This is a genomic window from Lederbergia sp. NSJ-179 (assembly GCF_022867885.1).
GTDB lineage: Bacteria > Bacillota > Bacilli > Bacillales > Bacillaceae_C > Lederbergia.
The window spans coordinates 1-41,456 of record NZ_JALIFP010000036.1 but is presented as its reverse complement, the minus strand read 5'-3'; the positions used below and the strand labels follow the sequence as shown (position 1 = coordinate 41,456).

The 41,456-nt window shown below is 38.5% G+C and carries 30 protein-coding genes and 2 pseudogenes; 7 read left to right on the top strand and 25 right to left on the bottom strand.

Features of this window, described 5'->3' with window-relative positions; genetic code table 11:
• The first annotated feature begins 340 nt into the window (after nucleotides 1-340).
• Nucleotides 341-1,762 (top strand): AAA family ATPase, encoded by a 1,422-nt coding sequence (locus MUB24_RS18890; protein WP_244706842.1) that lies wholly within the window; start codon nucleotides 341-343, stop codon nucleotides 1,760-1,762.
• Nucleotides 1,763-1,851: 89 nt separating this feature from the next.
• Here the strand turns inward: MUB24_RS18890 and MUB24_RS18885 are convergent, their stop codons facing one another.
• Complete coding sequence (locus tag MUB24_RS18885) at nucleotides 1,852-2,319, bottom strand: hypothetical protein (RefSeq protein WP_244706840.1); 468 nt, start codon at nucleotides 2,317-2,319, stop codon at nucleotides 1,852-1,854.
• 215 nt (nucleotides 2,320-2,534) lie between these two features.
• On the bottom strand, nucleotides 2,535-3,518 hold the full coding sequence (locus MUB24_RS18880) for a Gfo/Idh/MocA family protein (RefSeq protein ID WP_244706838.1): 984 nt from the start codon (nucleotides 3,516-3,518) through the stop codon (nucleotides 2,535-2,537).
• A 291-nt stretch (nucleotides 3,519-3,809) separates the two neighbouring features.
• Here MUB24_RS18880 and MUB24_RS18875 point away from each other — a divergent pair, with 291 nt between their 5' ends.
• Complete coding sequence (locus MUB24_RS18875; protein ID WP_244706836.1) at nucleotides 3,810-5,195, top strand: amino acid permease; 1,386 nt, start codon at nucleotides 3,810-3,812, stop codon at nucleotides 5,193-5,195.
• Nucleotides 5,196-5,419: 224 nt separating this feature from the next.
• On the opposite strand, the gene MUB24_RS18870 is transcribed toward MUB24_RS18875, so the two are convergent.
• Genes MUB24_RS18870 through MUB24_RS18855 form a run of 4 tightly spaced genes read right to left on the bottom strand, consistent with a single transcriptional unit; the run spans nucleotide 5,420 to nucleotide 9,342 of the window.
• Complete coding sequence (locus MUB24_RS18870; RefSeq protein WP_244706833.1) at nucleotides 5,420-6,223, bottom strand: ABC transporter ATP-binding protein; 804 nt, start codon at nucleotides 6,221-6,223, stop codon at nucleotides 5,420-5,422.
• Nucleotides 6,223-7,260: a FecCD family ABC transporter permease gene (locus MUB24_RS18865; RefSeq protein WP_244706831.1), complete on the bottom strand. Its 1,038-nt coding sequence runs from the start codon at nucleotides 7,258-7,260 to the stop codon at nucleotides 6,223-6,225. The genes MUB24_RS18870 and MUB24_RS18865 overlap by 1 nt, the downstream gene beginning before the upstream one ends.
• Nucleotides 7,257-8,297: a FecCD family ABC transporter permease gene (locus tag MUB24_RS18860; RefSeq protein WP_244706846.1), complete on the bottom strand. Its 1,041-nt coding sequence runs from the start codon at nucleotides 8,295-8,297 to the stop codon at nucleotides 7,257-7,259. The genes MUB24_RS18865 and MUB24_RS18860 overlap by 4 nt, the downstream gene beginning before the upstream one ends.
• The gene (locus tag MUB24_RS18855) at nucleotides 8,290-9,342 is read right to left on the bottom strand and encodes an iron-siderophore ABC transporter substrate-binding protein (protein ID WP_244706829.1); all 1,053 of its coding nucleotides are present in this window, start codon (nucleotides 9,340-9,342) and stop codon (nucleotides 8,290-8,292) included. The genes MUB24_RS18860 and MUB24_RS18855 overlap by 8 nt, the downstream gene beginning before the upstream one ends.
• Before the next feature lie 317 nt (nucleotides 9,343-9,659).
• Here MUB24_RS18855 and MUB24_RS18850 point away from each other — a divergent pair.
• Nucleotides 9,660-11,851, top strand: a pseudogene (locus MUB24_RS18850) (ATP-dependent helicase).
• 490 nt (nucleotides 11,852-12,341) lie between these two features.
• Here MUB24_RS18850 and MUB24_RS18845 read toward each other — a convergent pair.
• From MUB24_RS18845 to MUB24_RS18765, 18 genes are all read right to left on the bottom strand, one after another.
• The gene (locus tag MUB24_RS18845; RefSeq protein ID WP_244706827.1) at nucleotides 12,342-12,971 is read right to left on the bottom strand and encodes a fumarylacetoacetate hydrolase family protein; all 630 of its coding nucleotides are present in this window, start codon (nucleotides 12,969-12,971) and stop codon (nucleotides 12,342-12,344) included.
• 167 nt (nucleotides 12,972-13,138) lie between these two features.
• Nucleotides 13,139-13,261, bottom strand: a complete 123-nt coding sequence (locus tag MUB24_RS23335) for a hypothetical protein (protein ID WP_280517068.1) — start codon at nucleotides 13,259-13,261, stop codon at nucleotides 13,139-13,141.
• A gap of 173 nt (nucleotides 13,262-13,434) precedes the next feature.
• Nucleotides 13,435-14,394, bottom strand: a complete 960-nt coding sequence (locus MUB24_RS18840; protein ID WP_244706826.1) for a glycoside hydrolase family 43 protein — start codon at nucleotides 14,392-14,394, stop codon at nucleotides 13,435-13,437.
• A gap of 202 nt (nucleotides 14,395-14,596) precedes the next feature.
• Nucleotides 14,597-16,114, bottom strand: coding sequence for a sulfatase family protein (locus MUB24_RS18835; RefSeq protein ID WP_244706824.1), 1,518 nt, complete (start codon nucleotides 16,112-16,114; stop codon nucleotides 14,597-14,599).
• A gap of 100 nt (nucleotides 16,115-16,214) precedes the next feature.
• Nucleotides 16,215-17,762, bottom strand: coding sequence for an arylsulfatase (locus tag MUB24_RS18830; RefSeq protein WP_244706822.1), 1,548 nt, complete (start codon nucleotides 17,760-17,762; stop codon nucleotides 16,215-16,217).
• Between the two features lie 172 nt (nucleotides 17,763-17,934).
• Nucleotides 17,935-18,831 carry a carbohydrate ABC transporter permease gene (locus MUB24_RS18825; protein WP_244706820.1) on the bottom strand — a complete coding sequence of 299 codons (897 nt, stop codon included), beginning with the start codon at nucleotides 18,829-18,831 and terminating at the stop codon, nucleotides 17,935-17,937.
• A gap of 22 nt (nucleotides 18,832-18,853) precedes the next feature.
• The gene (locus MUB24_RS18820) at nucleotides 18,854-19,822 is read right to left on the bottom strand and encodes an ABC transporter permease (protein WP_244706818.1); all 969 of its coding nucleotides are present in this window, start codon (nucleotides 19,820-19,822) and stop codon (nucleotides 18,854-18,856) included.
• A 65-nt stretch (nucleotides 19,823-19,887) separates the two neighbouring features.
• Nucleotides 19,888-21,441 (bottom strand): type 2 periplasmic-binding domain-containing protein, encoded by a 1,554-nt coding sequence (locus MUB24_RS18815; RefSeq protein WP_244706817.1) that lies wholly within the window; start codon nucleotides 21,439-21,441, stop codon nucleotides 19,888-19,890.
• 326 nt (nucleotides 21,442-21,767) lie between these two features.
• Nucleotides 21,768-25,880, bottom strand: a complete 4,113-nt coding sequence (locus MUB24_RS18810) for a carbohydrate-binding protein (protein ID WP_244706815.1) — start codon at nucleotides 25,878-25,880, stop codon at nucleotides 21,768-21,770.
• A gap of 177 nt (nucleotides 25,881-26,057) precedes the next feature.
• Nucleotides 26,058-27,557 (bottom strand): CehA/McbA family metallohydrolase, encoded by a 1,500-nt coding sequence (locus tag MUB24_RS18805; RefSeq protein WP_244706813.1) that lies wholly within the window; start codon nucleotides 27,555-27,557, stop codon nucleotides 26,058-26,060.
• A 60-nt stretch (nucleotides 27,558-27,617) separates the two neighbouring features.
• The gene (locus tag MUB24_RS18800) at nucleotides 27,618-29,381 is read right to left on the bottom strand and encodes a glycoside hydrolase family 2 protein (protein WP_244706811.1); all 1,764 of its coding nucleotides are present in this window, start codon (nucleotides 29,379-29,381) and stop codon (nucleotides 27,618-27,620) included.
• Between the two features lie 27 nt (nucleotides 29,382-29,408).
• Nucleotides 29,409-31,820, bottom strand: a complete 2,412-nt coding sequence (locus MUB24_RS18795) for a family 43 glycosylhydrolase (protein WP_244706809.1) — start codon at nucleotides 31,818-31,820, stop codon at nucleotides 29,409-29,411.
• Between the two features lie 39 nt (nucleotides 31,821-31,859).
• Nucleotides 31,860-32,696 (bottom strand): carbohydrate ABC transporter permease, encoded by an 837-nt coding sequence (locus MUB24_RS18790; protein ID WP_244706807.1) that lies wholly within the window; start codon nucleotides 32,694-32,696, stop codon nucleotides 31,860-31,862.
• Nucleotides 32,697-32,708: 12 nt separating this feature from the next.
• Nucleotides 32,709-33,635 (bottom strand): carbohydrate ABC transporter permease, encoded by a 927-nt coding sequence (locus MUB24_RS18785; RefSeq protein WP_244706844.1) that lies wholly within the window; start codon nucleotides 33,633-33,635, stop codon nucleotides 32,709-32,711.
• Between the two features lie 92 nt (nucleotides 33,636-33,727).
• A complete protein-coding gene (locus MUB24_RS18780) occupies nucleotides 33,728-35,065 on the bottom strand; it encodes an ABC transporter substrate-binding protein (RefSeq protein ID WP_244706806.1) in 1,338 nt (445 codons plus the stop codon).
• Nucleotides 35,066-35,195: 130 nt separating this feature from the next.
• Entirely contained in the window at nucleotides 35,196-36,281 is a 1,086-nt protein-coding gene (locus MUB24_RS18775) for a GntR family transcriptional regulator (RefSeq protein WP_244706804.1), read from the bottom strand.
• Nucleotides 36,282-36,696: 415 nt separating this feature from the next.
• Complete coding sequence (locus MUB24_RS18770) at nucleotides 36,697-37,671, bottom strand: glycoside hydrolase family 43 protein (protein ID WP_280517069.1); 975 nt, start codon at nucleotides 37,669-37,671, stop codon at nucleotides 36,697-36,699.
• Between the two features lie 645 nt (nucleotides 37,672-38,316).
• On the bottom strand, nucleotides 38,317-39,243 hold the full coding sequence (locus tag MUB24_RS18765) for an ArsR/SmtB family transcription factor (RefSeq protein WP_244706800.1): 927 nt from the start codon (nucleotides 39,241-39,243) through the stop codon (nucleotides 38,317-38,319).
• 250 nt (nucleotides 39,244-39,493) lie between these two features.
• Here MUB24_RS18765 and pgeF point away from each other — a divergent pair, with 250 nt between their 5' ends.
• Nucleotides 39,494-40,255, top strand: coding sequence for a peptidoglycan editing factor PgeF (pgeF, locus tag MUB24_RS18760; protein WP_244706798.1), 762 nt, complete (start codon nucleotides 39,494-39,496; stop codon nucleotides 40,253-40,255).
• Nucleotides 40,256-40,304: 49 nt separating this feature from the next.
• On the opposite strand, the pseudogene MUB24_RS18755 reads toward pgeF, so the two are convergent.
• A pseudogene (locus MUB24_RS18755) lies at nucleotides 40,305-40,424 on the bottom strand (TasA family protein); the annotation flags it as partial.
• 302 nt (nucleotides 40,425-40,726) lie between these two features.
• Between MUB24_RS18755 and MUB24_RS18750 the strand changes: the two are divergent.
• From MUB24_RS18750 to MUB24_RS18740, 3 genes are all read left to right on the top strand, one after another.
• Nucleotides 40,727-40,951, top strand: a complete 225-nt coding sequence (locus MUB24_RS18750; protein ID WP_313898478.1) for a hypothetical protein — start codon at nucleotides 40,727-40,729, stop codon at nucleotides 40,949-40,951.
• A gap of 109 nt (nucleotides 40,952-41,060) precedes the next feature.
• On the top strand, nucleotides 41,061-41,264 hold the full coding sequence (locus MUB24_RS18745; protein ID WP_244706794.1) for a hypothetical protein: 204 nt from the start codon (nucleotides 41,061-41,063) through the stop codon (nucleotides 41,262-41,264).
• Nucleotides 41,265-41,312: 48 nt separating this feature from the next.
• The coding region (locus MUB24_RS18740; RefSeq protein WP_244705165.1) for a transposase at nucleotides 41,313-41,456 on the top strand (144 nt) is incomplete at its 3' end.

Here is a 41,456-nt window from a genome sequence, read left to right as displayed (position 1 = left end):
GTGGTGAGAACCCTTTTTCCTTGCGTATATTAGCTTGATGCAGGAATGTCCCAATCTTTGCTTGTGTGAAAAATTGTAGCATACGGGAATTAGATTTTTCATTTTCAGTAGAATTTGGTGTGTTTACTTAATATTTTTTTCAATCAAAAGCCAAGTATGGCAAGGAGTTATGAGTATTTTTTTACTCCGAAACTTGAGTTAGTAAGATGGTGCACTCCTTTATCCCCTTTTCTTCACTGGCATTATCCCTATAAAACATGTACAGTTATATTATACAAATATCGCATTGTTCCACGATAAAATAAGTGAATATTTTTATAACCTAGGGGAGGGGAAGCAGGTGAATATTAAAATAGTGCAGGAACATCAGGAAAAGATAAGGAATCAGAGGCAAAAACAAAAGGAAAAATTAATGGCCCAATTCATGAAGCAGACAAAAGAAACACACCACAAGCAAGCAACCCCCTCCCCTGTTGCACCATTGGATCAATTGGAAAAAGAGAAAAAGCTTCGCAAAAAGCAAAAAAAGGAAGTACAAAATTTACAAAAAAAATTAATGCAGGAAAGACAAGCCGTTAAGGAGCTAAAACAGAAAGTAAAACAATCCGAGGAAACAATTAAGAAATTGAAATATGACAATTGGAACATAACGGAGCAACTTTCCGAAATGGAGCGTCTTAAAGAAGAGGTACGGAAACTTAAGGAAATAGTTGCAGAGGAACAAGCAAAAAGAGCAAACTTAGCACACAAGATTACTCAAATGCGAGCGGAGAAGGAACAAGGGCTAAAGGCTGGAAAGAAAATGTTAGAGCTTTCTAATCAAGTCAAGCAACTGAAAGACTCCAATGCTTCTTTGCGTCATAAGCTAAAGAACTATGAGTTACTGTCGCATGAAGAGTATGGTCATCTAAAGCAAGAAGTCAACCATTTGCAAAAGGAAGTACAAATTTACCGAAATATTAAAGATCAAACGGCTAAAAATCCAATGTATTTGATGAAATATATGAAGCAGCATATGACAAGTGATCATCTGCCGGACTTACTTACGTTGCTTGAAGGTTTTATTTCAACAGAGAATCTTCAGCATTTTTATCGTGGCCGCAATAACGTATTTTATCTGTATATGCGACGTGTCAATTTACTAAACTATCATTTAAGAAAGCGCGAGTATTTATATAAGATACAAAACAAACACACCCGTCATACGGCTGAAAGGCTTGGGTATTTAAATCAGGAGAATAACGAGTGGATTTTTGTCGATATTACTGAGAATGATTGTACTCAAATATACCCTGTTAAGGAAAATCTTAGCAAACACGAACTGAAAGTAGACACACCAGTAAAAGCAACGGTTCAAGAAGGGAAGGCATCCATTACTGTATGCTACCCAGTAAGTTCAAACAAACCGATTGATAAACCGGAAAAACAAGTGTCAAAAAGCAAACCATCAAAGGAATACGCTTATTTTGGTCCGTTTAAGGTATTAATCATCGGTTCTCGATTCTTAAGTGAGTATAAAAAGAGGCTGGAGCAGCATGGTTGTTTAGTAGAAACCCATAATCCCTATGAAGAAAGCTATGAAATTTTAAAAGGGAAAATCAGCCGCTCTGAAATCACTCTCATTTGTGAACGTCATGTGCCGCATGGGATATGGGATCATGTTGAAAAAAAACAACCATTTGTCAATGTCTTAAAAAAGGACAGCAAGGATCTCATCTCAACGAACACCTATCTCACCCTGCAAAGATGTGAATTAATATAAATAGAGAACTGGTCCTCATTTTAGGAATATCGGGATTCTTGCGGCAAAATTACCTTCGCTCACTAAAACAGGGCAGCTCAAGCTGCCCCTCAGTCGTTTTCCAGCACTTTAAAATCGACATTTGCTTCTATGTTGACATGTTCTCCCACTTCCCCTGACTTCGCAAAGAAATCTGTATAGCCTTTCGCCACGTAATAGCCAGCAGGGAAGTCATCTCTTTTCAGAAAGTCCTCCATAAAAATTTTATATGAGGGGTCTTCTTCCGGCCCGGATCCCCTGCTCTTCACATAATTTTCTCGATAGGGTTCTCCTTTTTTTAGGGTGGTTGTAACACCAATGTCCTGCACGATACCATCAATGTGGTAGCCACGTATCTTCTCTTCCAATGAAATTAGAATCGCAGACGAGGAATGAACAATTGTGACCTCTTCCTTTTCCCCAATATATTCTATTTCTCCATAGAGCTTCACTTTTTCTCCTTCTCGATATTCTTCCTTTTCACTAACAAGCCGAAAAACAAAATCATCTTGAGTTGTCTCATCCCTTGTATGGCGCACCTTGTACTAATCCAATTCACTTCGATCAATAGTAGAAGATGCATGACAGGCGGCAAGCAAAATCATAGGTATCAAGAATATAATCGGGACGGATCGGCTCACTAAAAACTCCCCCTGTCACGTATTTACGTTGAACTTCTCTTGTGTATTCAACAGCTTTGATAGAGGGACAGTCCTCTATCTGATTAACTTAGTGGGACTGTCCCCCTTTGGGCTTACGAGTATTCCAAGCCCCATTGTTTACGAAGTGTATCCATTGTTTTCATAATATCAAGTGTTTCATTTAGTGGCATCACTGAACTTTCTATTCGTCCAGCTCGGAGACAGTTCATCGCTTCTTCCGCCTCAAAAATATAGCCTTGCAGCTTGCGTTCATCTTTAAACTCTTCCTTTTCTGCCGAAGGACGATGTAAAATGGCTCCATCCCCAAAAAGGAAATTTGGTAAATGAATATATCCATCTGTCCCATAAATAAAGGCATCATTATTCCCTAAATTTAATCGCACACTTGCGTTCAACATCGCGGTTTTTCCATCAGGATATTCGAATAGGGCAGAAAAGCGTTCATCGACACCCGTTTCTCCTATATAGGCGCTACTTTTAATAGAAGTGGGTTGCCTTCCGAAAATCATTGAAGCAAATGAAATCGGATAGATACCTGCATCTAACATAGCCCCGCCACCCAGCCTCTTATCAAGTAAGCGGCTTTGAGGGGACCAGCCCACATCAAAACCAAAATTAGCTGTCAGCATGTTCACTTCCCCAATTTTTCCTTCTTCTATCCATTTTCTCGCCTGGATAATGGCAGGTAAATAACGTGTCCACATCGCTTCCATCAAAAATGTGTTATTTTCTCGAGCCACCTGAATTAATTCCTCCGCCTCTTCCGCATTCATTGTAAAGGGCTTCTCACATAAAACGGCTTTCCCTGCATTCAGGCACTGTAGCGCACAAGCTTTATGCTGTGTATGTAATGTGCCAATATACACAATCTCTACATCCTGATCTTGCACAAACTGCTCATAACGATCATAGGTACGTGGGATATTGAATTCGTTTGCAAATGTTGCCGCCTTTCCTTCTGTTCTAGACGCAACCGCTACCAGTTCGGCATTATCTGATTGAACTAAGTCGGAAGCAAATTTACGGGCTATATTCCCCGCTCCCATAATCCCCCATTTAATTTTACGATCTGTCATAACCCATTCCCCTTTCAAAATATAAATCTATTTTAAATTGTAACCCATAATCAAACGCATTTCTAATTTTTGTGCACAATGGGTCTGGAAGGATTGGGATTGGAGTAGCGCCAGTAACCCCTGCCCCTTGATGTGTTCTTCAGAGACCGAAAAACTGGAGTGTCTACTGTAGTAGCTAGACCGTTGCCAGCGTAGGGTCGAATAAAACGACTGGTTTACACTTTACTTCAAAATTTCTAAGATATATTATATCTTTATATGGTAAATTTTGGTTTTGAAGGAGCTGGTTTTTTGACTAAATTTCTAAGGAAAAAATCAATTGCACAGGCCAAAAAAATGACTGAAAATGAACAGTTTAAACTTAAGAGAGAATTGAATTCATGGCAATTATTGCTCTATGTGTTAGGAGCAACAATAGGAGCAGGTATTTTCGTATTACCAGGTACCACTGCTGCTTTACATGCTGGTCCAGGAGTTATTTTTTCTTTCCTAATTGGAGGTATGGTAACCATCTCCGTCGGACTAGCCTATGTGGAATTTGCTTCCATGGCGCCTGTTGCAGGAAGCGCTTATACGTATTCATATATAGCGCTTGGTGAAATTATTGCCTGGATCATTGGTTGGGATTTATTATTAGAATTTACAGTTGTAGCAAGCACTGTAGCAGTTGGATGGAGTGGATATGCGAACTCATTTCTTCAATCTATAGGTATCCACCTACCCGAAATATTGACGAAAGATATCGCTCATCAGGGAGTTGTTAATCTTCCAGCAGTTGTAGGATGGTTAATTGTTGCATGGGTTACGCTAAGTGGAATTAAAAATGTGGGAAAAACGAACACTTTGTTTACGCTTGCAAAAGTAGGAGCCATTTTGCTCTTTGTTGTTATTGGGTCTTTTAACATTACGCCTATTAACTGGAACCCCCTTACTCCATTTGGCTGGTCCGGAGTGATGACGGGAGCAGCATTGGTTTTCTTTGCATTTACAGGATTTGACGGGGTCACTACCGTATTGGAAGAGGTGAAAAACCCACAAAAATCCATTCCCAAGGCACTAATTGGAGGGCTTACTGTCTTAACGGTAATCTATGCACTTGTTGCACTGGTCCTTACTGGTATGGTTCCTTATACGAAATTAGATGTACCAGACCCGACCGTCTTTGCACTTCAGCAAGTAGGGATTCAATGGGGAGGGGCTATTGTAGCGGTAGCGGTTATTTTTGGTTTATTAGCCACGATGATTGCAAATACGACAAGTGCAACACGCGTTTTATTTGCGATGAGTCGTGATGGACTTCTTCCGGAACGAATTGCTCAAACAAGGAAGAAAACTGGGGTTCCAGTACTTTCTACCATTATTGTGATTGCTACAGGCATTATTTTATCCGGTTTCCTATCCATTGGGGAATTAGCGGAATTCGCAAATATTGGAGGATTAACAGCTTTTGCTTTAACTACTGTAAGCGTCATTATTTTGCGTTATACTCGACCAGATGAACCAAGAATATTTAAAGTACCTGCCTTATGGCTTGTTGGTATTATTGGCATTGGGGGGTCCCTTGTATTAATATTCAGCCTTCCTTTGTTTACTATCCTCCGCTTTACTATTTGGCTAGCAATTGGGTTAGTCATCTATTTGAGCTACGGGTATAAGAAAGCAAAAGTAGGTAATTAAGAAACAGACGATTCTAAAAAAAGCATTTTTACCTTTTAGGTGAGATTTTTTTACCATCCAATTCTGATAAAGAAACGAATATAATAAAAATAGTATTAAATTGGGGGTCTATCCGTATTTCATTGTGACTTTATTCAAAACAAACATCTTCCCTATAAAAAAACTATGCTGGTTCGCTCTTACGCGTTTTCAAACTTGGAAGTTTTTATTGATAAAACTAGAAACTATGCTTTTACGTGATATCTGCCTTTTGGCACAACTAAAGGAGTAGCTGAAATAGGGTCATTAATCACAGTACAATCAAGTCCAAAAATATCTTTTACTAATGTACTTGTAATAATATCTGATGGCTCGCCTTGTGCGACAAGTTTTCCTTTTTGAAGTGCAAATATATAATCCGCATAGCGCGCTGATAGGTTGATATCATGAAGAACCATCACAATGGTCGTGCCATAATTTCGATTAAGGTCTGTGAGCAAATCTAAAATTTCCACCTGATACGTGATATCTAGAAAAGTGGTTGGCTCATCAAGAAATAAAATATCCGTCTGCTGCGCTAAAGCCATCGCAATCCAAACACGCTGTCTTTGACCTCCTGATAGCTCATCAATATCATGATTTGCAAATTCAGTGATATTCATGATTTCCATCGCTTCCGCAACGGCTTTATAGTCCTTTTTCGACCATCCACTCAGCAAAGACTGGTGAGGGAATCGCCCCCGCCCAATTAAATCGGCTACCGTTATTCCTTCTGGAACAACAGGGGATTGAGGTAAAATGCCTAGAACTCTAGCTAGTTGCTTCGGTGGAATTTTGCTCATTACTTTCCCATCAAGTGTAATTTCTCCGGATGAAGGCTTAATAAGTTTGGCTAGTGTTTTTAATAGCGTGGACTTCCCACAACCGTTTGCCCCGATAATGACACTTAATTTATTACTCGGTATTTCAAGATCAATCCCTTGTATAATCGTTTTATTGTCATAGCCCGATATTACCTTTTCGGCTCGAAAACCATGTACTGTTTTCATTATAATTCTCCCTTTCGGTTCATTCGGATTAATAACAAGATTAGATAGGGCGCTCCAAGTAATCCCGTTATGACGCCTACAGGAAACCTGTACGCAAAAGCAAACTGGCCAATTAAATCTGCCAGCAAAACTAAGCTAGCACCTACAAGACCTGCTGGCACAATATTAGAGAAACTAACTCCGACTAATCTATTCGCAATCGGTCCTGCAAGAAAGGAGACAAAGGCAATCGGACCAGTTGTTGCTGTTGCAATGGCAATTAACAAGACAGAACATACAATCAGCAAAATTCTCGTCTTATCTGTCGCGACCCCTAAGGAAGAAGCCATATGCTCACCAAGTTCTAACATATTTAAATGCTTTCCTAATAGGATAAGAACAAAAGTAAAGATTATAACTGTTATCATCAGTGGGGGCAATTCTTCTATTTGAGCTCCATTGAGACTGCCGTTAAGCCATCTAAGCGTTGCTGGAATATCTTGTTGTGCACTAATTAAGAGAAGATAGGATATTATTGCATCAAGCATAGCCTGTATTCCTATTCCAACAAGAATTAATCGACCAATCGAAAAGGATTTTCCTCGAGATAATACATACATAGCGATTACGGTAATAAGACCCGCAATGATTGAAGCGATAGAAACAACCGTGTTGCTTGTATGAAACACAGTGATACATAAAACGGCTGCAGCGCTGGAGCCAGATGTAATCCCCAATACGTTTGGATTTGCAAGTGGATTTCGCAATATCGTTTGAAAAATGTATCCTCCAATACCGAAGGCGAATCCTGCAAAAAGACCCGCTAACATTCTTGGAAGACGGATCGTATTCACCGCAAAAGAAACACCTGCCATTTGTTCTCCTGAAAGTGAGCGAATGACCTCTTCAATGGGGTAAATGGTGTTTCCAAGTAAAAGCATAGCACAACAAAGGATGCAAGTTAAGATTGTAAGTAAGCAAGTAACGAGTATCCAACGCTGACGCCTTCGCCTCATTCCCGCCATAATAAACGTAACTTCAACAGATTGATTTCTCATAATAACCGCACTTTCGATTTTTTAGCTAATATAATGAGGATTGGTGCGCCTATAAATGCAGTCACTACACCGACTTCGAGTTCTCCAGGACTGGCTATCAATCGACCAACTACATCAGACAACGTTAAAATAATGGCACCTGTGATAGCTGACATAGGGATTAAAAAACGTAAATCAGGGCCAAGAATAAGCCGCAGAACATGTGTAGATAAAAGACCAATAAACCCGATTGGACCTGCTAATGCAGTAGCTGCCCCACACAAAATAACACCTCCTGCGGCCGATAAAAGACGTAAAAATCCTGGTCGGACACCGAGTCCTGTCGCAACATCATCTCCTAATGCGAGAGCGTTAAGTGCTGGAGCCGTCATAAACGCAATCAGTATTCCAGTAATCAGAAAGGGCAAAAACGTGATGATTGAGCTCCAAGTTGCAGAACCAACACTACCTAATTGCCAAAATCTGAATTGATCCATGGCATAAGCATTGGGGATCATAATAATAGTGACGAGAGATGAAAGAGCTGCACTTGTAGCCGCTCCAGCTAAAACTAGTTTAATTGGTGTGGCTCCACCTCTCCCTATCGAACCGATCCCAAATACGAATGCCGCCGTTAATGCTGCCCCGATTAAAGCTAACCAAATATATTGATTCGCCGTGCTAATATTTAAGAATGCAATTCCACCAATAACAAATAATGCTGCCCCGGTATTTACCCCTAGTATGCTAGGATCTGCAAGTGGATTTCGAGTTACAGCTTGCATCAGTGCTCCAGCTACTCCCAATGCTACTCCACATAATAAGCTGAAAATTGTTCGTGACAATCGTTTACGCACTACATTTGCGCCATAGGAATCTATATTCTGATTAAACAAACCATCTATTAATTCCTGAAAACTTACTACACGGGCACCCAAAGAAAGGGAAACTATCATGCATGCAATTAATAAAATGATAGAAATGATAATGATAAGCTTAAAGTTTGTTGGAACATGAAAGCCTAGCCACTTATGTTTAGAAACAGAGGAACTACTCATTTTTTTTGTCAATAGCCCCACCTATTAACTCTAAGTACTCATCAATCGTATATTTAATTGAAAGTGGGGTTGGCGTTCCCGCAGCAACTAAAGGTGTATCACTTTCAATAAACGCGACTGAACCTCTTTTAATAGCAGGAATTTTTCCAAGTAATGGATCTGCTTTAATCGTATTATATAAATCATCATTCCCATATCCAACAATTAAATCAGCATCATAAAGAGCCTCAACATTTTCAGCGCTTAATTCTAGAGAATAACTGTTAGGATCTTTTATTTGTTCTATAACACTTTTAGGGTACTCCATTCCTAATTCCTGCAAAAATGCGCCACGTGAGTCGATTGGTGTATAAATATGCAGTTTAGATAAATCATTCGCTGAAAAGTTAACCCAAACCACTTTTTTCCCTTCGATTTGAGGATATTTGCTTAATTTTTCCTTGATCATATCTTCAGTATCTTTAATTAACTGTGCACCTTCTTCTTTCATGCCCATACCGGCTGCATTCCATTCAACTTGTTCGCGCCAAGTTGTTGCCCAAGGTGCTTTTGGATAAGCGACCACTGGAGCAATTTCAGAAAGAGTATCATAATCTTCTTGCGTGATACCAGAGTAAGCAGCAAGAATAACATCTGGTTCTGCATCTGAAATTGCTTCAAAATCAAGACCATCTGTATCTTGGAAAACATTCGGTTTTTTTTCATCAAGTTCCTCTAACTTTTCTGCTGTCCAAGGTAAAAGACCACTATCATCTTGCACACCAAAATTGGCTGCCGAAAAACCCACGGGAACAACACCAAGAGCCAAAGCAATATCCTGGTTTCCCCATTGAATTGTAACTACTCGTTTCGGCTTACTTTTAATAGTAGTTTCGCCTAAAGCGTGTTTAATTTTGATTGGATATTCGGAATCTACCTTTGAAGAAGCAGATTTCATTTTATCAGATTCAGATGATGACTGGCTTGAACAACCTACTAGTGATAGAATGGCCATAACTGAAAATAGTAGGATGACTATGAATGGCATTTTTCGTTTTTTTTGCATATGTGAAGTCCTTTCTTGTTACAAAGTATATTTTTAATTCGTTCTGAGCAACTATGTTTATGAATGCTTTTTTAAAGGTAACCATCCGCCTCACCTTCTCGATGATTATCATTCTCAATCATAATACTTGGTTTTTGATTTGCTGTCAAACAGGTATACATAACCTTTGATCAGATAGAAATTTTCTACCATTTAGTCCTCTTCAGCCGTAATTTTATGATAAAATGGTGTAATTAAGTTATTTCCCACTGAATCGATGGGAATCCTATTGCAGAAGGACGAGTAAAGCTTGAAGGGAAAGAAAGGATCGTATCAGTATGCATTCAAGTGAAGAATTTTTCAGTAGGAAGAAAGAAGAATTAGGGGTTCGGCTCAATGATGTTCAGAAAAAAGCCGTTTTGCATACAGGAGGGCCGTTATTGCTTTTAGCTTCCCCAGGTTCCGGTAAAACGACGACGATCATTATGAAGATTGGTTATTTAATCGAGGTCGTTGGGATTGACCCGTCACGAATCAAGGCGGTTACCTTTAGTAATGCATCCGCGAATGATATGAAAGATCGGTATAGACGATTTTCCCTAAACTCCCACCCGTAGAATTTTCAACGATTCATAGCTTGGCCTTTCAAGTGGTACGAGAACATTTTTACAAAAAAGGGATTGACTATCAGTTGATAGAAGGGACCGATCAGCCTACATTCAACAAAAAAATCCTCCTGCGCGATCTATATAAATCATTCCATCAGAAGGCAATCACAGAGGATCAATTGGAGGAACTCTTGACTTATATCAGTTTGCTTAAAAACAAACTAATTCCTGTAGAAAAGTGGTCTTCTATTCCATGTGATGTTCCAAATGCCTTACAGATTTTTAAAAAATACGAGTATTTCAAAAAGACGGGAACAGATCAACTGTTAGTTGATTATGATGATATGCTCACGATCGCCCATCAGGCTTTTGAAACAGATCAAATGTTATTGTCCAAATACCAACGAAAATATGATTATCTGCTAACAGATGAGAGTCAGGATACATCATTGGTTCAGCATGCGATCATCGAGAAATTAGTCGAATCCCACCAAAATCTATGTGTGGTGGCAGATGATGATCAATCGATTTATAGCTGGCGGGCCGCTGAACCGCAATATTTACTTGATTTCCAGAAAGTGTATCCAGATGCGCAAATTTTGATGATGGAGCAAAATTATCGGTCATCTCAAGAGATTGTGAGTACAGCTAATACCTTTATCAAACAAAATAAAAATCGCTATGACAAAAACATGTTTACAGAAAACCCATCTCATACGCCGATACATTTGAAAAGATTATCCGATTATACCGATCAATCCAAGTATTTGGTGGAACAGATCTCAAAAGCAGAAAACCTGCGAGAGATCGCGGTTTTATATCGAAATAATGCGTCATCGATTTTGCTTATAGATGCTTTGGACAAGGCTGGTATTCCTTTTTATATGAAGGACTCGAATAACCGTTTTTTCAGCCATTGGGTTGTCGAAGACCTATTAAATTTCATGCGCTTAGCCTATGACGTTCGACGTGTTGATATTTTTGCCAAGATCTATTCGAAATTTAACTTTTTTCTTAAAAAGTCAGACATCACCAAGCTGCAGCAACTACAAAACAACCAATCAGTCTTTACCAATTTACGCAAATTTATCGATTTAAAAGACTGGCAAAGGAAAAAAATACAAGATTGCCAAAAGCGCTACAAACACATACAAAAGAAGTCGCCCTTTCATGTGATTCAGATGATTCGAGAAGATTTTGGCTATGAGCAAGTTCTTCGTAATATGTCAGAAAAACTTGGTTTTAACATCGATTATTTAGTAGAAGTATTAAACACAATCGAGGAAATTTCTAAATCAACCCATTCAATGGTGGAATTTGCAAACCGACTGAACCATTTGGAAACTCTCTTAAAGACATCCAAATATAATAAGCAGAAAAATGCTATCACTCTCTCCACCTTCCATAGTTCGAAGGGATTGGAATTTGAAAAGGTCTATTTGATTGATTTAATAAAGGGAGTGATTCCTTCCCAATCAGAGGAAGATCAATTCAAAGAAGGAAAAAAGGAAGATATGGAGGAAGCTGTACGTCTTTTCTATGTGGGAATGACAAGAGCAAAAACAGATTTAGAATTACTTTTTTACAATAAGAGATTTGGAAAAGCTGTCGGTCCCTCTAAATTTGTTCTGGACATCAAAAACATCATCAAGCCACCTGAAAGCTATCAACCTAAACCAAATAAAACGGTAATGGTGGAAATCAAAGGCAAAGGTTGGAAAAGCAAAATCCCCTATAACCCCAATGCGATAAAAGAGCCAGCGACCCTCAAGACAGGACTCAAAGTCAAACATCGTGTATTTGGAACAGGGGAAATCATCACATGTACAGATGACATTTTGGACATTCGCTTTGCAAAATATTCTAAAACATTATCTGTCGCAACTTGCCTAGAAAATGGACTGCTTGAAGCGGTGGATTAGAGGCGACCATGGAATAAAGATGATGCCCGGCACGTCCCGGTCTTTGTCTTATATTACCGAAATTTAGCACTTTGGAGGTGTAGAGAAGTGATCTCTCTTTTATGCATAAGACATTTTGGACGCTTTAAAAGGATTTCCGTTCACCGATAGAGAATCATTTGATAGAACCGACGAATTCCAAGGAGTGAAGAATTTAAAGCATTTACAAACAACATGACCATTTTTGTTAAAGAGCTTTGTAGTCTATATGCAGCAATGTGACCAAACTTTAAAAGTTATCATCAACCGAGGTTACGATTTGTTATGTATAGGGCACTTTGATTCGCCTTTTGAATCATCAGCCAGCCTGCGGATGTTAGAACGAGAAGCTGGCTGAGAAATGATTCCCGGTGACTCAGGAAAAAAAGGAGTACACAAACCAACCTTATGTTGGCAGAGTAAGAACCTCGTTTGAATTTTTAAGCAGATGGCACGTTTTGAAATGTGTCGTTTATTCGTTCATACGAATGCCAAAACCTCCTTTTGATTCCTCTCCCCACCGCAATTCGTACTTTTCACCATTGGAAATAGGACCTACCCCTTCAGGAGTTCCTGTAAAAATGATATCTCCTTTCTTTAAGCCAAAGTTTGCTTGAATATACGCCAAAATGGTTCGAAAAGAGAAGATCATAGATGTGATATTTCCCTTTTGCACCGTCTTTCCATCCCGTAACAAGCAGAAATCCCTTTCCCTACAAACAGCCTCCCCAGGAAAATCCCAAAATTCTGTTACAATCGCTGCATTCTTAAATCCCTTCGCTAAAAGCCATGGATGCCCCTTCTTTTTCAATTCGGATTGCACATCTCTTAAAGTCAAATCAATCCCAAGCGCCATCTTCGACACAATTTCATCGACCCAAAAATCTTCATCTGTCATGTCTTTCCCGATGTATAAAACAACCTCAAGCTCATGATGGATCTCTCCTCGATTTCCTGGATAATGGATCTCCTTCCCATCCGCATATACTAAAGAATTCAGAGGTTTTGAAAAAACCATTGGTTGGTCTGGCACATCATTGCCCAGCTCGACCGCATGATCAACATAATTACGACCAATGCAAAATATATTACGAAATTCCATTTTCATCACCTTTCAGGTTTGTCCCAGCCTCATTTATTTAATAAAATAAGCTGTTTTTTCGAAGAAGAGGGCTAAATGTGTTGACAGATGACTACATTTTGGTCTGTTATTCACCGTTTCTGTCATTCTACTAAACAGAAAAGGAAATAATAACCATTAAGGTGGATTCATTTTAGTACTTTAAAGTCTACATTCGCTTCAATTTTAACATACTCTCCCTCTTCTTCAACCTTCACAAAAAAAAGCAAGTGGGGAAAAGCAACACTTATTTCTCCACTTGCTTCGTTCATTATTTTCCCGCTGATACTTTTTAAGATTCACTGTCCCTGTTTTGTTTGCCTTTTGCGAATCTTTATTTATATCAACTTTACTTTCCTGACTAGTTATTTAAACCGTTTGTGTTGGTGTTTTTCAATATATTTTCATATTAGCGATCATTTTAGCATAAAGAATTTACTGCCACTCACTCTCCCGAAGGTACTTGAATCGGGTCTGAAGTTGGTAACGGAATCCCGAAATCAGGTGTACCATCCGCTTTCCATCCGAATTTTTGAATGCGCGTGCTGCGCCGACTGCTTCCACCTTCCGATTCAGGAATGGCATGATAGACAATCCAATCCTCTGTCCCGTCTGGAGACTGTGTAAAACCATTGTGTCCTGGTGCAAACACCCCATTTTCCTCTGATTTTTTGAAAACAGGGTGAGGCGATTTATCCCAAGACTGAGCATTTAATACATCAGCTTCTTCAGAGGCCGTTAACATACCAAGTGAATAGTCATCAGACCAGGTGGCGCTTGCCGAATATACTAAGAAGAGCTTACCATTTCTTTTCAACATGACGGGTCCTTCATTTACAGCCAGTCCCCCTTGCACTTCCCATTCGTATTCCGGACTTGATATTAATACATTCGGTCCAGTCAATGTCCAAGGATTAGCCATTTCCGCAATATAAAGGGCCGAACCATAGGCTGGAAAGTTTCCATACCCCGCATAAACGAAGTACCACTTTCCATTATTCTCGAAGACCGTTCCATCTAATCCAGGGTGTTCCGTGTTAACATAGCCCCGCTCTATCCACTCCCCTTCAAAGGGGTTTTGCGAGGAATTTTCCAAAACAAAGATTTTCCGTGCCATGTCACCGTCCTTTCCGTCTTTTCCATCATTTGCAGTAAAATACACATACCAAGTGCCATTTACTTTATGAATCTCCGGGGCCCATAGGTAGTGGCTATTGATCCCTTCTTCTGGCGGAGTCCAGATCGTCTTACATTCCCCATTGGCAATACCACTCAATGTAGGAGATTTCCATAAGTCGAGATGAGTTCTTCTAGTAGCCATGAAATAATACATATCATCATCTTTATAAACCCACGGATCCGCCCCTGGATCCATTAATGGGTTTTGAAACGTGTCTTTAGTCATGGTAATGCTCCTTTAATCTTTTAGTTAAAATCTAATTTCAGGTATCCCAAAATAAAACTTCATCAATAAATCTACTTTTTTGAGTTCGAAACAGATAATCTATGTGGTTCATCTTGATAAATCCTACGGTCACGAAAAGTCTCTTTAAATATAGCTTTACCGTCTGACTCACCAAAAAGGATCCGCTCCAAATCGAGGCAATTTATGCAAAGCTTTGTCTAGGTGGGATCGGTTTTTCTAGCTCACCGTAGATATCCACTAACTTTTGAAACATTTTCAGCTTAATCTCTGCGTAGTCCTCTTTGTTATACAAATTAACAAATTCATTTGGATCTTCTTTAAGATCGTAAAGTTCACCTTCGCCTCGATCAAGAAAATAATTTAGCTTATATCGATTTGTCACAAGTGTTTTTACATAAAAGCTAGGTTCTGCACGATTTTCAACTAAACACCAATCTCGTGTAGCTTGATCAGGCTGATACATTGTATTCAATTGACTAGTTCCCTGCATGGAAGGAGCTTTCTCTATTCCGGCAGCCTCTAGAAATGTTGGGGCCAAGTCTACCAAACTAATAAGTGAATTAGATCTTTTTCCTGCCGGTAGTTCCCCTTTCCAACGCACTAGAAACGGAACACGTAAAATATCATCATAATGGATCGGCCCCTTTAGCCAGAAACCATGATTACCAGCATAGTCACCATGATCAGAGGTAAAAATAACCAATGTGTCTTCTGCTAAGCCTAAATGATCTAATTTCTCTAAAATTCGTCCGATATGATAGTCGATAAGGCTAATCATTCCATAATAAGACGCAAGCCATTTTCTTGCTCTATCATAACCGAGCTTTTCATTGGTATGGCCTAAACACTGAACTCCCCCCGTATTATGTCCTGGATCTGATGTAACATCAATATCAAGTTCATTCATCCGATCCTCAATAAGACATTGATGAATAAGTGGCTTATCAACCATTTCTCCCTTTTTTTCAACAAACGGAGGCATTTGATCAGGATCGTACATACTGTTCCAGGGTTCTGGGCATAAAAAAGCATTGTGCGGATCTTGAAAGCTACACCAAGCTAAAAATGGCTTATCATCCCCCCTATTTTCAATAAAATCCATCGTCTGATTCGCCGTCCAACGGGTGTAATGGTACTCCTCCGGTAAATCCCAAGAACCTTCACGATATCCGCCACCAGGCCCAAAATATTGTGAAGGATCAATTCCCTGTTCGACTAACCATGCCCCATAATGCATACCGTGCGAAGAGTCTTCATCAGAATGTCCGTGAACCATTGCAACTCTTCCAAACCCGTAGTACGGCCCCTGCCATGCTTTCCAAAATTCCCGATCATGTATATGTGGAGGAGCTTCAAAGCTACCCTCTTTTAGCACTGGTTTAAAATGAGCTTTTCCAAACAATCCTGTCGCATATCCATTTTCCGCCATTAAATGACCAATGGTTGTTCTATTTTCATCTAATTCAACACCTATATTCCAGCATTTATGCCTTGAAGGATATTCTCCTGTTATAATGGAAGAGCGACTTGGGGAACAAACAGGACTTGCAACATATGTCCTTTCAAAGGCAATTCCTTCCTCTACCAATCGATCTAGGTTTGGGGTATTTATTGTTTCATTCCCTAATGCATGAATGGTATTCCAATGTTGTTGATCCGTTGAAATGAACAGGATGTTAGGTTTTTTCTGTTTTTTCACTTGCTAGACCTCCACTCCCACATAGATACTCCTTTTACATTTCAGCTTTAATTTTTCTGTGAAAGAAAAAGATGTACTAGTGCTATTACGATTGAATAAATTATTTACTCATTACTCTGCGCGGATACACATCTGTCCTCTCAGCCCAATCTTCCCAGACCTTTTTTAACTTCATCACTAGTTCTGGATGCTGATCTCTCAAGTTATGCATTTCGGTTCGGTCATTGTCAATATTATAAAGTTCCCAATCTCCCTCTTTTATTTTTGATAGTTTCCATGGACCCTGCCGAACACCGCAGTGCTGCTCATGTTCAAAACAGAATGTTCGCTCTTGCCTTGTCTCTCCTAAAAAGGCGGGGACTAGACTTTCCCCTTCCATCGGCAGAATTTGATGTCCTCTATATTGGTCAGGATAGGAAGCATTTGTAATATCAACAAACGTGGTCATAATATCAATAAAATGACCAGGTTGGTGATCAATCTCTCCTTGACGTTTAATGACTTCAGGCCAATGGGCTAACAATGGAGTGCTAATTCCACCTTCGTGTCCATAGTGCTTATACAACCGAAGTGGCGTGCTACATGCGTTTGCCCAGCCCGAACCATAGCTATGGTAGGAATCCGGTCCTCCCATCTTATCTAGATCCGCTTTTCGGTGTAAAAAATTAGAGGTTGTGATCCAGTTATCAAATCCCCATGGGTCCCACTCCGCACATGCCCCATTATCAGAGCAAAATAAAATAAGCGTATTCTCCAACTCGCCATTTTTACGTAAATCATCGAAGACTCGGCCAATATTTTGATCCATCCGGTCTACCATAGCTGCATAAATGGCCATTCTTTTCACTAAGTCCTTTTGCCGATCTGGATCAATGGAGTCCCATGCAGGATTTGTACCTTGAATATCTCGATCTCGATTCCAGTACTCTGACCGAGGGGTTAATGGCGTATTTTCTCCTACAATCTTTAACCTTTTCATTCGTTCTAGCCGATCTTCGCGAATCCGATCCCATCCCTTTTCGTAGATCCTTTCATACTTAGCAATCTCCTCCTTCGGTGCTTGGAGTGGAAAATGAGGAGCATTATAGGAAAGATAAAGAAAATACGGCCGCTCATCAGAACGCGAATCTTCAAGAAAATCTAAAGCATAATCCGTAATAGCATCTGTTGCGTAAAATTCTCCATCCCGATAATGCCTTTTCGGCCGATCTTCAGGCAGACGGCTATAATCTTTTTGATCCCAGAAGCTTGAAAACCCACCTAACATTCCATAGAAATCATCAAAGCCGCGCTCGATCGGTCCCTTTTTCCCAACATGCCATTTTCCTGATAGGTAAGTATGATACCCCGCTTCCTTTAACACCTCTGCAAGCGTGACACATTGATCTTTTAAAAATCCACGATAACCGGGAGTCTCATGATCTTCTGTCATTTCCCCCACACCAGCTTGATGAGGATATAAGCCCGTTAACAATGATGCCCTACTGGGGCAACAACGTGCGGAATTATAAAATTGTGTAAACCGTAATCCTCCTTCTGCAAGCTGATCCAAATGGGGAGTTTGAATCTCACTACCAAAGCTCCCCAAATCGGAGAACCCTAAATCATCGGCTAATATCAATAAAATATTCGGTTTTTCTATAGGCATATACATCCCTCCAAATGTTTCTTCATGATCAAATTGTATTGTAGACACTATTTTTTGAAATAACTGAACTTAAGCATCTGCATCGAATGCTTGAGAGAAAGAAAAAGTGTTACGGCAATACTTCAGGATGCAATTCGTTACAATTAAAAGAACACTAGTTTTTTAGCTACAATCATCCTTTAATAGAACCGATCATAACCCCTTTAACAAAGTGCTTTTGTACAAATGGATACATCACAATAACAGGTAAACTAGCAATGACAATAACCGCATACTTCATACTTTCAGCCAACATTACCTGATTCGCCATCTCAAAGTCCAAAACAGCATTTTCCATAGAAGACTGATTTTGAATGAGTATTTCCCTTAAAATAATTTGCAGGGGGTATAGATGATCACGTTCTAAATAAATTAAGGCGTCAAAATAGGAATTCCAGTGACCCACCGCGTAAAAAAGAACCATCACGGCAATAATTGGCTTTGATAAAGGTAGAATAATCTTCAGAAACAGTTTAAAATTACTGCAGCCGTCTATTAAAGCCGCTTCTTGTAATTCCCAAGGAATACTACTTTGGAAAAATGTACGCATAACAATCACATTATAGGTTGCGATCGCATTTGGAATGACCAAAGCCCAAATAGTATCAATCATCCCCAGGTTTTGTACAATTAAGTAGGTCGGAATGATTCCTCCCTGGAAGAACATTGTAAAAACAATAATAAACATAAAGATATTTCTTCCTGGCAAATCTTTTCTTGACAACGGATATGCAAGTAAAGTGGTTAATATTATATTAATAAATGTTCCTAATACTGTATATACAACTGTGTTTTTATAGCTGTTCCAAATCCGCCCATCTTGAAATACCTTTGTATAAGCATCGAATGTAAACCCTTTTGGATATAACCACACCTCTCCATTGAGGATCTTATGGGGATCACTAAATGATGCACTTACAACAAAAATGAGTGGATACAAAACAATGGCAATAATCATAATCGCAATCGTGTAAATGACAATATTAAAAACCTTATCTTCTGAGAATTTTGGGTTAATCGTTGTAATCATACTCACCCCCACTATATCTTTCTTACCATAAGCTCGTCTCAGCCTTTTTCTTTCCTAGCTGATTAATAAATATCAACAATATAAAATTTATTACAGCATTAAATAGGCCAATCGCAGTTGTGTAACTGTAATCACCATCTAGAATCCCTTTTCGATAGGTAAAGGTTGAAATAACGTCGCTTGAAGACATATTTAAATCATTTTGCATCAATAGTATCTTTTGAAAGCCAATGTCCATAAAATGACCGATATCCAAAATTAAGAGAATGATAATTGTGGGTAAAATAGCTGGAATGGAAACATGTATAACCCTTTGTAAACGACTGGCACCATCAACTCTAGCCGCTTCGTACAATTGTGGATCCACACCGCTCAGTGCAGCAATATAAATAATGGACTGCCATCCCATATCAGTCCATATGTTTGAACCGATAAAAAGAAATTTAAACCATTCCGGTTTTTGCATGAACGGGATCGGGTCAATGCCTAAATGACTTAGCGCAATATTAACAATCCCATTCTCTGGATCCAAAAATAGACTTAACATCCCTACAACCACCACTACTGAAATAAAATGAGGAATGTAGGTAATATTTTGAAGCGTTTTTTTAAACCTGTTCATTCTAATTTCATTGACTAACAAAGCTAATAGAATCGGGATCGGAAAACCAATAATCAAGGAAAATATTTGAATTGTAACTGTATTTTTTATTAGTCTCCAAAAATAGTATGAAGAGAAAAATCGCTTAAAGTGCTCAAACCCAACCCATTCGCTCCCCCAAAATCCATTTATCGGTAAGTAGTCTTTAAACGCAATCTGCAGTCCGTACATAGGGCCGTACATAAAGATAACATACCAGGCCATGGGCAATAAAAGCATTAAATAGAGATCATACCGCTTCAAAATTTGTTTCCAGAGCTGCTTTTTGGGATTCAGAACTGGAACCGTTTTTTTTGATTTTCGATGAGCAATTTCCGGTTTAAGATTCATTCATTCGCCCCCACACAAATAAAAGGGGTTGAGCAAATCTAGTGATTTGCCCAGTTCCCTAATGTTTATTTAAATTGTTTATCATAGGCTTCCTGATAATATTTCTCAATTTTCTCTAGACCTATATCTTTTACCGTCGATACATATTGATCCCAGGAATCAAAACTAAGATCCCCTGTGATGAATTTTGCCCTGCTTTCATTGGCATAGGTGTCAAGATCATCTCGTATGTCATATACCTCTTTCGACACATCTTCTTCAAAAAGTGGTGCTGGATACACTTCTTCCAAAACATAAGGCTCTATCTTTGAAGACGCTTCGGCATCTCTAGGCGTATTTACCGATCCTGCAGTTTTGACAGTTGAATATTGTGGCGTACCACCTCCTGGTCCTGGAAATGCAGAGCCGGGACCTTTGGATAAATTACGAATTTCGTCTGTATACTCTGGTACACCATCTTCACCATAATTAAATGTCTTTCCTTCCTCGCCATATGCGAAAAACATCGATCCTTCATCCCCGTCGTAAAGGTAATCTAACCAGCGAATAGACGCTTCCGGATGTTCATTTGAAGCAGAAATGGCAAATGCTCCTGTATCGCGAGCAATTGGGCTCGAAACATATCCCTGATCCCCATCTGGACCTTTAACAGGCGCTATCCCTTTATATTGATCAGCAGACTGTGGAAAAGCGTCTGCCGCTTGATTGGTAAACAGGCCGAGTTCACCTGATTGCATCCGGGAAATGTATTCAGCATATTCTTGATCCATCACTTTATGGCCAATTAAACCTTCTTTATAGAGTTTGTTCAAATACATTAACAATTCTTTATACTTATCATCCGTTAACCAAATATGAACCTTATCATCGTTAATATTGAGGCTATAACCCATTTGCCGATATAATCCCCATGACCCGCTAAGCGCATTAACAAGGTCTTGCACGCTACTCGTTAGAAATGGTGTCCGATCGGAATACTTATCCTTAAACGCTTTTAGCAAGTTATATAGATCATCCGTTGTTTCAGGTTCATCCATATTGACATCTTCAAGCATTTTCTTATTGATCCATAACTTATTCGTTCTTTGCACCAAAGGTTCAATAACACTTGACATTCCATAAATATGACCATCCGGTGCGGTTATCCCTTTTTCCACCTCCGGATACTTATCCAAAAGGGATTGAATGTTTGGTGCATACTTTTTAATTAATCCTTCCAAAGGAACTAACGCTCCACTCTTGCCATATTTCATTAAATTGTCATTGGAAATATACGACTTATAAAATATGTCCGGCAGATCCTTTTTACCGAATACTAAATTTTTCTTCTCATCAAATCCCTCATCCGGTACATCATTATATTCAAACTTAATATTGGTCTTTTTTTCATACTCCTGAAAAAAATACATGTCTTTGTATGGCCCATTTGCGGCAGATCTGGCAGCAAACATTGTCAATGTAATCGGTTTGTCGACAATAGGTAAACCTTCCTTATTAAAGTTATCTGACGGAGCTTCATTAGCAGGATCTGACTGTTTTGAACTTCCTTTAGAACTACAACCTGAAAAGACTAAACATGCTGATGCAATCAGTAGTAGGACTAAGACACTTTTCTTCAAAACTAATTCCCCCTTCTCTAATTTATTACAATAACACTCATTCATGAAATCGCTGTCAATAGAAATTTGTATCCCTTCAAGACATAAAAGTTATTTTTAAGATAGACCCTCCTCTCGGATTCGTCTTTTGTTGTCTTTTCAAGTGTTAAAAAAAACCTGATCCACCATCCTTTATATCATGAGCGTGCTTTCGTAACGAAAGGAAGGAAAAAAACGGACTTGAGCATCTATTGGGTTTCCTCGCGTGCTCTTTAATCACCTCCTTAACGAAACGAAGAAAACCCTCAAGATGCCTTAGGAAAGGACAGATATCTTCGATACTGCTTTTATTTGCTTTCCCATTTCTCGACAAGCGAGTTAGTAGTTGCCGTCAGAATCGCGTAAAGCTCTTTAGAGATCCGCTCATTTTTTAGCTGATAATCAAGCAATTGCTTGAAGCTTTCCATATGTTTGATTACTTTCTCAGCCGTTCCTTTTTTCTCAAATTGACCTACTGCTGTCAGATGAACCTTGAGTGATCGATAATCTTTTTCAGATAAATCATCTTGATGATCCTGCAGGACTGTCAACATATCATTAATGCTTGGCTCTAATGGTCTTACAAAGATATTATCGTATTTTGTATCACTGTAGAAACTTCGGACACCAACTTTACCGTGTATAAATGCGGTAGCACTATGATCATCATAATCGATTTTTGGTTTGTCCATGTCCCCAACATAAATCTTTATATTCGTTCCGTTCACAACTACTTTCATATGTTGCCATTCATCTATTGGATCATCCAGTTTGGAGCCTTCCAAGTAAGTCCAATTGTAGTTAAACTTACCGAGATGAACGCCGTCCTTATTGATATATGCAACATACCCTTGCAACATATCGGCATTATTATGGTTCAGTTCTTTTCCATGTGCGGGGTTATTTACCCTAAATAGGATTCCACCATCTCCTTTACCATCAACAACCTGGACATCCGCTTCAACGATATAATTATGCCAATCACGATCTCCAATCACTGACTTCCCAAATGTCCCTGCCCCTGATCGATAGACTCCTTCTCGTTCAATTTCTTGATACTCATCCTGTTCATGAAAACTGAAATAATGAAAATCAAACTCACCCTTCACCGTTTCCACTTTGATCGTATGTTTTCCAGCAGGTAATGAAATATTTTCTTTTATGACGCTAGACCAATTATCCCATTCGCCTGTTTGTGGAATATCGATCACTCCCGTGAGGTCTATTTCATCATCTAGCCATAACCTCACTTGACCATCCTGCATATTGGTCGCAATATTCATATCCAATACATACTTACCACTGGTAGCAATATCTACATTATATTTATACCATTCACCTGTTTGGTTCCATCCAATGTTAAAAGAACCATCAGGATGGTTGCGGATATCAACGCCATCATAACGATATTTGCGCCCAATATTTTCTGGAGTTTTATCATGATAGGCTGTACCTTCGCCACCAAGCATATAATCTACTGCCATAATTTTTCCTGGTAGGTTGTGATCGTTTCCAAACGTATGGAAGATCATCTTTGTAAAAGATAATTCACCATCGATCACTTCAATCTTAAGAGTATGTTTTCCTTGCGGTAATTCTAAATCAGGAATAGAGATATTTTCCCAATCCTTTTTTCCATCTGTAGCAGGAATATTAACACTCTCTGTTAGATTAGTCCCATCATCTAACGATATTCCTATTTTTGTATTTTCATCAGAATTATTGACAATGAAATCTAGATCGTATTTTCTTGATTCGGATATATTCACATTATATTTGATCCATTCTCCCTTTTTTAGCTCGTTAATGGCGTAACCGCCTTCTGGATCAGGTTTAATATCTATCCCATCTTTCCTAAATTCCTCATCGGTATCTGAATCCGCATGAACATGATAAGCAGTGCCTTCCCCGCCAAGATTATAATCTTCTGCTTCGATTAGGCCAGGGATTGGTTTGTGAATATCAAAGGTTCTGAAATGAAATTTGGAGATATCAAATTCCCCTTTCACTATTTCAATCTTTAACGTATGCTTTCCTTTCGGTAATTGTATATCTTTAATTCTGAGCGTCTGCCAATCATTCCAGCCCTCTGTCGCAGGAACATCGACTATGCCTGTCAAATCAATGTTGTCATCCAACCAAAATCTTACCTTTGCATCCTTAAAGGTTGTGCCGTATTCCATTTCCAAGTTATAGATTCCTTCATCTTGAATATCCACATTATACTTTAACCATTCACCTGTTTGATTCCATCCAACCGCTGTTCCACCCCCTGGCTTATCGCGAATATCAACTGCATCATCTCTTAGCACACCGCCGATATTTTCTGGAGTGGTATCATGATAGGCTACACCTTCCCCACCAGTGATATAATAGGCTGCCTGAATATCTCCAGGGATTGGTTTAAAACCATCAAATACACTTATGGAATCTTGATTGGTATCCACTTTCCAATAACCTTCATAACGATTCCAGCCGGAATCGAAGCCGTCATTAAAATCTTCAAAAAGAATCGGTACATCTTTATACTTACTAACTTCAAAACCAGCAAAAGATAATGAGCCTTGAACAACTTCCACTTTCATTTTGTGTTTGCCTTTGGGCAAAGAGACATTCTCTATCACCAAGTTTTGCCACTCGCCATCGGTATTTGGAACATCGAAAATACCAGTCAAATCAGCCTCATCATCAACCGATAATCGCAACTTAACACCACTTTTTTCTGTAGCAATTCTTAAGTTAATACTATACTTACCTTCCTCATCTACATTCACGTTATAATGAAGCCATTCTTTTTTCGCTAAATTAACACGATACCCGCCTTCAGAATTTGGTCGGATATCAACTTCGTCCTCTCGATACGTATGATTTAATTCACGATCGATTTGATGATAACCCGTACCTTCTCCACCTGAGTTATAATGGACAGCTTCTATTTTACCTGGCAAAGGTTTGTGAAAATCAAATACATTACTTCCATTTACTTTATTACTTGTTGCGATATAACCAAAAGAAGCGTGAACATTGCTTGTCGTATAGCCTATTTTTCCACCGTTTAAAGAATGAACATTCCTCGTTTGCTTATGCATTCCATCCACAAAAATAGTAAACTTGGATTCTTCTTTTTCAACTCTGATTTGATGTAGCTGTTCAAAATCAAAATCAGTGGGAAGCTCCGCTTTCTCCCAGCCCTGTTCAACGCCATCAACAAAGAAATTAGTTTCCAATTTATTTTCTTTTAAGCTCAATACAGCTACTCCGTAGTTATCCTCATCTTGATAGGAAAATACCGTACCATAACGCGGGTTATCGCCTTCACCCTTGTTCATTAACGTCATGTTAAATTCAGCCGTATAATCGTTTTCTGTCTCATAAGTGGTAACTAGGCGGTGCCATATAGTGTCATTGTTCGACTTTTGCTCTAGACTCTGGTCATGAAGCGACCAAGCGCCACCGTTAACCTCTGACCATTTAGCGCCAATATCCTTTCGTTTAAATCGATCACTAAAATCCGGTAAGCCTGGATTTTCTTGTTCAAATGTGGTTGGCCCTAGCACTGTCATCTTTTCTCCATTCCATGCAATTCGATCCATATTCATATAGCGACCGGGATTCGCATGACTATGGTACACAATATACTCAGAATCTAAATCAGGACCTCTTACAATGCCATTATGTCCTAATCCGACATTTTCTCCTTCCGTTTTAAGAAGAATCGGATTTTGTAATGGTTTCTCCTTAAAGTTTTTCATTGGAGAATCACTTGTTGCGTAGTTAATGCGATAAGCTTTGCTCCAAACATGATTCCCCACATAGGTCATGTAATATTGTCCATGTCTTTTAAAAACCGTTGGGGCTTCAGTCCATCCGCTCATTTCCGCTCCTGTGTCTATAGCTGAGCCGAATGTATAAGGGTCCTCCATTTTGTAAGCACGAATGTTATTAGACCCCGTACCATAAAAATACCATTGGCCATCGTCATCAATAAAGACATGACCGTCGATCCCCATTCCCAAGTTTTCTGTTTGTTTTACAAAAGGGCCTAATGGGCTTGTACTTTTATAGACATAATGCCCATTACCACCTGGCGATGTATACATATAAAAAGCCCCGTTCCAATATGTCACCTCAGGAGCATAAGCAGCTTTCGTACTTGGTTCCTCCGTGACTAGTCCGGCATACTCCCAGTTAATCAGATCTTCCGAGGTCCAAGCCTTGACACCGCTTTTATCGTCAACAGTACTGACATAAAGATAGTAGGTGCCATTATATTTTAATATGTAAGGATCTCCTTCCCCGTAAAAATCTCCATTATCCCATTCCCATGAATCGGAAAGATCAAAAGGGTTACTGTAGGCAAATGAAATGCCCGGAAATATGAATAATCCACCCAATACGAGGAGTAAACGTAAAAACCACATTGTGAACATAACCTCCCTTTTATTATCATTTTGAACTTTTTCAACATGAACGCTTTTTGCAAATATTATGGAAGTAATAGGAGGCTCTAATAATCTTTTTGCCCCCTTATGATATCGATTACATTTAAAAATATTTTAGTTTTAATTCCTTTTGTAAATAGATATATTAATGCTACTCTACTGGATTTTTTGAAGTAACTCCCCCCATGTCGAGACAGACGGTGTTTGACTGCCGTAATAAAATGGATTCGTGAAGCCTAACAATTGTCCATCCCCCGACCTCACATCCACTCGCAGCCAACGATACCCTTTATTTTTCCAATTAAATGTATAGCTGGAGCTGGTTCCTTGTTCTTCCAATACGATTTCACCATTTTCAATCCAAGCAATGGAAATGTCTCCATCACAATTTTCAAGAGTCACTAAACACTTCCCGCTATAATCATTTTGTTCCAGTGCAGCCGTTATTTCCTCACCGATGTTAAATGTTTGATCGCCTATAGAAGCACTAAAATGGATAAATGGCCCTCTAGACACAAACACCTTTCCTTGTTTAACAGCATTTAAAATAGCGGAAGCAGACAAGTTTTGTGCACGGACATGCGTTGCCGGGTCACCGATCAAAGAAGGCTGAGCATCGTCATTATAACTTTCATGCGGGAGAAGATGAGAATCGGAACCACCAATTCCGGTTATATGATAACCTTCATTCCAAACGTTCGACCAAAAGTTCAAAGCACGTTCAGTTGCGATTAGATTGTCTTTGAACGTCGGATCATTCCAAATTTCAATACTGTCAATCATAGAGAGAGGGAGATCAGCAAACTGCCAAGCCCACGGCGGTAAAAACGGGTGGTTAACGGAGCATAACGCACCAGTATTTTTCATTTCTTCAAAGAGACGCTTAGTCCCTGCCTCGGTTTGCAAACCGCCATCAAGCAATGATGTCCTTATATCTGGCCACTGCCGCACCCCTAGTACATTCCAGTGCCCCTTCGTGGATGTCACTTCTACCCCAGGAATGATCAATAATTCCTCTTCTGTCCACGACGTATGAACAATATTGTGTTCGGTCGCTACGAAGAAGTCTAAATTTTGCTTCTTCGCACTTTCGATATTACCGCTGCGTGTCATTTTCCCATCGGAAAAAATCGTGTGTGTATGAAAATCCCCACGGTACCACCTTTCCCCTGGCTCTTTCACTTCGTCCCAGTCATATCCGTTGATAAAAAATCCCTCACCTTGTTGCGGTAAAACCCAGTGGGTATTTCCGAATGGATGAAAATCACCCTGGTCGATCACATCACCTTTACCTGATTCAACGACAATTTCGTACGAGGCATTGGACTCTATCTGATGACGATCATCATTGGATCCGTGAGCTGTAAAAGCTTGTATCACCCACTCACCTTCCGCCAATTCACCTGGAATTGTAAGGGCACTTGATTTTTCTGGTTCCTTATGTAGCAATATTTTATTTGACGAATTACCCCGTAAATATTGTACCCGTAACGTTCCATGGGCATCGAACACGAGGAACTGCAACCAAATATTATCGATGGTATTGAAAGTGAAGGTTATCCAATCTCTTTCGTCAGGCAATATAAAACGATGGGAAAAAAAGGGAAGTAAGCTCCCCTTTTCTATTTTTTGTTTAAAGTTGACCCGATTAGTCATTTACCTATTCACCTCAGCAATGATTTTTTGGGCTTCGTTTTTTTCTTTTTAACACCAATATTACTTAAGATTAATGTCTCGAATCTTTTTCATCTCTATTTTTGGTTGTCGATCTTCGGTAAGCAATCCATTTACTTCCTGTTGAACGTCTGTGATCTGGGTATAACAGAATCCGCAAATGTAATCTATATCCTTGATGGCTTGAGTAATAGATTCAAATCTTTTTAGAAACTCTTCCTCATTTTTTACTTGATTCCCATACCCCCAGCCTTTTTCTGAGCTAAAGGCGATACCACCATATTCACTTATAATGATTGGTTGACCCTTATATTCGTAACCTTGAGCCATTGCATGCTTATGCTTATTGAAGGCAATCTTGTTGTCAACAATGGTTTCTAGATCCTTATATCGCTCTGAAAACTCTTCACCCAATTCCACATAATCATGCAAGGTTAAAATATCTGACACCGTATGCTCCCAGCCATCGTTGACAATTACCGGCCTCATGCTATCAAATGCTTTCGTCAGGTGATAGATCCCTTCCGTAAATTGCTGTTGCTTTACATCTGTATATATATTCTTAATTCCCCAAGACTCATTAAAAGGAGTCCACGTAATGATGGATGGATGATTATATTGTTGCTTCACTACTTCCATCCATTCTTCTGTAAAATTTTGCACCGCTTCATCGGAGAATTCATAAGTGGCAGCCATTTCCGACCAAACGAGCAATCCTTTCTTATCAGCCCAGTAGAGATAGCGTTGGTCTTCCACTTTCATATGTTTACGAACACCGTTATAGCCCATTTCCATTGTTTTATCTATATCCTCCAAAATCGCTTCTTCTGAAGGAGGTGTTAAATGACTATCTTGCCAATAACCTTGGTCCAAAAGTAATCGCTGGTAGATAGGAACGTTATTCAATAATACATTTCCATTTTCAATCGAAATCTTTCTCATGCCAAAGTAGGATTCAACTTGATCCAGTATCTCTCCATTTTTATAAAGGGTAAAAACGACATCATAAAGATTTGGATGTTCTGGACTCCATAGCATTACTTTCCAATCAAAATGGTCACTGGCAATATTTACTTTCGATGTGTGCTTTGGACGATGGACATCAAAACTAAAGGATTTGATCGGTATTTGATTAAAGGTGATCTCCGTCTTCAACGTTAAATCATCACTAAAATCAACCTCTTCTGCAAACTGATAAGAAAACTCGACTGATTCTGTATCAATATCTGGTGTGATTTTGACCGAATCTACATGTACTTCATTTAAAAATTCCAGCCACACCGTCTGCCAAATTCCCGTTGTTTGTACGTACCAACAACCAAAGTTTTTATCCAGCCAACGTTGTTTCCCTCTGGGCTGATGGCAACTAATACTATCCTCACATTTGACTACTATATTTAGCGTTAGGTCATCCCCAAGATAATCCGTCACATCAAACGAAAAGGCAATTTGTCCACCTTGATGTTTACCAACAAACTTGCCATTTACCCATACTTTTGTCATATAATCTACTGCCTGGAAATGTAAAGTAACCTTCTTATTCCTGTAATCTTCAGAAATTGTTACTTGTTTTTGATACCATATATTAGCACAAAATGTTTCTTCGCCAATACCACTTGCCTTCGTTTCATATGTAAAAGGAACGATGATTTTTTGTTGAAGGTTTCCGGATTCGTACCACCCTTCCTTCTCGCCAATATTTTTTTCGTCAAAAGCAAAGTTCCATTCTCCATTTAGGTTTAACCAATCCCCTCTCGCAAAGTGAGGTCTTGGATATTCTTTTCTTGGAATAGTATTGTAATTCATGTAGTAAATTCTCCTTAAAATGTTTTATTATGGTAAAGATTTAATCTTCAACTGCTTAAAATATACATCCGAGTACTCAGATCTTATTCCGACTTTTCCATTCATAAATGCCATAGGGTCTTTATAGGAAAGAATCGGTTCTTTTTTATGATCCAAATAAACGTTGATCTCATGATTTTCAACTGAAACACGTAAACGGTATTCTTTTCCTTCATCCAATGAAACAGACGTCGATTGTAATTCAGTAGAATTGTAGTTCAATTTTTGTAAGGATATTTCCCTTGCATTGAAAGAAACATAATAGCCCATCAACGAATCTTTTACTTGATGTTCAAAATCAGATTCATTGGTGACTCTTAATAACAGTCCTGCTTCATCCATCAGTTCATCATTGATTTCAAACGTTAACTCAGCTTCAACATCCGTCCACTTTTCATCCCCAACATAAAGCTTCATATCTTCAGAAGAATTAGAGTCTACCCCGTCTTTATGTTGTTTCCAGGCACCGTGGATATCATCTGCTTCCACTTGCTTTATTCCATTTTCAAGATCAAGTTTTTCATCAGAAACAAGGTTAAATTCCAAATGATTGATTTCCACGTCTCCGCCTTTAAGCCATAATTTTAATAGATGAAAACCTTCTTCTATATTTATTCTGCCAAGGCGTACCTTTTGAAAGGGAGCTTCACCATCTATGAAACCTTTTTTCACTTTAAACGTCTCTTGCTTTTCATCGTCTATCGATATTCCGATAGAAAAATTACTTTTCACCGAGTTTGGATGGATAACCGCACTTACCTCATACAATCCCGCAACACTTGCATTTACTTTATATTTCAGCCAGTCGCCCTTATCTTTCAAAGTCACAGAATATGAACCATCTTCACGTAATTGAACGGGAACATTCTCCCGGTAACGATTTTCTGTTGAAGGTTCCTTAATCGAATACCCTCGGTTTTCACCCTCCAAGTAATGAACAGCTTCGATCGTACCAGGCAAGGGCTTGTATAATTCATAATCACTCGAATGATCGACATGATTGGAGAAAGCAGTATAGCCTAAAGACAGATTTGCATGTTCAAATTGATAACCTATTTCCCCTGCACCAAAATTAGTAGCTTCTACCTCCATTTTTTTCATTCCATCCAAAAATACGATCGTTTTATTTTTTCTATTTTCTATTCTGATATTATGCAGGGAGCTAAAATCAAATTCCTCAGGAAAAGCAGCAGAACCTAAAATTTGCGTTTTTCCATCCACTACTTGTAAAAGTTCGATTTTATTTCCTTCAAGGTCAATGGATATTGCTCCATAATGACCATCATCCTGGTAAGAAAACTGCGTTGCGACCTTCGCATCCTTCGTTTTCTCCGGTATTGCAAAATTAAACTCTGCAGTAAAATGATCCTTCGTCTTAACCTCACTGAACCAATTTTCTTCAACCTGTTCATTTTCTTCCCATCTTTTTTCAAAATCAGGCGGGTCTGGTACAGGCGTCGGGTAATGAGTTGGCCCAAGTACATCTAATTTTTTTCCATTAAAAACCATCCGATCGATATTCATTTTCCGTACAGGAGGGCCCTCAGCCGAACGGCCAATGAGATTATGGTATATAGCATAATAAGAATCTAGATTCGGCCCCATCACAATCGAATTATGACCAAGTCCATTAAAATCATCCTGAGTACTGATTAAGATGGGGTTATGTTCTGGGACCTCATATCCTTCTAATGGACCTTTTTCAGAAACAGCATAATTAATTCTGTAACCTTTACTGAACACATGATTTCCCGTATACGTCATATAGTAGAAATCGTTATTCTTGATGATCATAGAGCCTTCTGTCCAGTGATCCAAAAAAACATTCGTTTCCACGCCTTCTTCGAAAGTATATGGATCTTTCATTCTATGACCAACTATTCCAGTATTTCCCGCATGGGTAAAATACCACGAACCATCATCATCGATAAAAACAGATCCATCGATGGACATTCCTAGATTCTCCGTTTCGATCTTAAAAGGGCCTGTCGGACTCTTACTGCTTAAAACATAATGCCCATTTCCTGCTGGCGACGTATACATATAAAAGGTTCCATTCCAATAGACAACTTCAGGGGCATAGGCCGATGTCGTCCGTTCATCCTCAGTCACTAATCCTTCGTACGTCCAATTAACTAAATCTGTGGAACTCCATGCTTTAATCCCTACCCTGGCGTCCTTTGTACTCACATATAAATAATAGGTTCCGTTATATCGAAAAACATAAGGATCACCGATACCATAATCCGGCCATTCGTCAGCTAATTCAAAAGGATTAGCGTAAGTTTGCATCTTATCCATGTTTATATCCACCTTTACTTCCTCTATTTGCGTACAGGCTGTTAACCCCAATAGCATAAGGCTTAAATAGAGTATAGTGAAATATTGATTTCGATTCATGCGAATTTGCAACCTCCAGAAACGTTCAACTTACTTTAACTAACCTTTTATACCACTGATCGCCAATGATTGAACAAAATGCTTTTGTGCTATTAAAAAGATCACCACACATGGAATCATGGATATAATGGACGCGGCCAATATCAATGGATAATTGGAAGAGCCCATATACTGTGCCTGCATCGATGCGATTACAACCTGTAACGTTTGTTTCTCTGGAGAATGCAAATAAATTAACGGTCCTAGAAAGTCATTCCAAATCCCCATAAAGCCTAACGCCGCTTGTGCAGCAATAGCCGGTTTTGCAACAGGTAAAACAATGGTGAAAAAAGTACGGGTAAAACCGCTGCCGTCTATTTTGGATGCATCGATTAATTCATCAGGCAAGGCACTCTGTAAAAATTGCCTTAAAAAGAACACAGTCACAATATTCCCAAAGAGACCCGGTAAAATTAAAGGGAGCAATGTATCTACCCAATCCAATTTAGAAAACATAATAAATTGTGGAATCATCACGACTGCAAAGGGAATCATCATTGTACCTAATAGGGCTAAAAAAATCGTTTCTTTAAATGGAAAAGCAATTTTAGCAAAAGCATAAGCAGCCATCGTGGAGGTGAAAATGCCAATCACCAACACAAAAACGACAACGATAAGCGTATTAATAAATCCACTTAACAACGGGACTTCCTTCCAAACGTCAATATAATGCTGGATAGTTGCTGGATCGGGAATCCATTTGGGTGGCATTTGAAATATATTTTTTTGATCTTTTAATGAGGTAGAGATTGACCAAACAAAAGGTACGAGCATGGCCACTGATCCAAATAACAGGATAACAAAAGCCCAAATATTAATAATTTTTTCACTTCTCATACCGTCATCCTCCTATCCTTCATAAACCCAATGTTTAGATAATTTGAATTGGATTAACGTTACAATAAAGACAATTACACCCAGTATCCATGCAATTGAACTTGCATATCCCATATTGTAATATTTAAACCCATGTTCAAAAATATAAAAAACAATCGTAGCTGCACTATATTCAGGGCCTCCATCATTAGCGAGAACATATATTTGGCTGAAAGACTGAAACGCTCCGATCACACCCATAACAAGCACAAAAAAATGGATAGGTGATAGCAAAGGAAAAGTGATCTTTACAAACTTTTGATAAATATTCGCCCCATCCACTTCCGCGGCTTCATAATACGAACTAGGGATGGATTGAAGTCCTGCTAGATAAAGAATCATATTACTTCCTAATCCTGTCCAAACGCCAATAATGATGAGCGCTGGTTTAACCCAAGCTGCACTTCCTAGCCAATTGGGACCTTGTATTCCGAACCATTCCCATAGCATATTATTTAAAAGTCCAAAATCATAATTAAGAATCCATTGCCAAACGAGTGAAACGGCAATAATCGGAGTGATGACCGGAATATAATAGATCGCTCTAAAAACACTAATCCCTCTGATCTTTCTATTCATCATAACGGCCAATATTAATGAAAGGATCATCCCAATCGGAATTCCAATCATGAGGTAGATGGTATTATAAATAGATTTAAAGACCTTTTCGTCCCCGAGAAGCTCCCTATAATTATCTACTCCTGCAAATTTAGGTTTATTAATTAGATCCCATTCAGTAAAACTTAGACCTACTGACCAAATGGTAGGAATAAGCCCAAATAAGAGAAAACCAATCACTGGGGCTGCAACAAATAAATAAGCCCACATGATCTCTTTCTTTTTATATCCAGGAATTTTAGATCGTTTTTGTTTCGAATTGGCCTTTTTCTCAGTCTCCATAAGCAACTCACCCACAATTCTCCCTCCTTTATTCAATCAATGGACAAAACATAATCTAGTATGTTTAAGTACTAGATTATGTTTTTATTCGATCACTTCAAGTTTCCTTTTTTGTACAGTTCCTCCATTTTAGGTTTAACTTGTTTTACCCAATCTTCAACAGACATTTCTCCATTCCAAACCTTTGCGGCTTCCTGATTAAAATAATCGAGCCACTGAACATCTGGAGATCTCCAACCGTTGTTTGGTCTACCGTAATCCTCAATAATATTAATAAACTCTTGACGGTTTTCCGGAGCCTTGTCCATCTTTAAAAACTCGTCTTGCGCAAGACTCTTTAAGTTTGGTACCTGTTGCCCTAACTCCATAAACTGCCTTTGCCCGTCCTCATCTAATGATAAGTATGAAGCAAGGGCAAATGCTTCATCAGGATGTTTAGTGTTTTTGGAAATAACAAATCCCATTGAGCCAAGCCAAGTTGCCGTTTCACCCGTATTGGGACTAGCTGGCCAAGGGGCTAAATCCCAGTCAAATGGCAATTCCCAAAAACTTGGTTGATCCCAAGGACCCATTGCAAACATTGCGACTCCTCCAGATACAAACCTTGTGTAGGAATTTTGCGCTTCTTCCGCCTCTTGAGATGGTGATACTTTGTGCTTTTGGCTTAAATCTGCGACAAATTGCATGGCTTCAATAAATTCGGGCGTATCAATTTTCGCCTCACCCGTTTCATAATCAATATAATCTGCTCCATTACCCCATACAGCATTTTCTAAAGGAAAACCCGCGATACCAAACTGATCCGTTTTCCCATCACCTTTTGTATCTTTTGTTAATTTTAACGCGGTATCTAACATATCATTCCATGTCCATTCTCCAACCTCTTGAGGTGGATAATCTACACCAGCTTCATCAAATAAATCTTTGTTGTAAACCATTGCCCACGGTCCTACATCCTTAGGCAAACCATATAAATCTCCTTCTCCTACCGTTTTCCCATTATAGCGATATCTGTCTAGCGCACTATCCCAAACATTGTCCGGATTAAAAATATCCGTTTTATCAAGGTACTCTTGTAGATTTAATAATTGGTCAGCCGCAACAAAACGGGCGAACTCAGGTCCAGCAGCATAATACACATCGGGCTGTTTACCAGATGCAATTAATGTAGATAGTTTTTGCGCATATTCCGCAGGAGGAACACTCGTATACTTTACCTTCACATTTGAATACTTCTCTTCGAAGGATTTAATCACGGCTTGAAAAATTCTCTTTTCATCGGGGTTTCCGTGTCCCATGAACGATAATTCAATCGTTTCTCCCTTTTCCTTTGATTCTCCTCCTGAATTACTTGAGTTACCACTGCATCCAGTGACTAACATAAATGCACTAAGAACAAAGACTAATAATCCCTTTCTAACCTTCTTCATATTTGTTCCCCCTAATAATGTAATCACTTTCATTTATTATATTATTAGATGGAGGAAGCGAAATATATACTAATATTAGTATAAAATAACCTAATTATATAATTAAATACAAAAACACCTAATAATTAGACTAAATATTAGGTATTTTTGAGGCTATTTCTTCTTCTTTTTTAAAATAGACTGGAATAAAAACCCTTCTTGGATTATACGTTCCTTCTAATTGTTCTTGTAACAATTCCATCGTCTGTTTACTGCACTGTTCAATATCTTGTTGGATATAGGCCAATCCTTCTATCCCAGAGTCATCAAAGGAAATGAGTTCGATATCTCTACCATACTCTTTTTTCAGGTTCTCCAAGGCCATATTTGTATAACGTGACAATTCTGCATTCATGATAAATACCGCCGTCATATCGGGATTATCTAGGAAAAACTCTTGGATTAGCATGGGCGTTTGTTCTTTTGATATCTTATGAAAGTTAATTAATAGCCACATATTTTTATTCAATACTAAACCATTGTTTAAAAAAGCTTGTTCAAATCCAGTCGATCTTTCAATTGTAACGGTATTCGTAATTAATGGAGAAATCAACCCAATATGTTGATGACCCTTGTGGATTAAATAAGAAATCGCACTAAAAGTCCCTTTTTCATTTTCAGAGGAAACACTGTATGTTCGGATGTTTTCCAGATACCTGTCAATTAAGACTAAGGGAAATTTATCTAACGTAAGTCTGAGGATTGATTCATTATACGTCTCTTTCTCAGTAGGGAAAATAATGACTCCCTTTGCCCCTAATTCATGGAACATTTCGATTGCATTACTTTCTTCAAACTGTGATTCCCGAGTGATTTTTATCATTAAATTATACTTATACTTTGACGCATACATCTCAATATAATTAACAAACTCTTGTTCAATCTTTGTTTTCATGCTAGGTAATATTAGTCCTACTATACCATTGGAGTGCTTAACCGGGTTAGTCGTTGATTGATTTGATCCCTTCAAGAGTTCACTATCAATCACAAACGTTCCTTTTCCCCTCACTCTTTCTACAATCCCCTCCTCCGCAAGTCCATTAAGCGCATTTTTTGTTGTAATTTGACTCACATGGAACTTTTCCATCAATTCTATTTCAGAAGAAACCAAATCTCCTAAACGCAACTCTCCAGATCGAATTTGTTCTTTAATATATTCTTTTATCTGTTGATACAATGGTATATTTTTTATAAGTCATCACCCAAGCCTATATTTTTATACTAACTATATCTTATATACTAACCTTGTATTTGTCCATTCCTTGATGAATGAAATTACATTTTAAGGTAGGTATCTTCTATCTTATAAAATATGTGCTTGGGTATAGTAATGGTATTTTTATTGACAGATCGTATGGTGAAAGAACTAAGAGATATCCTTCAATTTCCGACTTAAAATCCATAATCTGATTTAATCGTAAATGTTTTATCCGTAAAATATGAACAACTGTCATTTTTTTAATAACAATTAGAGGTGCTTACCAATGTCGTTTCCCCCCATATTTCTCTGCTTTTCTGTATCGTTCATGAACGACTAACTGCTGATTTTCTGTATCGAAGCTCTATCTATCGTATTGTTTTCAGTTGCTTTTTCAACATCCATTTGCTCCTTCTTTTGATGATGGAATCGGCTGTTCCGAAAAAGTTGGGCCATTCACAAATAAAGAACCGTCTTCGTTGAATCCCATCCTGTCAATAAAAACTTGGCGATCCTCGCCACCTTTCAAAGGATTGGAGTGAGTATGATATACAATATATAATTCAGAACCGTCAGGTGAAACGGTTATACTGTTGTGACCAGGTCCTGATACTATAACCTCTTCGTTATCAATATCAACATATTCTAAAATTGGATTGTCAGCGAACTTCGTAAAAGGTCCAAGCGGATTTTCAGATGTGGCATAACCGACAGCATACTCTTTATCTGCAAAGCAGTTGGCTGAATACATTAGGTAATATAAGTCGTTTCTTTTCAGGACAAAAGGTCCCTCATTCCATAACCGATCTGGACCTGACTTTTTCTCCCACTTTTGCTCCGGCTTTGTTAAGAGGACGGGATCACTTTTTAGACTTACTAAGTCATCATGCAGTTCGATTCCGTAAATATGGCTTTCATAACAGCCATCGACAATATTTTCGGAACAATCCCTTGAATAATACATATATTTCTTTCCATCATCATCGATAAAAATGTTTGCATCGATACAGGCGTAGCCGAAGTCAAACATCGGCTGATTTTGAACGTCAACAAATGGGCCAACAGGGCTTTCACTAACCGCAACACCGATTCTTAAGCTATCATTTTTCTTCCACCTTGCCGTATAATGCATATAATATTTCTCTTTATATTCAATAACCTCGGGTGCCCAAAAGTTTTGATGTCCCCAGGATTCAGGACCGCTTCGGTATACATATCCCACTTCCTTCCAATCGATTAAGTTATCCGATGACCAGGCAAGGAATCCGTCTGGTGCAGATGTTGCGTATAAATAATAAGTTCCATGTGAAGCTTTCATTATAAAAGGATCTCCTATATTTTTTACATTCAATGGATTTTTGTAAAACATTTCTTTTGATTGAGCTTTTAAACTGGTCATTTTACCTATCACTCCATAATCGTTTTTCATGATCCATAATTCTTACCGACTATTAGCAAATACTCTCCCGCAACTACGAGAGTGTATTTTGTTTACCACGGCGACTGTCTGACAGACAGCGGATCGATGGTTTCCGCCATCTGGTCGCATAAGCTTTAATAGAGAAGCAGTTTTATAGTTTGGTATTTAGGATTATGCCAAACATTTACCGGTTCATTATACTTTTCGGTTATTACCATTGTGGCAAACACTACATTTTCCCAATGGTTAAAATCTAAGTTGTAGTACTCACAGTAGACTTCATCACTGTATTGGTAATCAAGTCTTCTACAAGCACATACATAATGATTTCCCTTGCATACCTTCGTATATTGGCTGGCCTGCTACATCTAAAAGACTAAAGCAAGATCAACCAGCTCTATGAAACGTTCAATCTTCCTGCTTCCTCTTATTTTTCCTGGTCTGGAAACAATTAGTGGTACTCTTACAGACTGCTCGAAAAACGGGACCTTTTAAATAGATACCGTGTTCTCCCAGCAATTCCCCGTGATCTGACATAGAAATAATAATCGTGTTGTCTAACTGCCCTGTTTTTGGAGGAAGATCATTTTAAAATTATGAATATTCTATTAATAACTTTATATCCTGCGGATGATCCCCAAATTCTCGGCCAAATAGGTTCATTCCACCTTTATGGATCGCATCATCCTTAATACCAATCTTAAAGGACATAAATCTGCGCTCTAATATGCCAATATCATCGATGGTCACGTTAGAAAGGTGAAATTCATCAATGGTTGTATTCTTTTTCGTTACTTTCCATGTTTTCAAAGACCCATATTGCGTACTCGTTGTTTCACTCCAATATTTCGGGTTCATTTTCCCTGGACGATCCCCGAAATCACCAGGACTCGTCCATGTTCCTATTTCCACTTCATTGATCCATACCGTTATATCCGATGGCCAATTATGATCATGGTTAGGTGCCTCCGAACATAGTTCCAAAGAAAGCTGAACGGTTTCGATTGCCGCCCCTACTGGAATCACGAGCGGAAATTTATACTCGAAATACCCTTTTCTTGTCCACATAATCTGGGCCTTGGAACGATCTGGACTATAAAAGTGCACTGGCTCATCTTCAGGGATAATCATCCCTTCATGATTGGCCATTCCACAGGTAGGAGCAACATCAAAATCAATGTATTGTCCAATCGGCATTTCCATTTCATAAATTTTCTGGGTATTTCTCTTGAAATTCTCTTTACTATTTAGTTGTATATGAATGTCATCAAAATTGCGTTTACAAACTTTCATTGCCCCTCTACTAGCCGGGCGAAGTTCCGTATTGATTAAATCTGATTTTTCTAGAATTTTAATATGCGAAGCTGTAGTTGATACAGGGATATCCAAACTTTCAGCCAACTGATTGACGTTCATATTCCCTTTGTTTAATAGATTAATGATTTGTAACCGTACCTCTGAAGATAGTGCGTGAGCTATTTTTTTTAGACTTTTAGGGTCTTCAATTGACAATTCTAGCAAAATGATTCCTCCAAATCAGTTATGTTTTCCATTCATCTAGTCCAATATTTCCATTTCTTTATACTAATATAAACAAAAATCCTGTAAACATCTACATTTTTGGTAGTGAATTATCCTTTTTAAAAGATTGATGGATTTATTCAATAAAATAATTGTTGACGATAGGGCTTTCCCCACATTTATTTTATAATGATCCTAAATCCCCTATACATCCATAACACCATAACATATATTGAAACAAGGTGATAAAATGAAAACTAAAATATACGTAAACAATGAGAAGTGGGTCGCAGGGATAACGATCAAGGATGAAGCAGAACTGGAAAATAACAATATGGCTCTTCATGCCTGCAAAAATCCTGCTGATGTATTGGAAAATCGAAGGAAATTGGCTAATTTTTTGGACTGTAGGCTGGATGATTTCGTTTGTGGGCAGCAAACACATAGTGCAAATTTTTATCAGGTGACATATGCTGATAAAGGGCGTGGTGCTGATAGTGTAAATACTGCCATTCCCGATACGGATGCCTTGTATACGTATGAACCGAATGTATTGTTATGCAGCTTCAATGCGGATTGTGTACCGGTGATGTTTTATCATGAAAGAAGTGGGATCGTTGGGGTCATCCATTCCGGATGGCAGGGCACAGTCAAGGAAATTTCCTTAAAATTATTTCATCATTTAATTCAAGGTGAACAGTGCCATCCCAATGATTTTCATGTTCAGGTAGGTCCCGCAATCAGTCAGGAGAAATTTGAAGTGGATGAAGATGTCTATCTAAAATACAATACCCTTGGCTATGCGGATGATTGGATTGTTTATAATGGGGAAACGGACAAATATCATATTGATAATCAGCAAGTCGTGAAAAAACAATGCCGATTGGCTGGCATCCCGGAAGAACATATTACAATAGATTCTACATGTACGTATAAAAGTCCCGACGGTTTCTCCTACCGCGAAGATAAAAAAAGTGGACGACATCTTTGTTTTGTAATGAAGAAAAAGTGAGCTTTCATCACAAATGGCAAAGCCCAAGGCTTTGCCATTTCTCATCATGCTATCTTTGCTCTCCTTCTGTTTGCTGGGCATTAAATGTCCAGGTCAGATCTAATGAATCTCCTTGAAATTGATTTTGATCTTGATCATTATCGATAAAATTAAATTTCACAAATGCATAACAATCACAATAATCTCCCCCTAAAATCTGATAAATTTTAGCACATTTCTTCAGGGGAGTACTACAATCATGCTGGGGAAATTTGTCCAAAATGGTCCTATTTTGGAGGAGATACAGTGGCTGTTTACCTCCACTACGTTCAGATATAACCTGTGTTAAACGCCATAACCGCAGCTATTAATTGCTTTATATCCCACTACGTTCAGATATAACGCTGGACCAATAACTCTTTGTCAGTGCCTATAAGTCGCTTTATATCCCACTACGTTCAGATATAACGGTTCACCTATTAACAATTCAAGATTTGCTCGCAACACAGTGAGGTGTATCGTGCTCTTCATGAATTATTGGAAGCGGGAATAGTAAAACGTGATAAAATAAAAAAGGAAGGTTCCAAATATCAAGAAATAGCTGTCTATTATTTACGAGATAAGGATAAAGCAAATGCTTATTTGAAGCTAGTAAAGGCAGATTTAGACCGTTACCAAGGCTTATTAAATTTTGCTTTAAAGGAGAATTTCTCATGAAAATCGTAGCAATTTACAAAGCTAAACATAAAAAACTGGTAATATAGCACGCTTTCAATACTATGAGGACGGTAAAATTCTACGTATAATGATAGATCAGAATGGTAGAATGTCAGAACGATACATTAAAGAAGAAAACATTCCAAAGTACTATGAAAAATTACGCCCAACAGGAGATCAATATAAGTTTCATCTGGAAAAAATAACTTATGATGTAAAGAACTTATTCACCTTGGAAAAATCAGTGTATGATCCCAATTTTGTGGAACATGTAGAAGAAAAATTGAACATCACAAAAGCGGCCATAGTATAATGGACCCAAGAAACTAGACACGAAATGAGGAGATGTTAAAGTAGGTTTATGAAACAAAGAAAACGATATACATCAGAATTCAAATCTCAAATTGTGCTAGAAATCTTGAAGGAGGAAAAAACACTAAGCGAAATTGCTTCTGATCACGGAATTCATGTTAATCAATTGAGGCAATGGAAGAAAGCTGTTATT

What these genes read in the sequence shown, in the direction of transcription:
- MUB24_RS18880 (WP_244706838.1), bottom strand. Translation starts at nt 3,518, where the DNA reads ATGACAGATCGTAAAATTAAATGGGGGATTATGGGAGCGGGGAATATA.
- MUB24_RS18870 (WP_244706833.1), bottom strand. Translation starts at nt 6,223, where the DNA reads ATGAAAACAGTACATGGTTTTCGAGCCGAAAAGGTAATATCGGGCTAT.
- MUB24_RS18865 (WP_244706831.1), bottom strand. Translation starts at nt 7,260, where the DNA reads ATGAGAAATCAATCTGTTGAAGTTACGTTTATTATGGCGGGAATGAGG.
- MUB24_RS18860 (WP_244706846.1), bottom strand. Translation starts at nt 8,297, where the DNA reads ATGAGTAGTTCCTCTGTTTCTAAACATAAGTGGCTAGGCTTTCATGTT.
- MUB24_RS18855 (WP_244706829.1), bottom strand. Translation starts at nt 9,342, where the DNA reads ATGCAAAAAAAACGAAAAATGCCATTCATAGTCATCCTACTATTTTCA.
- MUB24_RS18845 (WP_244706827.1), bottom strand. Translation starts at nt 12,971, where the DNA reads ATGGAATTTCGTAATATATTTTGCATTGGTCGTAATTATGTTGATCAT.
- MUB24_RS23335 (WP_280517068.1), bottom strand. Translation starts at nt 13,261, where the DNA reads ATGAACGAAGCAAGTGGAGAAATAAGTGTTGCTTTTCCCCACTTGCTT.
- MUB24_RS18840 (WP_244706826.1), bottom strand. Translation starts at nt 14,394, where the DNA reads ATGACTAAAGACACGTTTCAAAACCCATTAATGGATCCAGGGGCGGAT.
- MUB24_RS18830 (WP_244706822.1), bottom strand. Translation starts at nt 17,762, where the DNA reads ATGCCTATAGAAAAACCGAATATTTTATTGATATTAGCCGATGATTTA.
- MUB24_RS18825 (WP_244706820.1), bottom strand. Translation starts at nt 18,831, where the DNA reads ATGATTACAACGATTAACCCAAAATTCTCAGAAGATAAGGTTTTTAAT.
- MUB24_RS18820 (WP_244706818.1), bottom strand. Translation starts at nt 19,822, where the DNA reads ATGAATCTTAAACCGGAAATTGCTCATCGAAAATCAAAAAAAACGGTT.
- MUB24_RS18810 (WP_244706815.1), bottom strand. Translation starts at nt 25,880, where the DNA reads ATGTGGTTTTTACGTTTACTCCTCGTATTGGGTGGATTATTCATATTT.
- MUB24_RS18805 (WP_244706813.1), bottom strand. Translation starts at nt 27,557, where the DNA reads ATGACTAATCGGGTCAACTTTAAACAAAAAATAGAAAAGGGGAGCTTA.
- MUB24_RS18800 (WP_244706811.1), bottom strand. Translation starts at nt 29,381, where the DNA reads ATGAATTACAATACTATTCCAAGAAAAGAATATCCAAGACCTCACTTT.
- MUB24_RS18795 (WP_244706809.1), bottom strand. Translation starts at nt 31,820, where the DNA reads ATGAATCGAAATCAATATTTCACTATACTCTATTTAAGCCTTATGCTA.
- MUB24_RS18790 (WP_244706807.1), bottom strand. Translation starts at nt 32,696, where the DNA reads ATGAGAAGTGAAAAAATTATTAATATTTGGGCTTTTGTTATCCTGTTA.
- MUB24_RS18785 (WP_244706844.1), bottom strand. Translation starts at nt 33,635, where the DNA reads ATGGAGACTGAGAAAAAGGCCAATTCGAAACAAAAACGATCTAAAATT.
- MUB24_RS18780 (WP_244706806.1), bottom strand. Translation starts at nt 35,065, where the DNA reads ATGAAGAAGGTTAGAAAGGGATTATTAGTCTTTGTTCTTAGTGCATTT.
- MUB24_RS18770 (WP_280517069.1), bottom strand. Translation starts at nt 37,671, where the DNA reads ATGTTTTACAAAAATCCATTGAATGTAAAAAATATAGGAGATCCTTTT.
- pgeF (WP_244706798.1), top strand. Translation starts at nt 39,494, where the DNA reads ATGAAAACTAAAATATACGTAAACAATGAGAAGTGGGTCGCAGGGATA.
- MUB24_RS18745 (WP_244706794.1), top strand. Translation starts at nt 41,061, where the DNA reads ATGTCAGAACGATACATTAAAGAAGAAAACATTCCAAAGTACTATGAA.